Below are 57,671 nucleotides of genomic sequence, written 5' to 3' on the forward strand. Positions count from 1 at the left end.
GTTACCGAGAAATCGGCGGCAATCGACATCAGCGAAATCGCCTCGTCTTCCGTCAGATCATGCACCGTCATCAAGAAGCGGCGCAGCTTCCTGAAGGCGTCGCGCATGGCATTATCGAGGCTTGAGCTGGTGAGGATCTCATATTGATGATTGGCGCCGAGCTCGGCGAGATAGTTGGTGACGCTGAAACCGAACACCGCCCAGACATCATCATTTTCCAGCAGCGGATGGGTGAGCCCTTCCATGATGGTTCCGGCAAGATCGCTCTTCTTGTGCAGGATGAACTCGAACTTGCCGGTCATCGAGATCTCGACCGCCGTGCCGGAAAGCTCGCTGTCGCCCTGGGTCGCATGGGCATCGCCGACCGAGAACATCGCGCCGGCCACCGAGACCGGATAGAACATTCTGACGCCCTTGGTGATGCGCCAGTCATCCATATTGCCGCCGGTATAGCTCGGCGGAATGGTGCTGACGAAATCGGCCTCTGCGGGTGCCAGCCCCATCGTGCCGAAATGCAGACGCGCAGGCACGCTAATGCCCTTCAGAACATCCTGCTTCTTCGTGATCGTCGCATGGTCGACATGGACGCCGGGATAGTCGATCACGGGATGGACGACGCCGTCGGGATCAGTCTGCGGAGTCCAGACATAGGAATAGACGGCAGAAACATGCGCCGGTTCGGACATGTTGAGTTCATAGATCGTCACGACTTCGCGCGGCTTCGGCTCTTCAATCAGGTCCTGATACTGAAAGCCCCAGTTCGCCGAAGGGTTGGAACCGAAGAAACGCCCTTCGAATTCCGGATTGGCGCTTGGCCGGGGATAGATATCGAGAATGCGAACTTCCAGCACATCGCCAGGTTCGGCACCATCAATGGCGATCGGTCCGGTAAGCAGATGCACGCCCAGCCCCTCGCCCGGGCCATGCTCGAAAGGACCGCTGTCGGGACCTGCACCACGTCTGGAAACAGCTTTTTCCGTACTGGTCCAGCGATAGATCGCTTCGGCTTCCTCATCACCTTTGATCATCCGCTCATAATCATCATTGGCGTGATGGGTGATCGTGTCGATCGTGGCGGTATCGCCGGATCGCAGGGTCAGGACAGGCTCGATGGTCTTGCTGAAATAGCCCCAGTGCACCGTTTCGGGCCTGGCCGGCAATTTGTAATGCGTCATTCTTCTCTCCATTCAAAGTGTTCGTGCCGCTCAGCCGGGCTGGCCGTTCTCTTCGCTGACAATCTGCAGGAATTGCTGCGTGCGCGGATTTTTCGGGCGCGAGAGCATCTCGCCCGCCCGCCCCTGCTCAACGATCGCGCCTTCGGCCAGGAAAACCGCCCGATCGGCGACATCCTGGGCGAAGCCGAGCTGGTGGGTTGAGATCAGCATGGTGAGGCCGTCCTCGACGGCGAGCCGGCGGATAACATCAAGCACCTCGCTGACAAGTTCGGGATCAAGCGCGGAGGTCGGCTCATCCAGAAGCAGGATTGCCGGATTGGGTGCCAGCGCCCGGGCAATGGCGACACGCTGCTGCTGTCCGCCGGACATGTGACGCGGCAAGGCATCGGCGCGATGCGACAGGCCGACCCGTTCGAGCAGTTCGTCGGCCCGCCGGTTCGCCTCGCTGCGCGACAGCCCCTGAACCCAGCGCAACGGTCCGGCCACGTTCTCGCGGGCCGTGAGATGGCCGAAAAGATTGAAATTCTGAAACACCATGCCGACGCCGACCGACGCCCGCGCATCGGCGATGGCACCCTGTGACAGCGAACGCCCGCGCCCATCAACGCCGATCGACTGGTCGATCACCCGGATTGAGCCACTGTCCCAGGTTTCGAGATGATTGATACAGCGCAGAAGCGTGCTCTTGCCTGATCCGCTCGGTCCGAGAAGCGCGACCACCTCACCGAGCCGCACATCCAGATCCAGCGAATTGAGAACGGCCTGCCCCGAATAGCTCTTGTGCAGGCCGCGGATCTCCACCGCGATCCGGTTTTTCTCAAGCGCGCTCCAGCGCTTGTCGTGATCGATCACTCGGATAGGCCTGACGAGGTACTCCGGCGCCGGTTCGGGCGCGGTGTCAGCGTCAGCCACCGCGGCCGCACCCGGCGCGACAACCGCCACAGCCGGCTGCTCGGCCCGGCGCCACGGGATCAGCCGTGTCAACCGCGTCTTCGGATCCGCATCGAGATCGAGCACCGCCTCGACAATCAGCTGAATGAGCGCGATCGCGCCGGTCAGAACCAGATACATCAGGCCGGAAGCAAAGAAGATCGAGAAGAAGTCGAAGGTCGACGAGGCAAGCTGGGTCGAACGCAGTGTCAGTTCCTGCACCGAGACGACGGAGGCCAAAGAGGAATTCTTCAATGCGCTGACAGCCTCGTTGCCAAGCGCCGGCACCATGGTGCGGAAGGCCTGGGGCACAACGATGCGAACCATGATCGCCAGCGGCCGCATGCCCAGCGCCTGACCGGCAGCGATCTGGCCGCGATCAACAGCGATGATATTGGCGCGGATGATCTCGGCAATGAAAGGCGCTTCATTGAGCGCCAGCGCCAACCCGGCGGCTTCGATCGCGGTCAGCTTGATGCCGATCATCGGCAGTGCATTGTAGCAGAAGATCATCTGCAGGATCAGCGGCGTGCCGCGAAAGATAATGGCATAGGCCCGCGCGAAAATGGCGAGCGGCCGGTAGCGCCCCAGCTGCATGGCCGAAAGCACGATCCCCATGACCGTGCCGCCGGCAAGGCCAAGAACCGTGATCAGCAGCGTGTAGATAATCCCGGTCACCAGATAGGGCTGGGTCAGGTAATGAATAAATAGATCCATGGTGCCTCTCGGCATAAAAGGAGAAGAGGACCGACCGGTGCATCAGCAGCCGGCCGGTTTTCTTTTGAAAGGAGATCAGTCCGCCAGAACGAGCTTGGGCTCTTCGATCTGATCAGCAGGCAGGTTCCACTTGGTCATCATTTCGGCCTGCATGCCGCTCTTCTGGATCTCCGTCAGCGCTGCCATGACGGCGTCGCGGAAATCGGTATTGCCACGCGGAACGGCAATGCCGACCGAATAGGGAAGCGTCACAGCCGTCGCCTTCTCCAGCTTGTCGGGATAAGCGGCAACGGCACCGTCAACCGTGTTCGCATCATTGATATAGGTGTCTGCGCGGCCCGACAGGATCGCCTGAATGCAGTTGGCATTGTTGTCGTAGAGCTGGATTTCCGGCGCAGGCTTGCCAGCGGCCTGGCATTCTGCGGCAAGCGCCTGAATGAGCGGCACTTCCACATAGCCGGTATTTTCCGCAGCCGTGGTACCGCACATGGAAGTGTTGATGCCATCGATATTCTTCGGATTGCCCTTGGCAACCAGAACGCCATCAAACACCTTCAGATAGGTGACGAAATCCGCCGCCTTGGCGCGCTCCTTCGTGGCATAGATGTCGGAGATGACGATGTCGGCCTGACCGGCCTCAAGCGTCGTCAGAAGCGCGGCGAAGGTGACCGGCTTGTAAGTGAGGCTGAAGCCAAGGCAATCGCCGATTGCTTCACCGAGATCGATGTCAAAACCGATATATTTGTTCGGGTCGTTCGGGTCGAGCGCCTCATAGCCCGGCGTATGCGGGTTCACGGCATTGACGAGGGTCTTGCCCTTCAGATCCGGATATTTTGCCTGCAGATCGGCGCAGGCGGCCGGCATTTCGGCATGCGCCTCAGAGACTGGCGCAACCGAAGCCAGGCCGAGCGATGCGATGAACATTTGCGCTGCAAAACCGAGACCCAGCCAGTTCCGGCGAATGAATGTCTTTCCAGTGTCTGTTTGTTTCATTTCCCGCTCCATGTTTTCTGGACACTGCGGCCACCCGCAGCAATCATCCGAGCATAGGAGCAGTCAGCGCCGGGACTGTTGTCCACTGGCGCACTCATTATTGTCATCCGTTACATCGACGCGATGAGATATGCTGAATTTGACTATTTTATTTGCAGATAATACGCATTTTTTGAGCAATTGCGAAATTTATATGCTTCTCAGCCATATCGGCATCCATAGCAGCAGAAAGCAATATGACGTAGGATGCCGCGACGCATCATACCGGCTCAGCGGATGGCACCCCGGCTGGCGCGACACCAAAACGGCACCGGAATCAGTGTGAAACGATCTTGGACAGAAAGTCCCGGGCCCGCTCGCTTTCCGGCGCAGAGAAGAAACGCTCCGTCGGCCGGTCCTCGACGATCCGGCCTGCGTCCATGAAGACCACGCGGTCAGCGACACGGCGGGCAAAGCCCATTTCATGGGTGACGACCATCATCGTCATGCCGTCTTTGGCCAGTGCGACCATGACTTCCAGCACCTCGTTGATCATTTCCGGATCGAGCGCCGAGGTCGGCTCGTCAAACAGCATGGCATCCGGATCCATCGCCAGCGCCCGGCAGATGGCGACGCGCTGCTGCTGGCCACCGGAAAGCTGGGCCGGATACTTGTCGATCTGGGCTGAAAGGCCAACCCGCTCCAGAAGCGCCTCGGCCTTGGCATTGGCCTCTGCCCGCGAGCGCCCGAGCACTTTCATCGGCGCAAGGCAGAGGTTTTCGCGCACGCTCATATGCGGATAGAGCTCGAAATGCTGGAACACCATGCCGATCTTGGCGCGCAGCCTGACCAGATTGGTCTTGCGGTCGGTGACCTCGGTGCCCTCGACCCGGATCGAACCGTCGCCGATGCTCTCAAGCCCGTTGACGCATTTGATCAGCGTCGACTTGCCCGAGCCCGATGGCCCGCAGACCACGACAACCTCGCCCTTTTTCACCGAGGTCGAGCAGTCCTGCAAGACCTGGAACGTGCCGTACCACTTGTTGACATTTTCGATTTCTATCATGAGGAGCGCCCCTTCTGGAGATGGCGAACGGCAAGCGAGCCGGAAAAGCAGATGACGAAATAGACAAGCGCCGCAAAGACATACATCTCGACCAGACGCCCTTCCGAACGCGCGACGATGGATGCCGTGGTCATGAAATCCCTGAGGCTGACGACAAAGACAAGGCTGGTATCCTGAAACAGCACGATCCCTTGTGTCAAAAGGATCGGGATCATGTTGCGAAAGGCCTGCGGCAGCACGATGTAGCGCTGGATCTGCCAGTAGTTGAGGCCGGAGGCCTGACCGGCATGGACCTGGCCGCTGCGCACCGACTGGATGCCGGCGCGGATGATTTCCGAATAATAGGCCGCCTCGAACAAAGTGAAGGCGATCAGCGCCGAGTAGAACGAGCCGATCGGCCGGCCAAGGGCGAGCGGCACCAGGAAATAGAACCAGAAGATCACCAGGATCAGCGGGATCGAACGGATCAGGTTCACATAGGTTGCCGCCAGCAACGAAACCGGCCTCGATGTTGACAGCCGCATCAGCGCAAGGCCGGCGCCGAGGACGATGCCGCCGACGATCACCAGAAAGGTGAGCCAAAGCGACAGCGCCAGACCGCGGGCGAGGAAGGGCAGATTATCGGCGATGACGCCGAAATCGAAATCCGACATGGTCAGCGCTCCTTGCCGATTAGACCGGGAATCCGGTTCATCTTTTCGAACATGTGCATCAACACGGTCACGATCAGCGCGATCACCACATATATGACCGTTGCAGCGGCATAGGCTTCGAAGCCGTGAAACGTATATTCAGCAATCTTCTGGCTCTGCGCGGTGAGTTCCAGCACGCCGATGGTCAGCGCCAGCGAGGAATTCTTGAAGATCGTGAGGAATTCCGATGTCATCGGCGGAATGACGGTGCGCACCGCGATCGGCAGCAGGATGTAGCGATAGACCTGCAACGTCGAAAGACCATTGGCGTAGGCAGCGGAAACGAGCCCCTTGCCGACCGCCTGAATGCCGGCGCGCAGCTGTTCGGCGACGCGGCTTGCCGTATAGAAGCCCAGCGCCAGCATGGCGGTGGTGAATTCCGGATAAGGCATGTCGCGCTTCATCCAGGTGCCCATATCGTGCGGCACGATTTCCGGCACCACGAAATACCACAGGAACATCTGCACCAGCAGCGGCACGTTGCGGAAGATCTCGACATAGACCGTGCACAGCAGGGCAACCGGCCTGACCGGCAGGGTGCGGCCAACGCCGATGACCGTACCGATGAGAAGTGCAATCACCCAGGCAGACAGCGCGACTGCAAAGGTCATCAGCGTGCCGGTCACCAGCCATTCGGCATAGGGCGGCTGAAGGAGGACCGACCAGTCCCAGTTATAATTCATGAATGCCCCGCTCGGATTGAAACGAAACGCCCGGCCGCCGGAAGGTTGGGAAAACCGGCGGCCGGGATCACAGCTGTTTCACCAAGGCTCAGCGCGGCAGCGCAGCCAGAACGAAGGCGGATTCCAGCAGCGGGGTCTTTTCAACACCGAGCGGCTTGAACCACGTGTCGTAGAGCGTATCGAGCTCGCCGCTGCGCGACAGTTCGGCAATGGCGGTCTCCCCGACCAGACGGAAATCGTCGTCATCGCGCGGGATCATGATGCCGTAGGGGTCAAAGGAAAGGAAATCGCCGACCACTTCGTATTCATCGGGGTTCTTGGCCTTGGCCTTCAGCCCGAACAGCAGGATATGGTCGGTCGAATAGGCATCGACGCGGTCGGTGTCGAGCGCAAGGAAGCCTTCTCCGTGATTGCTGACCGAGAGGATCTTGACGTTCAGGCCGCGCTTTTCGATCTCCTCGCGGATGACCTTGTCATTGGTGGTGCCCTGCGGCAGGGCAATGGCCTTGCCGTCGAGATCATCAATGGAGTGAATGCCGGAATCGGCCTTGACCAGGATCTTGGTGCCGGTGACGAAAATCGTCTGCAGGAAACCGACCTGTTCCTGACGGGCGAGCGTATTGGTGGCCGAACCGCAGGTCATGTCGATCGTGCCATTGGCAATCAGCGTCATGCGGGTCTTCGGATTGACCGGCACGTAACGGACTTCGAGATCCTTGCCGACCTTTGCAGAAACAGCGTCAACGATCTTGGCGCAGATATCCATCGTGTAGCCGACAGGCTTCTGGTTTTCGTCGAGATAGGAAAACGGGATCGAGCTTTCGCGATAACCGATCGTAATCACACCGCTATCGGCAATCTTGCCGAGATGGCCGGTAAAATCCTGTGCCTGGGCAGAAAGCGCGAGAAGTGTCGCGGCCGCGGCACCGACAAGCGTCCTGCCGATCATCTGGAATAGTTTCATTGTAGTTCCCCTTTTGTGGTTTTGGTTTTACGGACCGGGCTTTCTGCCTGGTCCGGAATGCAGTCATTCTCAGTTTTCAGAAAATCCCTTCCATGTGGGCGCGGTAGCCGAACAGGCCGACCGAGCCGCCGGTGTGGATGAAAACGATGTTTTTCATGTCGGAAAACGCACCCTCGCGCACGAGCGAGATCATGCCGTCGAGGCCCTTGCCGGAATAGACCGGATCGAAGAGAAGCCCCTCAAGCTCCGCCAGCATTTTCAGTGCATCCCACATGCCCGCAGTCGGCAGGCCATAGCCCTGCCCGACGAAACGGCAGTCGGCGCTGACGGCTTCGCGGCGGATCTCATGGCCCATGCCGAGATAATCCATCGTCTTGCAGGCCAGATTGTAGACCATCTGCTCCTGCGTCTCCTGCGGCGCACGGACGCCAATCCCGAGAAGCGGCGTATCCACCTCCAGCGCTGCCAGCCCGGCGACCAGGCCCGCCTGCGTGCCGGAACTGCCGGTCGCATGGATGATCAGATCGATGTCGAGACCTTCCGCCGCAGCCTGCTCGAACAGCTCGCGCGCGCAGTCGACGTAACCGAGGGCACCGACCGGATTCGAGCCACCGCCCGGAATGATGTAGGGACTGGCGCCTGTCTTGCGCAGATCTTCCGCCCGCGCCTCCATCGCCGCATTCATGTCCGTGCCGCCGGGCAGATGCTCGATCACCGCACCGAAGAACCGGTCCAGCAGGACATTGCCGCCATCTTTGTATTCCGCATCCGGGAAACCGGTGCGGTCTTCCAGCAGAACATGGCTTTTCAGTCCGAATTTCGCAGCCGCAGCAACGCTTTGGCGCACATGGTTTGACTGTGTCGCACCCTGGGTGACGATCGTGTCTGCTTTCTTTTCCAGCGCATCGGCGATCAGGAACTCGAGCTTGCGGGTCTTGTTGCCGCCGCTTGCAAGCCCGGTGCAGTCATCACGCTTGACCCAGATACGCGGCCCGCCAAGCGCTTCGCTGAGACGGTCCATCGGCTCCAGCGGTGTCGGCAGATGACCGAGCTTCACGCGCGGATGCGCCTGGATGGAGCGCGCCAGTATATGACAGCGCTCCAGAATTCCCGATACCGGTGTTGTCGCGTTGGGGTTTGGGTTCATAATGTCAGTCATCCGATTTTCTTGACTCTTATCGTTATTTGCCACGTTCGGATGTTTTCGCAGGCTTGAACAATGCCTATTTCTGAGGCTACTCATACTTTCTGTATGGGTGAAGGCACTCTCCAGAAAGGAACGGCATGGAATCGAAACTTCTGGAAGACGTGCTGATCCTGCTTGAGGAGGGCAATCTCAGCCGTGCAGCCGAGCGCCGCCACGTCACGCAGCCGGCATTTTCCCGCCGTATCCGCGCCTTCGAGGATTGGGTGGGGGTGACGCTGATCGAGCGGCATCCGAACCAGGTTTCAATGGGTGAAGCCTTGCGGATCAACGAGGAGGAAATCCGCTCGGTCCTGAGGCGCATCGAAACGCTCAGACACAAGATCCGCAATTTCGAGCATGCGGAAAAGTCGATGGTGATTGCAACGCAGCATGCGCTGTGCATCTCTGTCTTCGCCGATCTCAACAACCTGCTGACCAGTCACTGGGGACCGATCTCATGGCGTGTGCGAACGATGAACCGGCAGGATTGTCTGGCGCTGTTCGTGCGTGGTGATGCGGATCTTCTGCTCTGCTATGAGGCCCGCGATCTTCCGCCGCTGCCCTTCAATGAGCGGGTCGCTCGCGCCGTCTGGCGCCGCGATACGCTGATCCCGGTCGTCGGCGGCTCGTGGCGTTACCGGATCAGCGCAGACGGTACGCTGCCCGAAGACATTCCCTACGTCGCCTTCCCGGTGAATAGTCATTTCGGCCAGCTTGTCGAGGCCTTCGAGCCAGCCCAGATGATCGCCGCCGGCATTTCCGGCCCCAAGATCGAATCGGCCTTTTCCGTCGGCGTGCTGGATATGATCCGCTCGGGCCTTGGCTTCGGCTGGGTGCCCCACGCCATTGCCCGGCCACTGGTCGCCTCGGGCGCGCTTGTCTCGCTGGCGCAGCGCCATGGCCGCATCCCGCTCGACATTTCCGTCTTCGGCTGGTCCGACGACCCCAAGGGAGCCGCCGTCATAGACCTGATGCGGGGCGTGGACACGCTGCGCCAGCCCGCAAAGATGCAATTCTAGGGACACTCCAGGAGCGGTGGACCGCAGCTTTCCACCCGGCAAACGCTCTCGCCTGGAAAGCGTTTGCGGCGGGGTTCAAACGACAAGGCCACACGGGCCTGCGCCCATTGATGATATGGGCACCTAAGCCAGCGCCGCCTTGACGATGGCAGAGGCCGTCTTGCCGTCATATTCGCCGGGATGGGCCTGTTTCAGCGCGGCCATGATCTGCCCCATATTATCGCCGGCCGCAACCCGGGCTTCGGCAAAGGCCTTGAGTTCCGCATCACTCATCTGCTTCGGCAGAAAGGGTTCAAGCGTCGCTTTTTCAAGTTCGATCTGATCGCGTTTTGCCGATGGACCGGCCGGCAGATAGCCTTCGGTCTCATTCAGGCCCTTGAGCAGTTTGCGCACCTCGGCAACGATCTCCTCGTCACTCAGCGGGCGCACCGGGTCCAGCGTCTTCGAACGGGTGTCGATGGCGCCCTGCAGCGTCAGCAACACACCCGCCTGAGGCTGGCGTGCTTTGCGTGCAGCCAACGTGGCTGCCTTGATCTTCTCTAAAAGCATCAGTTTCTTCCGTATTGATGTGCCTTGCTGACGAACAGCGGCGCTGTCGTGATCAAAGCTTTCGCGCTTTATAGCACAATATTGGCGGCCCGGATGTCAGCGCTTCGCTTGCATCGCCCAGACCGAATGCCACTGCACAATCGGCACATACCGATCTTCCCGGGAAAAGTCGCGACAGAAACACTTGACGCCACAATTTTGACCGTAAAAAGTCCAATTCATGAAATCGCGCCACGAAGCCTTCCTGCGTCATGCAGCCCGACTTGCAGAGATTCCGAGGCTCCTCAAACCAGCCAGCCTTTCCGGGCGCTGGGAGCAGGATCCTGAACTGCATCGCGATGCCGACAGGGGCTTTCTCGCCAGCGAATATTTCCACGCGCATTTTTACGGAATAGAGCAGCCGAGCGCGCTTTATGATGGCGACGGCGCCTTAGTGTTCAGCAATAGCGAGGAAGGTTTCTTCCCCGCAACACTGGATCTGCCGCGGGCGGATGGCAGCAGCATCGGCTTTCGCGACTATGGCGGTGTCCTCATCCTGCTGCTCGACCTCAACCGGCGAAGGACGGACGTGCCGGCCGGTCTTTCCCACTTCGCCCTGATGATCGACCGCGGCTTTTTCGAAACCACCATCAGCCGCCCGGACGGCCCCGTTTCATTGACCGAAGGCGAGTATCGCCTGCTTTCATTGCTGCTGTCCGGCCTCGACCTCAAGCAGGCCGCGGCGGCATTGGGGGCAGCCTATGACACCAAGCGCAAGCAGCTGCAGGTCATCTTTCAGAAATTCAATGTCTCCAGCCAGGCGGCCCTGTTGCAGGCCGCCTCCTTTACCATCATGGGCGACGTGATCGGCCTTATCGGCCGATCCGGCACGGTACGGGCCGAACAGGCGCTGCTGCGCCGCCATTTCGGCGACGGTGTGCTGTTCCACGATGTTGCGCTGAGCGATGGCCAACGCATGCCCGTCTGGGAATTCGGAGCACGTAAGGGGAAGCCCTGCCTCTACTTTCATCCGCTCTTGACCCCGACAGTCGTCGCCGAAGATGCCGTCGACCAGATGCAGGCGACCGGATTGCGCTGGATCGTCGCGCCGCGCTTCTTCTCCCCCGTCGCGAACGAACCGGATCCAGTGCTGCATCTCGAGCGCTACTGCGCCGCCCTTGCCGATTTCATCGAGCACTTCATCGGCGAGCCCGTCGATTGCGTCGGCGCAAGCTCCGGCACGGCCTGGCTCGGCTATTTCGCCAGGCATTATCCGCATCTCATCGGCCAGATCGTGATTGCCGGCATGCCACACCCGCCGACCCTGCGCGACACCGAAGAGAGCACGAGCCTGCAAAGCTCGCTCTCCGACGCCATGCGACATAACCCGAAAGTCGTCTCAACGCTGGTCAAGGCCTATGCGGTGATTGCCCGCTCGCCGGTTCTAGCCGCCCGCGCCTACCGGCTGGCCTATCGCCACTCCGCGCCCGACCTCGCCGTGGTCGATTACGGCATCAAGGCGGGCTTCATTCTCGACTGGCTGAAACTGATGGGCGAACGCGGCGGCAACGCCATCGCCGCCGACCTGATCATCAACCAGCGCGACTGGGTCAGCGAGCTTCTGGAAAGCGGGCTTCCCATCACTCTGGTTCATGGCGAACAGGACAGGATGTGCCGACCCGACGTCTTGCATGAACTGAATGCCCGCCGCTGCGATATCCGAACCCATATTCTTCCGGACGCCGGGCATCACCTGATGTCCAGCCATTTCGAGGTGATCGCCAACATTCTCGGTGGAGCCTACCTTTGCACGGCCCATTCGGCGTAGAGCATCGGGCGAGCAAGTGGTTGCCGCTTTTTCGACAACCAGACGCGGCGGCCTCCCGCGAGAGCGCCGTACATCCTTTTGGGCGCACCAGGACGCTCTATCGTGTTGAATCTACGCACCGGCTCGAAAATCGATTCTGATTTTCGAAAAGAACGATGCGCTAGACAGTGCTCAGCAGCAGGCTGGTCTCGCTATTGGCAACGCCGTCGATCATCCGCACTTCGCGCAGAACGCGGTCAAAGTCGGCAAGACTGGCCGCACGAATATCGGCCACCAGATCCCAGTTTCCATTGGTCGTGTGCAGGGCATGGATTTCCGGGAGGCCGCGCAGCCGCCGGATCACCTGCGTGGTGGATTTGCCGACGACTTCGATCATCATCACCGCCCTGACCGCGGCAGCATCATAATCATCGCGCACGCGCACGGTGAAGCCGGCAAGTGTTCCGGTCCTGATCAGCCGGTCGAGACGCGCCTGCACCGTGCCGCGCGCCACACCCAGCTGCGAAGCCAGATGCGACAGCGAGGCTCGGCCGTCCTCGCGCAGGCAGGCAATGATCCTGCGGTCCAGCTGATCCGGAATATATTTCGCAATCTGCTCATGCATTGAACAATTCGCTCGGTACCTCTGTACAAAATGATCGGTATTTCAGTCAGATTAATACAGATTTGAAATTTCCGTCAGGAAAACTCTGCGGCATGATGGAAGGCAAGTCCAGAGAAGGAGCCCCCATGTCGCAGCCTGCCTCCGAAAAGGCCTATATCCGCTTCGTCAGCGTTGAAAACATGATGCGCCTTATCCATCACATCGGTATCGAAACCATGCTGAGGGATCTGACCCTGACGATCGAGAATGATTTCCGGCGCTGGAACGATTTCGACAAGACGCCGCGTGTCGCCTCGCATTCGCGCGATGGCGTCATCGAACTGATGCCCGCCTCGGACGGCACGACCTATGCCTTCAAATATGTCAACGGCCATCCGAAGAACATGGCGGAAGGCCTGCAGACGGTGACAGCCTTTGGCCTGCTCGCCGACGTCGCTTCGGGCTATCCGGTGCTGTTGACCGAGATGACCCTGCTGACGGCGCTGCGCACTGCCGCGACCTCTGCCATGGCCGCCCGTCATCTGGCGCCCAGAAACGCAAAGACCATGGCAATCATCGGGAATGGCGCCCAGGCGGAATTTCAGGCGCTGGCAATGAAAGCTGTCGCAGGCATAGAATCAGTGCGCCTTTACGACATCGACGCTCACGCCACTCGCAAGGCGGCGCGCAACCTTGCCGGCAGCGGACTGCGAATCACCATGTGCAAAACTGGGCAGGAGGCTGTCGAAGGCGCAGAGATCGTCACCACCTGCACCGCCGACAAGCAATTTGCGACCATCCTCACGGACAACATGATCGGGCCAGGCATACATATCAACGCGATCGGCGGGGACTGCCCCGGCAAGACCGAATTGCATCGCGATATCCTGATGCGCTCCGATATCTTTGTGGAATATCCGCCGCAAACGCGAATCGAGGGTGAAATCCAGCAGCTTTCGCTGGATCATCCGGTCCATGAATTATGGCAGGTCATTTCGGGAAGCACCGAGGGCAGGACCAGCGAAAGACAGATCACATTGTTTGACAGTGTCGGCTTCGCGATCGAGGACTTTTCCGCCCTGTGCTATATAAAGGAGCGCATTGAGGGGACCGATTTATTCGAGAAGCTCGATATCATCGCCGATCCCGATGATCCACGCGACCTCTACGGCATGCTGGCGCGCGCTAGGCGCTGACCTTCTTCATTGGCAGGGCTGGTTTCCAGCGACGCGCTTGGCAAGGCGCAAAGCGTCATGCGCACTATCCAGCCATGCGCCCTGTGCAGGGACGGCAGATCAGTCGAAAGTGCGCGGGCTGCGGCGGAAGGCTTCGGCGCGGTTTTCGGCATAGTCGTCCATGAAACTGCCGACGCCCTTGGCAAAGCGATAAAATGCATTGTGCGAACGGCCTTCACCGAAGGCGTTATTGCTGCGATTTGAACGTGCGTTGGTCATTTCAGTTGTCTTTTCAGTTCGGTTATTGCCTGAACAAGCAGATAGGCTCTTTTGCTGCGTTTGGTTACTGGCATGACCGCAGGGTAGCTATGCGTTTACGGAACAGCCCATTGATAGACGTCAAAATTTTAGGCAATCAAGCTTCAACTCTGCCTCCCAGAGATGCATCTTCACGAAATGCGGGCAAGCCGCGGCAAGCCCCAACCCGGTATGAGGATACCGGGCCTCCTCCCCCGCCGCAGCCGGACTGCAGAAATGCACAAAAAAGAATCTGCGCAGCACCGCAATCTCACTTGTTTCTGACACTGAAAAGCGCTAAGCACGTTTTGCTAACTCGTAACAGCAAGCGTTTCCGGGAGGATAATCGGTTTTCGCGCCTGCATGGAGAGGCTCGCCTTGTGCCGGGCTTATCTTACATTTCCCAATTTGAAATCCCTGCAGACAGTTTCAAACCGGCCCTCGCATGAAGTCTTGCAGAGCGTCGCAAAGCGCCACGGAGCCCCGTTGCGCTGGCAGTTTACGTTCTATGCCGGTTCGTGGTTGGCAGAGCTGGATTTTTGCAGTGAGGTATTGGAAATGGTGAAGTCAGGCAGGAGCGAAATGGACCATCACACAGGCGTCTGGCCGGTGATGCTTACTCCTTTCACCGAAGATCGTGAGATTGACTGGGCATCGCTGGAGCGCCTGATCGATTGGTATATCGCCTCCGGCGTCCACGGGCTGTTTGCAAACTGCCAGTCGAGCGAAATGTTCTTCTTGAGCGACGCCGAATCGGAAAAGCTGACGCGCTTCGTGGTTGATTATGTCGATGGCCGCGTCCCGGTCGTCGCTTCCGGCCACACCGGCAACGCACCGAGCCACCAGGCCGAGCAGCTCGCCGCGCAGGCCGCATGCGGCGTTGACAGCGTAATCATGATCTCCAACCGCCTCGCCAGCCAGGACGAAAGCGACGAGATCTTTCTCGAACGCCTTGCCGCGCTGACGGAAAAGGTTCCGGCTTCGGTTGGCATCGGCGTCTACGAGTGCCCCTACCCTTACAAGCGCCTGTTGAGCGACGCGGCTGTTTCCTTTGCCGCCAAGTCCGGCCGCTTCACCTTCCTCAAGGACACCTGCTGCAATATCGAAACGCTGACGCGGCGTGCAAAACTGGTTGAAGGCAGCCAGCTGCATATCGCCAACGCCAATGCGCAGACGCTTCTTGCAAGCCTGAAGGTCGGTTGCCACGGCTATAGCGGCGTGATGGCGAACTTCCATCCCGCACTTTATGTCTGGCTGACAGAAAACTGGCAGTCGGAGCCGGAAAAGGCAGAAATCCTGGGGAACTATCTCTCGGTCGCAGCCATGACCGAAAGCATGGATTACCCGCTCTGCGCCAAGGATTTCCAGAAGGCGATCGGCAATTTCACCAGCATGGAATGCCGCACGCGTCCGCTCGGCGGCTATTTCCAGAACCATTTCTCCTCGACGGTCTCGCAGATGATCGCCCTTGGCGAAACGCTTGCCAGCCAGCTCGAACTCGACATCCCTGCTGCTGCTTTTGATCCAGCCGGAAAAATCGCTGCTCAGTGAGCAGCGACCGGCTGACGGAAGCGGAGGAGGCAACCGTAATGCAAAAACTGAAACTTCTGGAAAAGAGCTTCGTCGTACCGCTCGGGCACGAACTGTTCAACAATTGCCACGCCTCGACAGTGATTGTTCTGCCGAATGGCGAGAAGCTCGTCGCCTTCTTCGGCGGCGAGCGTGAAGGCGCCGGCGATGTTGCCATCTGGCTCGTTCGCGGTGATGACAGCGGCTTTCAGGCCCCTGAGCGCCGCTTCGCCGAAGATGGTCTGGCGCATTGGAATCCGGTCCTTCTGAATGAGGGCAATACGGTCTGGATCTTCTACAAGGTCGGCCCGACCGTCCACACATGGACGACCCGCTGGAGCGTTTCGCACGACGGCGGCAGGACATGGAGTGATCCGGCGGAACTCGTTGCCGGGGATACGGCGCCACGCGGTCCGGTGAAGAACAAGCTTCTCGTCATGTCCAATGGCGCCTGGCTCGCTCCTGCATCGGTCGAGACGGACACGATCTGGGACGCCTTCGTCGATCTTTCAGACGACAAGGGCAAGAGCTGGAACCGTGTTGACGTGCCTTTCACCCACCGTTCCCCTGACGAAAAGCAGGGCGAAGCCGGTGTCTGGTCAGGACTTGCCGAAAATGCGCTCTGGGAAACAGATCCGGCCAAGGTATTCGCCTGGGACGGCGTGATCCAGCCCAGCGCCTGGGAATCGCAGCCCGGCCATATCCATCTGATGATGCGCTCGACGCGCGGCTTCATCTATCGCAGCGACTCCGATGATTTCGGCGCGCACTGGTCGGAAGCCTACGCGACCTCGGTCGTCAACAATAACAGCGGCATCGATGTCGTCGAAACCGACGGTACGCTGGCGCTTGTCTACAATCCGAACGGCGGCAACTGGGGCCGCCGCTCGCCCCTTTCGCTGGCCCTTTCCCACGACAACGGCGTCAGCTTCAACCGGGAACTCGATCTCGAAACCGAAGAAGGAGAGTTTTCCTATCCGGCCATCATCGCTCAGGGGAAAGAGCTTCATGTGGCCTACACACATAACCGCAAGTCAATCGTCTACTGCCACCTGGTTTTGGAGGATGGCTAGCGTTTCAGCCGGCGAAAGCCCTGTCGGCAGGAATGTCTAGAATTAAAACAAGGGAGTTGGAAATGTTGAAAGCAATTGGAATCGCGCTCTGCGGCGTTCTGGCCTTTGCCAGCGTTCAGGCAACCGCGCAGGAACTGACCTATCCGAAGAAGAATATCACCGTCATCATCCCGAAGAATCCGGGCGGCGGCACGGATACCTCAGCCCGCCTGACGCTGGAATATGCAAAGAAGTATCTGCCCGACGGCGTGATCTTCGTTCCGGAAAACAAGCCTGCCGGCAACGGCGTGACCGGTCTGGTTGAAGCCGCGCATGCCCGTCCCGATGGTGAAACGCTGGTCATGACCACGGTCGAGCTGGCCATGTTCCCGCACCAGAACAAGTCGCCGGTCGATTACAAGAACTTCACCGGTCTGTTCGCACCGATCGCGGACCCTTGCGCTTTGGTTGTCAAGGCTGATGCGCCCTACCAGACGCTGGAAGAATTCGTCCAGTATGCCAAGGATCATCCGGGTGAAGTCCAGGTTGCCAATTCCGGCACCGGCGCCATCTATGATCTGGCCACCACGAACATGGAACAGCAGCTCGGCATCAAGCTGAAGCACATTCCGTATTCCGAAGGCATTGGCCCGGCGATTGCCTCGCTGGTCGGCGGTCACGTTGATGCCGTCATCACCACGCCCGGCGCTGCCAAGCCGCAGATCGATGCCGGCGCGCTGAAGATGCTCGGCGTCATGGACAGCAAGCGTTTTGCACTCTTCCCCGACGTCCCGACCTTCAACGAAGCTCTGGGTGCCGGTACCGACACGCAGATGCGCGCTTGGGCTGCCATTGCCGGCCCGGCTGACCTGCCTGACGACATCTCCAGCCAGCTGGTTGCCGCCTTCCAGGCCGTTGCTGCCGATCCGGACTTCCAGACGGCCATGAAGAACCAGGGCATCATGCCGAGCACGATGACCGGTGAAGAGGTTCAGGCCATGATGAAGGCTGACGATGAGATGTATGCAAAGCTCATCGCCGAAACCAAGTCTGAGTAATCTCATTCATATGCCTCGTCCGCAGCTCTTCGGGGCTGCGGACAGGACGGGAGGAATCAATGAGAAAATACAATATTTTAGTGGCGCTTTTTGCCGTAGTCTTCGGCCTCGCCATCTTCTGGTTCTCTCGTAATCTGACGACCGCCAATGCCGACGGTGTTCCCGGAGAAGCCTTCTGGCCGCATCTGATCGCCTGGCTTCTGATTGGACTTGGCGTTCTGCAGGTGATCGAGGTTGTCGCATTCCCCGCGATCAATGCCGCCCGCGACGTTCAGTTCGCCACGCCTGGCCATTTGTGGGCCTATCTCAGCGCCTTTATCGCGATCTGCGCCGCAGCACTGATGGTCTGGGCCGGTTTCGTGATCGCAGCCCTGATCCTCATGCCACTGATCATGATCATCATGGGCGAAAAGAGACCGCTTGTTGTCGGCCTCACCACGGTGGTTGCCGTCGGCGTCATCTGGTTCTTCTTCGTGCATATTTTCAATATCACGCTGCCCACCCTGTGGTTCCTCGAATAGGCTGCTGAAGGGAAAAGATCATGAACGATATTCTACAGGCAGCAGCGGTCGTCTTCAGCTACCAGTCGCTGCTCGTCATCATTCTCGGCACTGCGGCCGGGATCATCATCGGCTCGCTTCCGGGCCTGACCACCAATATGGGCATCGCCCTGCTGATGCCGCTCACCTTCACCTTCCAGGGGCTTGAAGGCATACTGATGCTGCTTGGCGTCTATTGCGGCTCCATCTACGGCGGCTCCATCAGCGCCATTCTGATCAACACGCCCGGAACGCCGGCATCGGCCGCGACCGTTCTCGACGGTTACCCGATGACGCTGAAGGGTGAAGCCGGACGCGCGCTCGGTCTTTCGACAGCAAGCTCCATGTTCGGTGGCCTGTTTTCGGCGGCGGCTCTCGTCATCATCGCTCCGCAGCTTGCCAAGGTCGCCACCGGTCTGTCTGCGCCCGATTATTTCGCGCTTGGCGTCTTCGGCATCTCGATCATCACATCGGTCTCATCGCAATCGGTGATCAAGGGTCTCATCGGTGGCTGTATCGGCCTGTTTATCGCCACGATCGGCCTTGATCCGATGACGGCCGGCATGCGCTTCACCTTCAATTCCTATTATCTGATGGGTGGCATTTCCTTCGTTCCCATTCTGGTGGGTCTGTTCGCTTTCTCACAGGCACTACTGGGCATCGAGGAGAACTGGAAGGAACGCAACAGCCCGAACAGCCGCAAGGTCAACACCAAGATCAAGCGCGTCCTGCCGAGCTGGCTCGACTTCCGCCGCGTGCTGCCGACCTATTTCCGCTCCGCCGCCATCGGCACGGCGATCGGCTCGATCCCGGGCACGGGCGGCGATATCGCCTCCTTCATCGCCTACACCGAGGCCAAGCGCTGGTCGAAGCATCCGGAAGAATTCGGCAAGGGCTCGATCGAGGGTGTTTCCGCTCCTGAAGCCGGTGCCAACGCGGTTGCCGGTGGTGCCATGGTGCCGCTGATGACGCTCGGCATTCCCGGCGACGGTGCGACTGCCATCATGATGGGCGCCTTCATGGTGCAGGGCCTGCAGCTCGGTCCGCTGCTCTTCACCGAGCATCCTGTTCAGGTCAACACCATCTTCATCGGCCTGTTTGTTGCCAATCTGATCATGGGCATTCTCGGCTTCTCCAGCATCCGGCTCTTTACCCGCGTCATGTCGGTTCCGCGCAAGCTTCTGATTCCGATCATCCTGGTGCTGTGCATGGTTGGCTCCTACTCGGTCAACAACACCATGACAGACGTGTTCGTGATGATGTTTGCCGGCGTCTGCGCCTATGTGATGCTGAAGCTCGACTTCTCGATGTCACCGATCATCATCGGCATCATCCTGGGCCCGATGATCGAGGGCAATCTGCGCCGCTCGCTGATCATGTCGGACGGCAGCTACTCGATCTTCGCCACCAGCCCGGTCTGCGCCATCTTCCTCGTGATCGCGCTCGCCACGCTGACGCTGCCGATCATCGGACCGAAGATCAAGGCTGCCCGCAGGGCTCGCAAGGCCGCCGCTGAAGGCCAGTCATAACAGCAATTCCCGGCTCCGAGCCCATATCGGAGCCGGCCTTAAAAAACCGCGCGACCGGCCGGAAGACAACGCCAGGCAGCGCGTAACCCAACGGACTGAAAAGGACACACACGATGGCTAATGGTCCCCATATTCTCATGGTGGCAAGTGGCGATCTTCGCGAGAGCGCCAATGTCAAATGCTGGCCGGCGCAGAAGGACCTCGAAGACAAGCTGACTGCAGCGGTCGTAGCGCTCGGCGGCTCGGTCGAGCGCGCCCATGCCGTCAAGGCCGATCTCGGCCACGGCTTCATCGCCACGCAGAAGGAAGGCCTCGAAGTCTTCGCCAATATCGACAAGAAGGCGCCGCTGATCGTTGCCGAAGCCGTATGGCAGTATTCGCTGCACGTGCTGCCGGGCCTGATGTCGCATGAAGGCCCGATCCTGACGGTCGGCAACTGGTCGCCGACCTGGCCGGGTCTCGTCGGCCTTCTGAACCTCAATGCCTCGCTGACCAAGGCCGGCGTCGATTTTTCCTCGCTCTGGACCATCGACTTCAAGGACGAATGGTTCCTGTCACGTCTGGAGCAGTGGATGAAGACCGGCAAGGTCGATCAGGACTATTCCCACGTCCATGCCTACACGCCCTCGAAGAACGAGAAGGCTGTATCGCTGGCCAAGGATATCGCCGCTGACCTGAAGTCGCGCCGCACCATCATGGGCGTCTTCGATGAGGGCTGCATGGGCATGTACAATGCCATCATCCCCGATGAACTGCTGTTCCCGCTCGGCATCTTCAAGGAGCGCATGTCGCAGTCGGCGCTCTACTATGCCACCACCCAGGTTCCGGATGCGGAAGCGCAAGAAGCCTTTGACTGGCTCGTCGCCAAGGGACTGAAGTTCCATTTCGGCACGGATGGCAAGCAGGATCTGACGCCGGAACAGGTTCTGATCCAGTGCAAGATGTATATCGCCGCTGTGCGTCTCGCTGAGCAGTTCGGCTGCGAAGTGATCGGTATCCAGTATCAGCAGGGCCTGAAGGATCTGCTGCCGGCATCCGACCTCGTTGAAGGCCTGCTCAACAATGCCGACCGTCCGCCGGTCAAGGGCATTGACGGCAAGATCATCCGCGAGGGCAAGCCGGTCGTTCACTTCAACGAAGTTGACGAATGCGCCGGTCTCGACGCTCTGATGACCAACCGCATCCATACCGCCCTCGGCCAGCCGGTTGAAACCACGCTGCACGACATCCGCTGGGGCGGCGAAGATCCGACCGGCACGACCAATGAATATGTCTGGACCTTCGAGATTTCCGGAGCGGTTCCGGCTGCCCATAATGAAGGCGGCTATGCCGGCTCCTCCTCCATGCGTCAGCCGCCGATGTTCTTCCCTGCTGGCGGCGGCACGCTGCGCGGCATTGCCAAGCCCGGCGAAATCGTCTGGTCGCGTATTTTCGTCAAGGACGGCAAGCTGAACATGGATATCGGCCGCGGCAAGGCGATTTCGCTGCCCGAAGACGAGACCGAACGCCGCTGGAAGCTCACCGATTATGCCTGGCCGATGATGCATGGCGTGATCTACGGTGTGTCCCGCGATCAGCTGATGGCACGGCACAAGTCCAACCACATTCAGGTTGTCTATGCCAATGACGCGGAAAGCGCCGATCTGGCCATGGCTGCCAAGGCAGCGCTTGCTGCCGAGCTTGGCATGACTGTCAGCCTTTGCGGTACGGCCAAGGATGGCAGCCCGCTGAAGGGCTGAGACTGAAACAGATCAAGATCCCCTGCCCGGCTCTGCCGGACAGGGGCCATGAAGAGCAGAAGCGCCGGGGGCCACAGCGCCATGACCGCGTCGGATTGGGCAGGAGAACAGGCATATGGGTAATCACTTCATCGGCGTCGACGTCGGAACCGGCAGCGCACGCGCAGGCATTTTCGATGAAAAGGGCCGCCTGCTGGGCGTCGCCAAGAAAGACATCACCATGTGGCGAGCCGAAGGCGGCATCGTCGAACAGTCCTCGGATAATATCTGGGATGCAATCTGCTATTGCACCAGAACGGCGATCGCTGAAGCCGGGATCGACCCCGCCACCGTGCGTGGTCTTGGCTTTGATGCCACCTGCTCGCTCGTCGTGCTGGACGGCGACGGCGCACCGCTTGCCGTCGGCCCGTCGGATGAGGCCAGCCGCAACATCATCGTCTGGATGGACCATCGTGCCATTGACCAGACCAACCGGATCAATGCCAGCGGTCAGGATGTGCTGCGCTATGTCGGCGGCAAGATCTCGCCGGAAATGGAAACGCCGAAGCTTTTGTGGCTGAAGGAAAACAAGCCCGAAACTTTCGCGGCCGCCCGCTATTTCTTCGATCTGGCCGACTTCCTCTCCTGGCGCGCAACCGGCTCCGAGGTTCGCTCGGTCTGCACCGTGACCTGCAAATGGACCTATCTCGCCCATGAGAAGACGTGGGATGTGAACTATTTCAAGGCGGTCGGCCTGGAAGAGCTTGCTGAAAACGATTTCGCCCGCATCGGTTCGGACGTCGCCGACATTGCCACCCCGCTCGGCAACGGCATTTCCGCGGCAGCCGCCGCAGAACTCGGCCTCGTCCCCGGCATTCCGGTCGGCGCCTCGCTGATCGATGCCCATTGCGGCGGCATTGGCACCTTTGCCTGCATCGGCCCGAATGGTGAAGAACTGCCGCCGGAAACCCAGATGGCGCTGATCATGGGCACCTCTGCCTGTGCCATGACGCTGGCCGAGGAAGCCAATTTTGTCGATGGCGTCTGGGGCCCCTATTACGGCGCCATGGTGCCGGGTTACTGGCTGCTGGAAGGCGGACAATCGGCCTATGGTGCGGCCCTCGACTATCTGCTGACACTGCATCCTGCCTATGCCGCGATGAAGGAAAAGGCCGCAGAGGCCAGCATGGCCCTGCCCTTTTATCTGGAAAAGCGGGCAACGGAAAAAGCGGGATCGCTGGAAGCCGTTGCCGGTCTTGCCCGCAATCTCCATGTCGTGCCGGAATTCCTCGGCAACCGTGCGCCCTATGCCGACCCGGAAGCAACCGGCGTCATCAGCGGGCTGACGCTGGATAGTTCCGAGGACAGCCTGATCAGGCTTTATGTCGCCGGACTTTGCGGCCTCTGCTACGGCACGCGCCAGATCATCGATGCGGAAAAGGCCAAGGGCCTGCCGCTTGAAACGCTGGTCGTCAGCGGTGGAGCGGCGCAGAGCCCGCTGCTCAGGCGCATTCTGGCCGATGCCACAGGAATGAAGGTCGCGCTTCCCGAAACGGTCGAGCCCGTACTTCTGGGCGGCGCCATTATCGGTGCGGTTGCGGCCGGCTTTTATTCCGACCTCAAGGATGGTGCGGGCAAGATGTCTGCAATCAAGGAGATCAGCGAACCGGCAGGCGGTGAGAATGCGAAACTGCATGACAAGAAGTTTGCCGCTTTCGCAGCGCTTCAGGATGCCGATCGCAAGATCCGCCAGGCCATGAAGAGCGAGGCGTAAGCGCCTCGTTTCATGACGCTTTCGGTTTCCTTCCTCCCAATGGAAACCGAATGACGGCCGGCGACGGAGCAATGCGTATTTCGCAACTGCTCTGGCGCCGCCGTCCGAAATCCGCCCTTTGCAGACACGCATAAGCGGCGCGTGAGATATTCGTGTTTTATACTTTTGATCCAGGCATTTTTCGTTTTGCAACGCGTCTTCAACTGCTACCAGTGGTAACGGGAAGAGCCGGTGCAACAAGGCGCAATCGTTTCATTTTGAACGATTTTCGCACAACAGTTATGCAACGGGGCGGCGTGACGAAGCGCCACCGGGATTGAGGGGGTTGAATGGCGAAGACAATATCGGAGATCGCGGAAGATACGGGTTATTCGCGCACCACCATCACCATGGTGCTGAGCGGTCGCGCCACTGAATACCGCATCAGCGAACGCGCCCAGAACATTATCAACGCCTATGTCGCCGAGCATGGCTACACGATCAATCAGACTGCCCGCAATCTCAAGACCAAGCGCAGTCACACGGTCGGATTCATCGCGCCGGATATTGCCAACGCCTTTTTCGCCCGGATCATGGCGCATCTGGAAGCCCATTGCCGCGCCGAAGGCCTCGTTCTCATCACCACATCGAGCCTGGAAGACCCGGAAGTCGAAGCCCGCGCGCTGAACAGCCTGCTGGCGCGCGGCGTCGATGGTCTCGTCATGGCGCCCTGTGCCCCCCGCCAGCCGGAGCAGAACCGCAAGCGCGGCAAGAACACACCGCTGGTGCTGATCGACCGCGCCTATCCCGACGATCACGTTCCAGTCATCTCCAGCAATCATGAAGCCAGCGCCCGACGGATTACCCGTGAGATAATCGATTCCGGCGCGCGACAGATTGCCTTTCTCTGCGGTCATCCGGAAAATCCGAGCATTCAGGACCGTGTCATCGGATTTTATGGCGCCGGTGGCGAGGCTGGCCTTGGCCGCGACCATTTGCGCGTCCTGACGGCGCGCGACGACAGTGTTTCGGCCGGACGGCAGATGATGAAAACCCTGTTCGGTGATGCGGCAGAACCGCCTTCGGCAATCCTGTGCTCGTCACTTCTGGTGCTGGAAGGCGCGCTGCAATTTTTCAAATCCGAGCATGGCGGCATTCCGGCCGAGCTGATTATCGGCACCTTCGACTATGACGGCCTGCTCGATTTCATCCCCAATACGGTTCTCGTGGTGAAGCAGGATGAAGAGGCTCTTGCCGAGGCGGCATTTCAGGTTCTGCTGAAGCAGATCAATGGCCGCAAGGATCCGGAAACAGCCCGATCGATCCTGGAAACCAGCCTCGTCCGCCTCGGCTGACGGTAAAAAGCCCGGCGCGCTGCATTAGCGCTCAGACAGTTGACAGAGCCATTCGGATTGCATGTTCGAGGTGGAATAGCCCCTCTCTCCGTCGTCATCCCGTGCTTACCACGGGGATCCAGTTTGATAAGGCATTGAATAGAGAAGTTCTTTCGCTGCGCGGACGCGCGTCGTCCGGATTCCTGTGACAAGCACAGTCATGACGTCAACGAAAGGTGGCGCGCTTTCTCAGCAATCCAAGCCCGGCGCATTGGCCGGGCTCGTCTTATCGCCGCGTCGCTGCGGCTGCTCAGTTGCTGAGCGAAACCGAAACGCTGAATTGATCGAAAATCGTTCCGACCATTTCGCAAGGCGCGGTGAAAGGCACACCGCCACACAGGGAACCGGTGGTGATGAAGGAACCGGCCTTCAGCATGCCGATCTTGTCTTCTCCTGAAAGCGCATAGGCGATCACCGGCTTCACGGCATCGCCGAAGGGATGCTTCGCCGGCTTGTTGTAGATTTCCGTGCCACTGGCAGTCAGAACCAGCGGCGCACCATCAACCACGGCGCCGCCGTCGAAACGTTCCGTGCCGATGACGTAGGCCTCACCGCTCAGATTATCGGCAAGCTGCGCCCAGGCGGTAGCCTTGGGCTGGTTGGCGAAACGCGAACCGACGACTTCCATGCCGAAGACAAAATGATCAATGGCGGCGAGAACCGCAGCCTCGCCCTCTTTCGCCATCTCCGGCGTGACGGTCTTGGCAAGATAGAATCCCAGCTCGAACTCGATGCCGATCAGGCCGAGTTTGGGCAGCTTCAGCGCTCCGCCAGTCTTGACGACGCGGTCGGCGTGGATCACCGAGGCAACGGCCTTGCCTTCACCATTGATGGCAACCTTGAATGCACCCGGGGTCTGGCCACGGCGGCGCATGACCTCAAGCTGGACATCGACGGCCTCGTCCGGGGTGATTGACGCAAAGGCCTCCTGATCGATGAGCGTGCCATCCTCATAGGCCTTCAAAAGCATGCTGGTGTAATCTGCGGTCACGAAAATCTCCTTGAATTGTCGCGGTCAGCGTCAATGCTGCGCGGTGGCCGACGATCGCCGGCACCTCTCCCCTTCGAAAAGGGCATAGCAGTTTTTGACCTTTGAGATGAACCGCAAATCGTGCTGGCGCCTTGTTTTATCGCAATTAAATCATGAGCTTTTCCGAAGAAGCCACGGGGCAGCTGCAGCGCGGCTGAAAGCTCTGTGATTTTGCATATCAGATGCGCAGGATCGGGCGTCGTCAGACTGGCAGGCTTGATGTAAGGCAAGATCAAACAAAGCGTTTCGACCGCATCCCGGTCGCTCTTGGCGCACCCAATCACAGGCACATCCCATGCAGACCGAATCATCAAGCGAAACCGCATCCTCACGGCTGGGCGAGCACACGCTCAAAGGCGTCATCCTCGGCTTCGCCTCCTTCGCCTGCTTTTCCTACAGCGATGCCAGTGTGAAGGCGATCGAAGGCGGGTTGCCGCCTTATGAGTCAGCCTTTTTCGGTGCAGCCTTTGCCCTTCTTGCCCTGCCGTTCCTGATGCAGCGCGGCGACCGCTGGAGCGACATCGTCCGCACCTCAAACCGGCCGCTCTGGCTGTTGCGCTTCATCGCCTATCCGATCGGCGTGATCGGCAGCGTCACCGCCTTCACCCATCTGTCGATGGCGGAAGCCTTTGTCCTGATCTTCCTGCAACCAGCCTATGTGACCGTCATTTCGGTTTTCGCATTGAAGGAACAGGTCGGCCTGAAGCGCTGGTCGGCGGTCATCGTCGGCTTCATCGGCGTCCTGATCGTTCTCAGACCTGGCTTTCGCGAATTGTCGATCGGTCATCTCGGGGCAATTTTCGCCGGGCTCGGTGGCGCGATCTCGGTGGTTACCTTCCGCGCGTCCAGCACCGATGAAAAGCGCATATCGCTGTTTGGCGCAGGCATTCTCGGTGCCATCATCGTTTGCGGCGCACTGATGCTGACCAACTTCAAGATGCCTGATGCCAGCGAATGGATGTATCTCGCCGGCTACGGCCTTATCGCTGCCTTTGCCAATGTGCTCTTGATGCAGGCTGCACTCTACGCACCTGCCGCCTATATCGGGCCGACGCAATATTCTCAGATGCTCTGGGCCATATTGTTCGGCTATCTGTTCTTCGGTGATCATGTCGACGGACCGATGCTGGCCGGCATCGTGCTGATCATCGGCGCAGGCATGCTGACCCTGATGCGTGAGCGCCAGCGCAACACGCCGCTGCCGCCGCCCATTCTGGCAGGCAATTCGCAGGCGCCGATCGCATTGTCTGATGATGAGATGGAAGAGAGCGGAACGGATCGCTAAGCCTGAGACGGACCAGCGGGATAATGGCTCAGCGCGGCACCGCGCCACCGGTCACCTGCACCGCCCGGCTTCCCGACCGGATCGCCGCGACCAGGCAATCCTCGATCGCCGCTCCACGCATCCAGCCGTCGATGAAACCGGCATTGAACGCATCGCCGGCACCGGTCGTGTCAACCACGCGAACATCTTCCGCCGGCATGGCCAGCCGCGCCTGATCGGTTGCTACCAGCGCACCGGAAGCTCCCGCCTTCAGGGCGACGATCGGGAAATAGCGGGCCAGATGTTCCCGCATCGCCTCCGCCTGTGTCTCGCCGGTTATCTCGCGTGCTTCCTCAAGATTTGGCAGGAAGATATCGACACCCTTGCATTTTTCGATCAGCGCTGTGTCGCGGATCAGATCATCGTCCCAGCTCGGATCCAGCGAAACGGTCAGCCCTGCATGCTTGGCACGCGCGACCAGATCCGGTATTTCCGCAAGCGTTGCATATTCGGCGATATGGAGATGGGCGGCGCCCGGCCAGGCAAGGGCGGCATCGAGCGTCGCCGGTTCGGCCTTGCCGGCCCGACGGGTCAGGAAGGCACGCTCCGAGCCGATCACCGAGGCGACGGTGATCTGCGGCCCGGCATCATGGGCGCGCTCGATGAAGCCCGTTTCGATATCGCGGACAACGATTTCCTGCTCAACCGCCTTTGACAGCGTATCGTTGCCAAGCCGCGAAACAATGGCCGTCGACCGCCCGAGATCGCGCAGATGCGCCGCAGAGATAAAGGCGCCGCCGCCAGCGGCAATGGTCAGATTGTCGGCGAAGACCTCGCGGCCAAGCACCGGCAGGCGATCGATCCCCGTGAAGATCAGATCGCAATAGAGCCTGCCGACACAGAGCACCGCCTGCATATCATCATCCACACTGTTCATTTGCGACCCAGGCTTTTCTCGCTCTTGGCATCGAAGAGATAGAGCTTGCCCGGCGCGACGGTGGCCGCCACCTGGCTTCCGACCTTTGGTGCCACATTGCCGGGTGATGTGGCAATCACCGGCGTGTCGCCGACGAGAAGATGAACCATGGTTTCAGGCCCGAGCGGCTCAACGGCTTCAACCATGCCTTCAAGCGTCAGGATCGCAGGTCCCGTCGCTCCGACCAGAAGATCATGCGAACGAATGCCGACCAGGAGATCGCGGCCATCGGCAAGCGAGCGCCCCTCATCCCCCAGTGCTGCGGCCGGCAGCATGTTCATCGATGGCGAGCCGATGAAGCGCGCGGTAAACACATCCACCGGGGCTTCATAAAGCTCGGTCGGCGTACCGGTCTGCAGAATATGGCCGTCACGCATGACGACGATCCGGTCGGCCATGGTCATCGCTTCGATCTGGTCATGGGTCACATAGACCGTCGTGGTTTTAAGTTCCTGATGCAACTTCTTGATTTCAATACGCATCTGGGCGCGGAGCTGCGCATCCAGATTGGAAAGCGGCTCGTCGAAGAGAAAGGCCGATGGGTTGCGAACCATGGCCCGGCCAATGGCCACGCGCTGACGCTGGCCGCCGGAAAGTGCTGCCGGGCGACGCTCCAGAAGCTCGGTCAGGCCGAGGATACGCGCGGTCTCATCAATGCGTGCATTCTTCTCGTCTCTGGTCATCTTCGCCGTATAAAGACCAAATCCGATATTCTGCCGTACGGTCAGATGCGGATAGATCGCGTAATTCTGGAATACCATGGCAATGTTGCGGGCCTTCGGCGCCCGCTCGTTGACGATTTCGCTGCCGATCACCAGATTGCCGCCGGAAATCTCTTCGAGACCGGCGATCATCCGCAATGTCGTCGACTTGCCACAGCCGGACGGGCCGACAAAGACGACGAATTCCCCATCCGCAATCTTGAGGTCGATGCCGTGAACCGCTTCGACCTTCTCATAGCGCTTGACCAGCTTCTGAAGTTCGATCGACGCCATTATCCTTCTCCCCTCAATGCCTGAAAGCGTTTTTCCAGATTGGCCGATGCGGCGTGAAGATGCGCCCGGTTGGCGGCAATCTTGTCACTGAAATCACCAAGTGCGCCATCATAAAAGGCAAGCGCCTCGCCAAGCGGTTCAGCAGCCGGACCGCCATAACGCTTGCGCACCGAAACGAAGTATTCCGGCGAGACAATGTCGCGGAAAGCATCCTCATCAAGGCCTGAGGCGCGCCCAGCATGTTGTTCAAATGCCTTCAGGAAGGGCTCGTAACCATCTGCCGTCAAAGAACTTTCTGCCTTGACGACGGCACGGGCCACATCGGCGGCAATCTCATGCGCAACACGGAAAGACAGATCTTCGCGGCGGACCAGACTGTCGGCAAGCTCCGTGATGGTGATGCAGGAACGATCAAGATTTGCCGCCACACGCGGCCCGTTGACCTTCACCTGCGCAATGAAGGCCACCAGAAGATCCAGCACCCGGAAAGCACAGTCAAAGGCCTGAAATCCCATGGTCTGGGTCTCGCCCTCACTGTCATTCATATCGGTAAAGGGCGTGTTGTGCATGATGGTCAGCACCGATTGCGCCCGGCCGACGGTCTGGCTCGACAGATGACGCATATGCTCGATCGGCACCGGATTGCGCTTTTGCGGCATGATCGAGGAGATCTGCACCAGCGCATTCGGCACATAAAGCTGCGCGACTTCGAAACTGGTCCAGAACTGGAAATCCTGGATCAGCCGCCCGAGATGCAGAAAGGTGAGCTCGATCGCCGAATAGGTCGCCGTCGTATAGTCGACAGCGGCAATACAGCTGTAGGAATTGCGCAGAGGTGCCGCAAAACCCAGCAGGGACGCCATCAGCTGACGGTCGATCGGGAAACCCGAAGTCGTGATCGCCGCCGCACCCATCGGCGAAAGATCAACGATTTTACGGGCTTCGAGCATGCGCTTCAGGTCTCGGATCAAAACCTCGATGGCAGCACCGAGATAGTGGCCGAAGGTGGTCGGCTGCGCCGGCTGGCCATGGGTATAGGCAACGATCAGTGTCGCCTTTTCGCGTTTTGCCGTCTCGATCATCGCCGCAAGCAGCTGTACCGCCTTGTCGAGGAAGAGATCGATCCGGCTGCGCAGCGCCAGCTTGAACAGCGTATGATCGATGTCGTTGCGCGAACGCGCCGTATGAAGCCGGCCACCGAGATCGGCACCGAGCCGGGCCTTCAGCTCTTTCTCGATCAGGAAGAAGAAATCCTCCACCTCGCCGGTATATTCGAGCTTTGCCGGATCGACCTCGGCATCGATCGCCACCAGCGCATCGGCAATCTTCGCCGCCTGCCCGCTCGACAAGATGCCGGTCTCGGTCAGCATGACCAGATGGGCCCGGTCGATGGCGCGGAAGCCCTCGACGAAATAGGTCTTCGCCCCGTCAAAAAGCGACTTGAGCAGCGTCTCCTTGTAGACGGGATCGGGAAACCGGCTGGTATCGCCGGAAGATGGATTGTCGACGGACATGACTTAACCCTTGACGCCGGCGAGCATGACGCCGCGCACGATGTAACGCTGGAAAATGAGGAAGACGAGCAAGGTCGGAATGGTGGCAATCGCCGCGCCGGTCATGATCATCTCCCACTGGATCTGGGCTTCGACGGCAAAGGAGGAAAGCCCGACCGGCAGCGTATAGAGTTCGCTTGACGTCGTGACGATCAGCGGCCAGAAAAAGGCCGTCCAGTTGCCGAGAAAGGTAAAGATGGCGAGTGCCGAGAGCGCCGGTGCCACAAGCGGCATGGCGATCTTCCACCAGATGACGAATTCGTTGAGGCCATCGACCCGCGCGGCTTCCATGAAATCGTCCGGCACGCCTTCGAAGAACTGCCGCATCAGGAATGTGCCGAAACCCGTCATCATGCCGGGGAACATGATCCCCCAATAGCTGTCGAGCCAGCCGAAATTGGCCGACATCAGATACCAGGGAATGACCAGCATTTCCGTCGGGATCATCAGCGTCGACAGGATCGCCAGAAAGATGAAGCGGCGGCCGCGAAACCGGAACTTCGCCAGCGTGTAGCCGACGAGACTGTCGAAAAACACGTTCGAGCAGGTGACGGCAATGGCGACAATCATCGAGTTGACGAACCAGCGCAGAAACTCCGTTTCCGTCAGCACCTTGATATAGTTGGCAAAGGTCGGATGCGCCGGGATCAGGCGCAGGTCGTAGACATCCGCGCCCGGCTTCAGCGAGGTGGAAAACATGAACAGGAGCGGCGTGATCATGATGATCCCGCCGATCAGCAGCAGGGTCCAGGCGAGGATGCGGCCGGGCCGGATTTTCGGGCGATAGCGGGCAAGCGCATCGGCGTGGGCGATATCGGTCATGACTTGTCCCTCAGGATCCAGAGCTGCAACAGCGAGATCACCAGTAGAATGGTGAACAGCACCACGGTCTGCGCCGCCGCATAGCCCATCTGATAGGACGAGAATGCGGTCTGGTAGATCATCAGCACCAGCGGCTTGGTGGAGCCGAGCGGCCCGCCGGGATCATTGCTGGTCATGTTGTAGACCTGATCGAAGATCCGCAGAAAGGCGATCGACGACATGACGACAAGGAAAACCGTCGTCGGCTTCAGAAGCGGCAGGGTGATCTTCCGCAGGATCGCCCATTCGCCAAGACCGTCGATCCGGGCGGCCTCGTAGAAGGTCGTCGGAATGGCCCTGAGCCCCGCCATGAAGATGATGATCTGGAAGCCGAGCCCGGCCCAGATCGCCGTCACCATGATGGACGGCAGGGCCTGGCTGGTGGAGCGCAGGAAAGGCTGCTGGGGTATGCCGAGAAGGCCGAGGACATCATTGATGATGCCGATCGGCGCAGGCTGATAGAACCAGCGCCAGACCCAGGCCATCGCGGCCGCCGTCGTCAGATAGGGCAGGAAATAGAGGGCCCGGATAAAACCGTGGCCAAACCGCACCCGGTCGAGAAAGAAGGCAATGGTAAATGACAGCACAAGTGAGATCGGCGTACCGAAAATCAGATAGGCAAAGGTGTTTTTGAACACCTGCCAGAATTTCGGATCGGCAAACAGCTTGGCGTAATTTTCAAAACCGATGAATTTCGGCTTGCGCATCAGATCCCAGTCCGTCAGCGACAGCCGGAAGGCATCGATGGTCGGATAGAACCGGATGATGGCGTAAAACAGAACCGGAAGCGCCAGGAAACTCCAGACCCAGACGAGGCGCTTCGTATGCATTGAAAAGCGGTCGCTGAACGCGGTCCCGCCGGGGCGGCCCGCTGCCGCCCCCTTGGTTATCCTGGCCTGTTCCGGCATGGCTTTTTCCGCTCAGCCGTTACTGGGCTTCATCAATGATGGCCTGTTCGGCCTTGGCGGCTTCGGCAATGCTGTCAGCCGGCGACTGGCCATCGAGCAGAACCCGGTTCGCCATATCGATCGCCACCTGGCGCTGCCCCGCCTCATCGACGAACAGTGTCGTATGGGCATAATCCAGCCCCTTGAGGAACGGTGCATAGATCGGATTGGCAAGATTTTCCTCGGTAAGCGCCGCTTCGCGCCGCGCCGGCAGTTCGCCAACCGTCTTCAGCCAGATCTGCATGGCTTCAGGCGAGCTCAGATAGGTGAGGAATTTCTCCGCCGCTTCCAGCTTGTCACCCTTCACCTTGGCTCCGATGCCATTGGCAAAATAGCTGGCGTAATTGGACCGCGTGCCATCGGCATTGGCCGGCAGTTCGGTGACGCCCCAGTCGAAATCGGTGATCTGGCCGAATGTGCCGAGGCGGAAGGTCCCGTCAATGGTCATGCCGGCCTTGCCGCCCTTGAAGGCTGCCTGGGCCTCATCCATGAAACCGGACTGGCCGATTTTTTCCTTCAGCTGCAGGTCGGTGTAAAACTGCAGGGCAGCGGTGCCTTCCGGGCTGTCATAGGTGACCTTCCTGTAGTCATCCGTATAGGGAACACCACCATACTGGCGCACCAGCACCTCGCGCCACCACTGGTGATCCTGACCGCCCATATCGAGCGCCATGCCCTCGGTGGTGATATTGCCGGCATCGTCATATTTCACGATCGACTTGGCAGCCGAAACCATGTCGTCCAGCGTTTGCGGCGGCGCGGACGGGTCGAGACCGTTTTCCTCAAACAGTTTCTTGTTGTAGAACAGCGCCAGCGAACGCACGGCCGTCGGCAGTCCGTAATATTCACCGTCCCGCTTCATCGCGGTGACGATCGGGAAGAAGTCCTTCTCGATTTCAGCCTGCGGGAACGCATCCTGCGGCAGCGGCTGCAAAAGCCCGCCAGCCTTGAACTTGTCCAGCCAGCCATAGAAAAGCTGCATCACATCCGGGCCCTTGCCGGCCATGTTGGCCGCGACAATACGGGTCTGGTAATCGGCATAGGGGAAGGTCACCTGCTTGACGGTAATGTCCGGATTGGCGGCCTCGAAATTCTCGATCAGCTGGTCCATCGCCTTGACGCGGGTCTCATAGATATACTGCCAGTACTCGATCTCGACAGCATTCGCCGCGCTGACGGACAGCATGCTGATGCCGGCCACAAGGCCAGCGAAAAGGGTCGCTTTACGCATAATCTTCTCCGCTTCCCGCGGCAAAGCCAGCGGGCATTGTTCCCATTTGGCCGCTCACCGCGATGGATGACAGCCGTTGATCAATTGTTTTTTTTAAAAAGGCGCGGTTTTCCGCTTGCCCCTTTCGAGCGGTCCTGTCTCGTCCCTGCCACTCGCACTCTACGGTTGCCCGACTTATGGGCTTTGTCAATAACATAATCTAATTGAATTAATCTATTGACGATAGAAAGGAGCCAAATCACACTGCAAGGCACGAAGAAACGGAACAGCAATGAACGAGAGACCGCCGCCTCAGCCGCAATTTGCCATTGGCAATAATCCTGAACGCAATCGCGAGCACAATCGCCGCGTTGTGCTGGATATCGTGCGCCAGAACGGCATGCTGGGCCGCATGGAGATCGCCCGCCTGACCCAGCTGACGGCACAGGCGGTTGCCAATATCGTTGATGAACTGGTCAGTGATGATCTCTTGATGAACACCGGCCGCCGGCGCTCCGGGCGCGGCCAACCGCCAATCCAGTTCGCCGTCAATCCGCAAGGTGCTGCAACCATCGGCGTGGAGATCGCCACCGACCAGATGGTCATCACGGTGCTCGATCTGACCGGCGTCGTTCGCTACCGCCGCATCATCGCGCTGACCGACACGACACCGCAACAATGCCTGCCCGTATTCGCAGCCGAGGTGAAGCGCGCCACGGGTGCCATGCAATCCCCCTTGATGGGCGTCGGGGTCGTCATGCCAGGACCTTTCGGCATTGAAGGCATGAGCTTTGTCGGCCCGACGACCCTGCCCGGTTGGTCCGGTATTGACGTGCGCGCCGAGCTTGAGGCCGCCTGCGGCCATCCGGTGATCCTCGAAAACGACGCCAATGCCGCAGCCGTCGGCGAGCGGCTTTTCGGCGTCGGCCGCACCATCTCGAATTTCTGCATGATCTATTTCGGAACGGGCCTCGGCCTCGGCATGATCCAGGATGGCGCGCCCTATCGCGGTGCCTTCGGCAATGCCGGTGAGATCGGTCATGTCATGGTGATGCCGAAAGGCCGGCTCTGCCCCTGCGGCCAGCATGGCTGCCTCGAGCGTTACGCCTCGGTTCATGCGCTGCACGAAAAATTCGATGCGACCGGTCGGCCGCGGCCGCTGATCGACCAGATCGAGGCGCTTTACGACGCCGCCGACCCGATCATCACCGAATGGCTGGATGAGGCTGCAGAGCATCTCTCCACCATGGTTGCCCTGCTTGAAAACATCCTCGATCCCGAAACGGTGATCTTCGGTGGCGCACTTTCCGACCGGCTGATCGATGCACTGCTGGACCGCTTGTCACATCTGCCACTCTCGGTCGCCGGGCGCCGCTCACGCGCGCTTCCGCGCGTCATGCGCGGCACAACCGGTCAGTATACGGCCGCGCTTGGCGCTGCCGCCATGCCACTTTTCGAAATTCTGACACCAAAACTGGAAACGTCGCCACCCGGTCAGGAGGCGGCATTTTAGACGGGGAAACCATGCTCTCACCGCGCGAACGCATTGAACGCCAGAAGGCCTCACCGGCCCTTGTCCGCCTCTACCGTGCTCTCACGCGGCTGAAATCGCCGCTGACGATGATGAATACCGGCGCGCATCCGGATGACGAGAATTCCGCACTTCTGGCCTATCTCAGCCTCGGGCTTGGCATGCGGGTGATTGTTGCCTGCTCAACCCGCGGCGAAGGCGGGCAGAATGTGCTTGGGCCGGAACGGCTTGGCGCACTTGGCGTGGTCAGAACCCGCGAAATGGAGGAGGCAGCGCGCGAACTGGACGCCGATATCCACTGGCTCGGCCACGGACCGGACGACCCGGTGCATGATTTCGGCTTCTCCAAGGATGGTGACGGCACCTTCGGCCGCTGGGGCGAGGATCGCATTGTCGAGCGTCTCGTCCGCGCCTATCGCCTTGAAAAGCCGGATATCGTCGTGCCGACCTTTCTCGATGTGCCCGGCCAGCATGGCCATCACCGCGCCATGACGCGCGCGGCTGAAACCGCGATTGCACTGGCCGCCGATGAAGAAGCCTTCCCGCAGCATTTTGCCGAAGGCCTCGCCCCCTGGAAGGTCGCAAAATACTATCTTCCGGCCGTTTCAGGTGCAGGCGGAACCTATGATGACGACCTGCCGCCGCCGCCGGAAACCCTTGTGGTTGCCGCTCCCGCCGTTGATGCCGCAACGGGCGCCGCCTATGCGCGCATCGGTGAGTGGTCACGCTATTATCATGCTTCGCAGGGCATGGGACGCTGGCCGGACGTCGCCTACGACATCTGGCCGCTGCATCTGAAGATCGGCCCGGCCGGTTCGCGCGCAGAACAGGCAATTGAAGACGATCTGCCAACAACGCTTGCCGGCCTCGCCATGGGCGATCCTGACGTCGCACAGGCACTGAGCGCAGCGGATGCGGCCATCGCCAGGGCGATTTCCGCCTTTCCAGACAAGGTTTCCATCGTCTCCGCACTGGGCGCGGCAGCAGCAAAGATCGACCATGCGCTGGCACTTGCTTCAGCACCGATCATGGCCGCCCATGGCCATCGTCTGAAGCGCAAGCTTGCCGAAATCGACGCCGCAATTCTTGAATGCGAGGCCCTGTTCTTCAAGGCCTTTGCCGACACGGAAACCATTGCCCCAGGTGGGACAGCCACGCTTTGCGTGATCGTCAATGAGCGCGACATGCGTGATTTCGAAATCACGCCGCGTCTGCCGAAAGGCATCAGCGTCGCCAGTACCGAACAGATAGGCGAAACATTCAAATTCATCCTTGAAGCGGCGGAGACAGCTTCTCTGTCCGGCCAATATGCTGCCGCCTGGTCATCGCTGGGAGGCAATGGAGCGGTCAGCATCAGGCTTTCAGGCACGGTTTCCGGCCGTGTCGTCAGCGCTCGATATGATCTGGAAACCCCGCTGGCAATCGCCCCCGAAAACTCGCTCACGATCAAACCGGACGCGCTGCTGATAGCGACAGGCAATATCCCGGAGAAGCTCGCCTTCAGCGCAGAACTGTCCGGCAGGAGCGCAAGCCTTACCTTCGATCCGCCGCCCGGCTGGACGATTGACCGCACAGAGAGCGGCTTCATCTTGGGCCCGCCGGAAGCGCTTGCCGCCGGACTCGTCGAAATCAACCCCAAAGTTGACGGCAATTCAGCCGTCAACATTGCGCCGATAGCCTATCCGCATATCGGCCGGACCCGCTTCATCAGGCCGGAAGTGCTGAACATATTGTCGCTAGACCTGAAACTGCCGGATGCAGCACGCATTGGCTATATCGGCGGCGGCGCGGACCGGGTCGGTCTCTGGCTGAAGCGCATGGGGCTTGACGTCACAGAGCTCGACGCCGCCGCGCTCGGCGGTGACCTTTCGCAATATTCAGCCATTGTCGTCGGTATCTTCGCCTTCGGCACCCGGCCGGATCTCGCCGCGGCAACCGAAAAGATCCACCGCTATGTCGAAGATGGCGGTCATCTGGTGACGCTTTATCATCGTCCCTCGGACGGCTGGAACCCGCAGACCGTTCCACCGCGGCCGCTGAAGATCGGCTCCCCCTCACTGCGCTGGCGGGTTACCGACCCGGACGCCGAGGTGCGTGTCCTCGATCAGCACCATCCGCTGATGATCGGCCCCAATCGCATTGGCCCGGATGACTGGAAAGGCTGGAACAAGGAGCGCGGCCTCTATTTCGCCTCCGCCTGGGACGAAGCCTATTCGCCGCTTCTGGCCATGCATGATCCAGAAGAGCAGGCCCTGCTCGGTGCGCTCGTTTCCGGCAAGATCGGCAAAGGGCGCCACACCCATACCAGCCTCGTCCTCCACCACCAGATGGACAAGCTCGTCCCGGGTGCCTTCAGGTTGATGGCCAATTTCGTTCAGCCGGCCTGAAAGACGGCTGGCAACGGCCTCCCATGGCTCTTTTCCGGCAGACCCCATCCTGAAAAAAGAGCGCGGGCAGCGCAAGACATTACGCCCCCTGGGCGCAAAAGCGCTGTCCGCCACTCAGTTCACGCGCGACGAGGCTGATCCTCAGACAGTCGTCTCGCGCACGCCGCGGCTATTCACGATCGTCTGCGACCCGCCGGCAGCTCGCAACTTCAGGGCTTCATCATAAGACGGCGGCTGCTCCTCATGCGCAGACCCTGTCACAACCACCTCTTCATATGAGGGAGGCAGATCAGGATGGCGAGATCCCGATGCTTGATCTGCTGAAGCCAAATGCTCGAGTGGCGGTGCCGATGGCTGGAGCCGCATCGAGCTTGCATCTTCATCCGCGAAATGGACTGACCGCGGCGGTGCCGATGGCCGGACAGGACTGTCCGATGCCTGCTGCCGCGTATCATGCTGCGATCCTTGCGTAACCGCCTGTTCATACGTGGGAAGCGGCGCGAATCGATGAGGTTGAACGCCCTGCCGACGGAATTCCGCCGCCCCGGGTTGCATATCCGGTGACTGGGTATAGTCGTGCGCTTGCGGCGGCACCACTGAGGCGCGCGTGCCCCCATTCTGCACGTTTGAGGCGCGCGTGCCCCCGTTCTGCACCACTGGGGCGCGCTCGCCCCCATTCTGCACCACTGGGGCGCGCGTGCCCCCGTTCTGCACGTCTGAGGCGCGCTCGCCCCCATTCTGCACGTTGCGATTTCGATCTTCACCGTGATGGCGATATAGGTTCAGCAACCCCCCACTCATTAAATTGAGGTTTCGCTGGTGCCGAGCGGCAATGCGTTCAGGATCGAGACGGCTTAGCTGCTGATGACGCTCAATATTGGAACGAGGTGACCGATACAGTGATAAACAGGATGGAATTCCAAGACTCATTTTAAATGCCTCCATTGATTAGATCAAGCAAACTATAATATAGATAATGAAATATAATAAATTAGATTTAGATTCAGAATTGTATATATTTATAAATATGATAGATTTTGAATAAAATTTGCGATATAAAAACTAAATTAATATAAATAATATTTTCAAATCAGATAAATATTGAGAGATATCGAAAAATAAGATCCGATCAAAATATCGGACCCATTCTGACCCGGTCAACGTGGAGATATCAGGTACAGGACATTACCGCAAAAGCATCATCAGGAACGGCGATCTGGCTTCATTCGGGCCCTCACTGATCGCAGGTACCCAGAACTTGGCCAGCAAAGCGCGTGCGGCAATCTCCACCGGGCGATACCTCAATCTCGGCCCGCAAGTAGCTCGATGCATCGTTGATGCGCGGAAACAGCCTAGAACATCCCGTACCGTCGGAAACGTTCAACAGCGACGCCATCGCCTGCTGCCAATTATGTGGAATCAAGGACGGTAGAACCAAATGCCGTGGCGGCGCCATCGGACGTCAAGCTCCCCGTTCACGAGAGCAGCCTGCCCCGCCCGCCGACAAAAAACTGCCCGCGCTCTGGAGACCGCGGGCAGCAACTTCAATTTTATCGGTGCGACCGGGTTGGGAGATCCCGGCTCACGATGGATCAGGCAACAGCGCTCTGCTTGGTGGCATCGAGCTCGGAAACGATTCGCGCCGTCTGCTTTGCCAGAACAATTTCTTCATCCGTCGGAATAACGCGAATTTCAACGCGGCTTTCCGGCGAGGAAATGATCTCGGCATTGGCTGCATTGGCTTCATCGTCAATCTGTACGCCGAGCCAGCCGATATTGTCGCAGATCATCTTGCGAATCGGAGCGGAGTTTTCGCCGATACCAGCGGAGAAGACCAGACTTTCAATACCGCCCATGGTGGCAACCATGATCGCGAGCTCACGGCAAGCGCGGAAGACAAACAGGTCGATCGCCTTCTTGGCATTCGGATGGTCGCTTTCCATCAGCACACGCAGATCGCCGGAAATACCCGAAACGCCGAGCAGACCAGACTTGTAATAGAGCATGTGCTTGATGTCGGCCGGCGAAAGATTTTCTTTCTCCATCAGCGTCAGCACAAGGCCCGGATCGACGGTACCGGAACGGGTGCCCATCATCAGGCCGCCAAGTGGTGTCAGGCCCATGGTCGTGTCGATTGCCTTGCCATCGCGCATGGCGCACATGGAGGAACCACTACCAAGATGGGCAACGACAGTCCGCTTGCGCACCAGATATTCAGAAATCTCGCGCAGGCGTTCAGCGATATAGGTGTAGGAAAGGCCATGGAAGCCGAATCGGCGATAGCCCTTGGCTTCATATTCCAGCGGGATCGGGTAACGCGCTGCACGCTCATCGATATTGACGTGAAAAGCCGTGTCGAAGCAGGCAATCTGCGGCAGATCGGGACGAATGCGACGGAACAGCTTCACCGAGGCAAGGTTTGCCGGCTGATGCAGCGGCCCCATGGGGATAAGCTCTTCAAGATAGGCAACAATTTCGTCATCGAGAAGCACCGGCTCGGCAAAGCGGCCGCCGCCGTGCAGGACACGGTGCCCGACACCGAGAAGCGGTGCATTAGCAATGTACGGCTTGATGACCTCGAAGATCCGCTCGAGCATGTCTTCCTGCATATGCTCGCCGATCTGGAGATCGAAATTGCAGATAACCTTGCCGCTCGCTTCTTTCACAGCAAGGTGCGGGTTCTCGTTGACGCCGTCGAACTGGCCGCGCAGGACGAGTTCGAAATGGTCTCCGGGCAATACCTTGTAAAGTCGAAATTTTAGGCTGGATGACCCGGCATTCAGAGCCAGAATAGTGCCATTCATGATTTTGATCCGAAAATTGTGAGCGCACCGCCTGGGAGGTCCCAATGCGGTGCGCAGGCTTCAAACGAGATGGTTAGGCCTTGGGAAAGGGCCACTTCCATCCAAGAATTTCCGGCATGTCCTCGCCATGCTCACGGACATAATCATGGTGTTTTTCACGCATCGCTTTGAAATAGCTCAAAGCGGCCGCGCCTTTTTCACCAAATCCGCCGGCACGTTCGATAGCATCCATGGCCAGATGGTACCGGTCGACGCGGTTCTGTACAACCATGTCGAACGGAGTCGTCGTCGTTCCCTCTTCAACATACCCGCGAACGTGGATGTTGTTGTGGTTGTGACGGCGATAGGCCAGGCGATGGATCAGCCAGGGATAGCCATGATAGGCGAAGATGACAGGCTTGTTGGTGGTGAAGAGTTCATCGAACACTTCGTCACGAACGCCATGCGGATGTTCTTCCTTCGGCTGCAGGGCCATCAGGTCGACAACATTCACAACCTTGATCTTCATTTCAGGCAGCTGCTCGCGCAGAAGGCTGACAGCGGCCATCATTTCCAGCGTCGGCACGTCACCGGCAGCGGCCAGAACCACGTCAGGCTCTTCACCATCAGCCACGTTGCTGGCCCACTTCCATTCGCCCATGCCCTTGTCGCAATGGACGATGGCTTCGTCGATGGTCAGCCACTGTTCCTGCGGCTGCTTGCCGGCAACGATGACGTTGACGCGGTCATAGGTCTTCAGCACATGGTCACCAACGACCAGAAGCGTGTTGCCATCCGGCGGGAAATAGGTGCGGACGACGTCTGCCTTCTTGTTGACGACGTGATCGATGAAGCCCGGATCCTGATGGCTGAAGCCGTTATGGTCCTGACGCCATACATGCGAGGTCAGCAGGTAGTTGAGCGAAGCAATCGGCTTGCGCCATTCGATATGGCGGGTCGTCTTCAGCCACTTGGCATGCTGGTTGAACATCGAGTCGATGATGTGGATGAAGGCTTCATAGCACGAGAAGAAACCATGACGCCCGGTCAGCAGGTAGCCTTCAAGCCAGCCCTGGCACAGATGCTCGCTGAGCACTTCCATGACACGGCCTTCACGAGCAACATGCTCGTCATAGTCCTTGATCTCAGCCATCCATACGCGGTCGGTGACTTCAAACACGTCCTGAAGCCGGTTCGATGCGGTTTCGTCCGGGCCCATGATACGGAAATTCCGCTCATTGGCATTGAGGCGCAGCACGTCGCGCAGCATGTCGCCGAGCAGCTTGGTCGCCGAGGCCTGAATGGCACCGCGTGCGGCAGGATCAACCGGAACCGCATAGTCGCGGAAATTCGGCATGTTCAGATCCTTGCGCAGGACACCGCCATTGGTATGCGGGTTTGCGCTCATACGCAGATCGCCTTCCGGCGTCAGCGCTGCAAGCTCGGCAAGCAACTTGCCGTTTTCGTCGAACAGCTTGGCGGGCTCATAGCTTTCCAGCCATTCCTGCAGCTGCTCGCGATGGCTGACATCCTGACGGGCTTCGGCAATCGGAACCTGATGCGAGCGCCAGAAATCTTCGCATTTCTTGTTGTCGACGAATTTCGGTCCGGTCCAGCCCTTGGGGCTGCGCAGGATGATCATCGGCCAGCGCGGCATTTCATAGATCGCGCCTTCGGCACGGGCAGCTTCCTGGATCTCGCGGATGCGTGCATAGCACTCGTCCATGACCTCAGCCATGCGCTGATGCATGTATTCCGGATCATTGCCTTCAACGAAGAAGGGCTCGTAACCATAGCCCTGGAACAGATCGGTCAGATCCTTCTTGCTCATGCGGGCGAGAATCGTCGGATTGGCGATCTTGTAGCCGTTGAGATGAAGAATCGGCAGAACCGCGCCGTCATTGATCGGGTTCAGGAACTTGTTCGAATGCCACGATGCCGCGAGCGGACCGGTTTCGGCTTCGCCGTCACCGACGACGCAGGCAACGATCAGGTCCGGATTGTCATAGGCCGCGCCAAAAGCGTGAACCAGCGCATAGCCGAGTTCGCCACCTTCATGGATCGAGCCGGGCGTTTCAGGTGCAACGTGGCTCGGGATACCGCCGGGGAAAGAGAACTGCTTGAACAGTTTCTGCATGCCGGTTTCGTCTTCCGTGATATCCGGATAGACTTCCGTGTAGGTACCGTCGAGATAGGCGTTGGCAACCAGACCGGGGCCACCATGGCCGGGGCCGCAGATGTAAATCATGCTGGCATCATGCGCCTTGATGACGCGGTTCAGATGCACGTAGATAAAGTTGAGACCCGGCGTCGTGCCCCAGTGGCCAAGCAGGCGAGGCTTGACATCGGTGTCCTTGAGCGGCGTGCGCAGAAGCGGGTTGTCCATAAGATAGATCTGACCGACCGAAAGGTAATTGGCAGCAGCCCAATACCTGTTCATCAGATCCAGCTCTTCAGCGCCAAGCACATTCTTGGCGACATCAGGCACAATCTGTTCCATCTCGATTTCCCCTTTTCGAAATCAAATTGGCAGTTAAATCGATTTGTTTTATGACCCAGCGCAATTTTTCGGCACATGACCTAAATCAAGCATTTCGAAAACCGCGCCGATTTTACCGTGAAATTTTGACGCCGGTAAAATCAGATAGTCGGAGTCAACAAATCGAGGGATCCTTCCTCGCCCATTATTAGTGGACGCAGGAAGGCATGCAATAGCTTGACGAAAGCAAATTTTCGACACGCAGAATTTTGCAGGTTTAGTGTGACAGCCCTTTGACGACGAAAGGGCGAAGTCCGGGCATATCCACGCTCGCATCCGCGCGCCACAAACGCTGATTCCGGCCGATTTACCTCGACGCGCGCCCGCAAATCTGGCATTGCCATGCGACAATTCGCCGAACTCGGCCGCGCCGCATTGTCCGTGGCTGCCGTGCCGAAAAGGAGAACGGACCCTGTCCGTGTTCCAAACCTAAAGATAGCAGAGCAACCCAATGGCTGAAGAAATGAAAAACGCGCCCATTCATGTGATCGGCGGCGGGCTCGCCGGATCAGAAGCGGCCTGGCAGATCGCCAATGCCGGTATCCCCGTCATTCTTCATGAAATGCGCGGTGTCCGCGAGACCGCAGCCCACAAGACTGACGGTCTTGCCGAGCTGGTCTGCTCCAATTCGTTCCGGTCCGATGATGCGACCAGCAATGCCGTCGGCGTGATTCATGCCGAAATGCGCCTTGCCGGCTCTCTGATCATGGCCTCGGCCGACGCGCATCAGGTTCCAGCCGGTGGCGCACTGGCCGTTGATCGCGATGGCTTTTCCGACGCGGTGACGGCAAAACTTATGGCCCATCCGCTGATCACGGTGAAACGTGAGGAAATCACCGCCCTGCCGCCAGAGGAGTGGGACCAGGCGATCGTCGCCACCGGTCCCTTGACCGCGCCCACCCTTGCCGCAGCGATCAGCGAGAAGACCGGCAAGGAGGCGCTCGCCTTTTTCGATGCAATCGCCCCGATCATCTATCGCGAGACGGTCGACATGGACAAAGCCTGGTACCAGTCGCGCTATGACAAGGTCGGTCCGGGCGGCACGGGCAAGGACTACATCAACTGCCCGATGGACGAGACCCAGTATCACGCCTTCATCGATGCGCTGATTGCCGGCGACACAACCGGTTTCAAGGAATGGGAAGGCACCCCCTATTTCGACGGCTGCCTGCCGATCGAAGTCATGGCTGAACGCGGCCGCGAGACCCTGCGCTGGGGACCGATGAAACCGATGGGTCTGACCAATGCGCATAATCCGACCGTCAAGCCCTATGCGGTGGTACAGCTCCGTCAGGACAATGCGCTCGGCACGCTCTACAACATGGTCGGCTTCCAGACCAAGCTGCGCTATGGCGCGCAGAAAGACATCTTCAAGATGATCCCGGGGCTCGAAAACGCAGAATTCGCCCGCCTCGGCGGTCTCCACCGCAACACCTATCTCAACTCGCCGACACTGCTCGACCACACGCTGCAGCTGAAGAGCCGGCCGGGGCTGCGCTTTGCAGGGCAGATCACGGGCTGCGAGGGCTATGTGGAAAGCGCCAGCATCGGCCTGCTGGCTGGCCGATTCGCCGCAGCGCAACGCCTCGGCAAGACGCCGGTCGCCCCGCCGCCGACCACGGCACTGGGAGCCCTTCTCGGCCACGTCACCGGCGGCCATCTCTCCCATGAAGAAGAATCAGGCAAGCGCTCCTTCCAGCCGATGAATGTCAATTTCGGTCTGTTTCCCGAACTGGAGCCCGGCGCCCTGATCGATCCCGAAACCGGCAAAAAGCCGCGCGGCAAGGAAAAAGGCGTGGTGAAGAAGCGCCTCCTGGCCAAACGCGCCCTTGAAGACTGCGCCGCCTGGCTGGCGGGCTGAGCGGCAAACAGCATAGCCGAGAACGAAAAAAGCCGGGCGATGCCCGGCTTTTGTCTCAGCTTTCCGCAAATCAGCGGCCGTTCAACAGCCAGGTTGAAGCTTCCGCTGCCTGCTCTTCCGTTTCGAAGAAATAATTGCCGCTGAAGAAATCCTTCTCCGGGACATCAACCTGAAGGCCATTGGGCTCAGGCAAGGCGCGAAGCCTGTAATCGCGCTGCTCGAGAATCACGGCCTGACCGTGGCCACGCTTGGAACGGTACATGCCGATATGGCCATCATGAAGCTTCAGGAAAAACGCATCGAGGTCGCTGTTGCAAATCACGTCAGCGACTTTTGCATCCGGATAGGCGCGCGCAAATTCGCGCGTTGCCCAGCCATTGGCATCATCGGCCGAAAGACTGTCTTCGCTGACCTTCTTCTCGCTCTTGCGCGACATGAAGAAAAAAATCGCGATGGCGATGACGACGACCGCCAGGACCCAATAGGTAAAACTCATCTCGTACCCCCTCGCAGCAAGAGCCGGTCCTGCTTTTAATGGCGCCTGGCATCTTCGTATCCACTATATATTAGAAAAAGGCAAACGCCCCTCAGACCAGAATGCCGACTAAACCTTACGAAACAGCAAAGATCGCAGCATCGCCAACTGACGCAGGAACTGACTTGGCTGAGCCGTTTCGCGCATCAGATTTTCGCCCAGCTGATCGGCCTTTGACAGCACGGAACTGACCGCTGCCAGCGGCAGATAGGCACAGAGAATCGACTTTGGCAATGGTCCGAGCTGTCGCAATGCCGCGAGGTGCTCACGCCCGAATGCGGCGAAGGCACGAATCGCCTGACCGCAGCGCTCCTTGTCATCACCGTTCAGAAACCGGGTCCGATCGAGCCCGTTGGCCGCAAGGATTTCGGCCGGAACATAGAGCTGCCCGCGCCCGCAATGATGCGGCAGCAGCAGGAGTGTACCGGCAACGGCCTGGGCAACACCGGCATGGCCCGCCATATCGGCCGAGACGATCGCCTTATCGGGATCGAGCACCAGGCTTGCAAGCTGAATCAGCGCCGAGGCCGTTTCGCCAGCATAACCCTCAAAATCATTAACCGATCCCATCGGGTCATCATAGAGGTCGAAAATGCGCGCCTCGCTCATGTCGATCAGGGTCTGACGGGGCAGATTGCAATCGTCGACGGCCTTCAGGAGTGCGGCTGCCACGGGATTGGCAGCCGTCTCCCCATGGTCGCTGCCTTCCAGCAGATCCCGCCAATATTGCAGGCGCATCTCGCCCGGCAAGGGTTCGCTGACCCTTTCCCGCACCCGTGCGATCTCTGCATTATAGGCATAGAGCGCGGCAAGTGCCTCACGCCGGTCCTCCGGCGAAAGCAGCGTGGCGAGATAACGATCCCTGTCATTTTCCTTAAGCTGCATCAGAAGCATCTCAAGGGTTTCGGAAGTACCGGTCACCGGTCGGGCTCCATCGGGCTGGTTTTCGCGCGTGCCGAACCACACGGCCTGTCATTCAGACCTAGACGATTTGCGCTGAAATTGAAATCGGATTGGTGCCGCTCAAACGGCGATCAGGGCGGCAGCGACGGCACGCTGTTCTTCCAGCAGAATGTTGAAGGTCCGCACTGCGGCGCCCGTATTCATCGGATCAGCAACGATCTGGCGCTGCTTCAGCGCCTCGCGCAGCGGCCGCGGCAAAAGCACGAGTTCCTCGCCCGTGCCCACCAGCAGCACCTCGATGGCCTCCGCCTCAGCCATCACGTTCTCGAGGGTAGCGGCGGAAATCTCCGCCGCCGCCGTTACATCCCAGCCATAGATGCCGGAAGGCAGGCACAGGAGCGAACCGCGATGCGACATATCGGCAAAGCGAAAACCGCGATTGCCATAGGCATCAATCGGAGCACGCCCCGGAAAATGTGCCTCCCGGATCTCTATGCCGCGCGCCATCGGCCTCAGGCCTTGCCCTGTCCGGGCAGCTGATCGGCGGCGTTTTCCTTTTCCTTGTCCTTCTTCAGAAACACGTCAGGACGCAGACGGAAAGCGATCAGGACCGGAGCGGCGATGTAGATCGACGAATATGTACCGATCACGACACCGAACAGCATGGCGAAGGTGAAGGAGCGAATGACCTCGCCGCCGAAGACATAGAGCGCTGCCAGTGCCAGAAGCGTGGTGAAGGAGGTCAGGATCGTGCGCGACAGGGTCGTATTGATTGACAGATCGAGAAGCTCCGGCAACGGCATCTTCTGATATTTTCGCAGATTTTCGCGGACACGGTCATAGACAACGACCGTATCGTTCAGCGAATAGCCGACGATGGTCAGCACCGCGGCAATGGAGGTCAGATTGAACTCCACCCCGGTAAGCACGAAAATACCGATCGTCAGGAACACGTCATGCGCGGTGGCAATGATGGCGCCGACGGCAAACTGCCATTCGAAACGGAACCAGATATAGATCAGGATCGCCACCAGTGACGCCACAACGCCGAGCAGCGCCGAACGCGACAATTCATCGGAAACGACCGGGCCGACCACCTCGACGCGGCGGAAATCATAGTCGTTTTCAAGCGCACCGCGGATGGAGGTAATGGCTGCCTGTTCTGCCGCTGCTCCACCTTCTTGTGCCTGAACGCGGATCAGAACATCCGAATCCGAGCCGAAGCCCTGTGCCTCGATCTGCCCGAGATTAAGCCCGTTCAGCTTGGTGCGGATATCCGAGATATTCGCCGGGCCATCCTTCGACTGCACCTCGATGATCGAACCGCCGGTAAAGTCGATGCCGAGATTCATGCCAACGGTGCCAAAGCCGACAAGCGAGGCCACGACGAGAACGATGGAGGAGACCAGCGTGAAATAGCGGATCTTCATGAACGAGAACCTGATCCCGTCAAAGATACCGGTGCGGATCCCCTTTGGCAGCTCCTTCGGCCGCTTGACGCGAACCCAGGTCGCCACCATCCAGCGCGTCAGATAGAAGGCGCTGAACACGGTGGTGATGATACCGATTGCCAGTGTCACGGCAAAGCCGCGGACCGGGCCGGAGCCGAGATAGAACAGAATGGCGGCCGCGATCAGCGTGGTGACATTGGCATCGATGATGGTGCCGAATGCGCGCGAAAAGCCGGTATCGATCGCCTGAACCAGGCTGCGGCCCTGCTTGCGCTCTTCGCGGATGCGCTCATAGATCAGCACGTTGGAGTCAACCGCCATACCGATGGTCAGAACGATACCGGCAATGCCCGGCAGCGTCAGCGTCGAGCCGATCAGGCTCAGCACCGCGATCAGAAGCACGATGTTGAAGACCAGGGCGATATTGGCGATCAGTCCGAAGAAGCCATAAAAGGCGATCATGAACAGCACGACCAGAACCGCGCCGATAACCGAGGCCATCACGCCTTCGCGGATCGAATCCGCGCCAAGGCTTGGGCCGACCGTGCGCTCTTCGACCACGGTCAGCGTGGCGGGCAGTGCACCGGCCCTCAGCAGCACGGCAAGGTCATTGGCGCCCTGAACGGTGAAGTTACCGGAAATCTGTCCTGAACCGCCAAGAATGGGTTCGCGGATGACCGGTGCCGACACGACCTGATCATCGAGCACGATGGCAAAGGGCTTGCCGACATTTTGCTGCGTTGCCTGGCCGAAGCGCTGGGCACCGCGCGAGTTGAAGCGGAAATTGACGATCGGTTCATTGGTCTGCTGATTGAAGCTCGCCTTGGCGTCAACCAGATCCTCACCCGAGATCAGTGCCCGCTTCTCGATCAGATAAGGAACCGGCGGCTGATCCTGGCTGTAGACGATTTCATCGCCTGCCGGCGGTCGCGTCTGCAGCGCCTGCTGCACCGAGTTCTGGGTATCGACCATATGGAAGGTCAGCTTCGCCGTCTTGTTCAGGATCGACTTCAGCCGCTGCGGATCATCAAGACCAGGGACCTGGACGATGATGCGGTCATTGCCCTGGCGCTGGATCAGCGGTTCGGTCGTACCCAGTTCGTCGACGCGACGACGGACGACTTCCATCGACTGATCGACCGCCTGGCGGACACGATAGTTGATGCCGGCATCCGTCAGGCTCATCTTGAACAGTCCGTCGCCGTCATTGGTCATTTCGACCTCTTGCAGCGCGCCGCCGACGGTTCCGGTGCTGGAAAGCTCGGCAAGCGGTGCAAGTGCCTGACTGGCCGCCTCATACTGACTTTCATCCGTGATGCGGACCTGTGCAGTGCTGCCCGATCCGGTCAGGCCGGTATAGAGCACCTTGGCATCGCGCAGATTGGCGCGCATATCATCAACGAGCGTACTGAGACGGTCCTTGATGATATCGTCGCGGTCCACCTGCAACATGATATGCGAGCCGCCCTGAAGGTCGAGACCAAGGGTCACCTTGCTGTCCGGCACCCAGCCCGGAAGCTTCGCCAGTTGCTGATCGGAGATAAGATTTGGTGCTGCGACAACAATGCCTATCAGCACGACCAGCCAGATGAGAACGGTTTTCCAGCGAGAGAAATACAGCATGAAGGTCTCGGCTTTTCAGTTGCGGCTTCCTGGGGCGAAGCCGCTTCCGGCCACGCCCCTCTGCCTGTCTGTCCCTTAGGACTTGGCGGCTTCGGTCTTGACCGGTTCGCCCTTGACGCGAACTTCGGCGATATAGGTGCGAAGGATACGCACACGCACGCCTTCGGCAATCTCGATTTCAAGCTCGGTGTCGTCGACCACCTTGGTCACCTTGCCGACCAGACCGCCGCCGGCGACAACGGTGTCACCGCGCCGAATGGCCTTCAGCGTCTCGTCGCGCTTCTTGGCCTGACGACGCTGCGGACGGATCAGGAGAAAATACCAGATCGCCATCAACGGGACGAAAAGGAAGATCATCTCCGTCATGCCGCCTAGGCCACCTGCTGCACTGCCGCCCGCCGACTGGGCAAAAGCCTGGGTAAAGAACATGTCCCTTGAAACTCCTCGGTCAGATTTGAGAGGCTTTTGCCCCGAAATTAGTCGCCGATATATAATCGGAGGGTGACTCAATGCAACAAAAGCATTCCGGCCGTCCATGCTTTTTCGCAGAGATTGGGCAATTCCGGGCGAAACTGCCCTTGCCAAGCGCCTCGAATTGGAAATTCTGGACACCAATTCATCCCGCCAAGCCAGAGCGGGAGCACTTGGGAGATGAAATTGGGCAAAAAAACGGCGAAAGACCTTATTGGTGAACTGGGGCGGATCGCAGACGCACTGGAACGGCTGGCTGGCCCTGCCCCTCGCGGCAATGATCTTGATGCGGCAGACTGTTTCGTCTGGAATGCCGAAGAGCTCCATCTCGACCCCGTCCCGACGCCAAACCGGGTATCGCTGACACTGATCCATGGCGTTGACCACGTCCGCGACATCCTCCACGACAACACGCTTCGCTTTGCCGAAGGGTTTCCCGCCAACAATGCACTTCTGTGGGGCGCGCGCGGCATGGGCAAGTCTTCGCTGGTCAAGGCGGTCCATGCGGACATCAACAATGTCAACGACTTGCACCTCAAGCTGATCGAGGTCTATCGCGATGATATCGGCACGCTCGGCGCGCTGCTGCAGATCCTGAAAAAGTCGGAAAACCGTTTTCTGCTGTTCTGCGACGACCTGTCATTCGATCATGATGACGCGGCCTACAAGTCTCTGAAGGCCGCGCTTGACGGCGGTGTCGAGGGGCGCCCGGAAAATGTGCTTTTCTACGCCACCTCCAACAGGCGCCATCTGATGCCGCGCGATATGATCGACAATGAACGCTCCACCGCCATCAATCCATCCGAGGCTGTGGAAGAAAAAGTTTCGCTCTCTGACCGATTCGGCCTCTGGCTCGGATTCCACAAATGCAGTCAGGACGATTACCTCGCCATGATCGACGGCTATGCCGCACATTTTGCGCTGGCGGGCACGGCGGAAGCGCTTCACGCCGAAGCGCTGAAATGGGCAACCACCCGTGGCGGCCGTTCCGGCCGCATTGCCTGGCAGTTCATCCAGGATCTGGCCGGCCGGCAGCGCAAGCAATTGCACTGAACGGCGCGCCCACGACAAACGGCGGGCTTTGGCCCGCCGCCAGGCTGCTGACAAGCTTGCCCCTTATTCTGAGTCATGACCGTGCTTGCCACAGGCATCCAGCCGACGCGCGTCCGTGCTGCGAAAGAACCCGTCTATTCAATGTCTTATGAATTTGGATCCCCGTGACAAGCACGGGGATGACGGCGGTTGGGGGCGGCTATTCCAACCCAAACAGGCAATCTGAACGGCGCGCCAACGACAAACGGCGGGCCTTGGCCCGCCGCTTTTACGTATTTCTGGAAGGCCGACAATCAGCCGAGATAGGGCATCGGATCGACAGCCTTGGTGTTGTCGCGAACCTCGAAATGCACCATCGGCTGCTTTGCCTTGCCGGTCATGCCGGAGACGGCGATGGTCTGGCCGCGCTGAACATGATCACCGCGCTTGACGTTCAGCTTCTCGGCGTAGCCGTAGACGGTGACCCGGCCGTCATCATGGCGGATCAGGATCGCGTTGCCGTAATCGGCAAGGCCGTCATCGGCATAGACGACCACGCCGTTTTCTGCGGCTTTGATCGGCGTCCCCTGCGGGACCGAAATGTCGATGCCCTCGGAGATGCTGTCACCGTTGACCTGACCGAAGCGGACGACAACCGCACCAGTAACTGGCCAGCGATATTTCGAAATGCCGGTCCCTTCAGGCACCTTGTCACCCGCATCGGAGCGAACGGCAACGTCCTGAACCTGGGCATCGGCACTGGCCGAAGCCGGCGGCTGGTAGGGCTTGGGCTGGGCAGCGGCCGTGCTGGTCGGCGCTGCGGGTGCTGGCGCAACGGTCTCAGCCGTCTGCGGTGCAGGCGTGGCCGGCTTTGCCGTTTTCGGCGCAGCAGCCGGATTTTGCGGCTGAACGGTCATGCTTGCGGTCTCGACCTTGGCAACCGGCTGGGCCGGCACAGCACCCGCCCCCGGAATGGTCAGCGTCTGACCGATGCGGATATTGGACGAGCTGAGGCCGTTTGCCTGTTTCAAGGCATCGACAGACACGCCATTGGCGAGCGCAATCTTGTAAAGGCTGTCGCCGGACTGCACGGTGTAACCGCCGCCGGCCGCAGGCTTTGGCCCGGAACCGGCGCTGTTGCTGGCCGAATTGCCGGACGTCGATGCCGCCTCATTGACCTGGCGCTTCTGCGTGCCTGGGCTTGTCGGGATAACGGCGACACGCTGATCCTGCGGCAGGGTCGGCACCGGCGTCGGTCCGTTCGGCACAAGACCGGTCGAATTCGCCGCCGCCTTGGCACCATTGCCGGAGACCTGCGGCACCAGCAGAACCTGACCCGGGCGGATCTGGCCTTCGCTGGTCAATCCGTTGGCCATCAGCACTTCCTGTGGCGTCACGCCGTTGCGCGCGGCAAACTGGTTGAGCGTTTCGCCGCCACGCATCATCACCCGACGCATCGACCCGTCATCCGCGGCGGATGGCAGGGTGCTTGGCGCGCCGACAACGGCATTGGCGCTGGAATAGGTATTGGCTGGATTGGCCGGTGCAGCCAGTGCGACCTGCTGCGAAGGCGGTGGCGGCAGGCTCGAACTCTGCACCGAAACCGGTGCGGTCGCCATGCGGACACCCGAATTGCCATTGGTCGTGGAAACCGGCTGCTGAGCAACCGCTGCCGTATTGACCGGATAGGTCTGATATCCGCCGCCGCCGACATTTTCGGGCGGCACCATGCTTTGGAGACTGGCCGACGAACTGATCGAACCTGTTGTCATTCCGTCTGGCCCGTTGCCGAAACGGGCGGTCTCCGATGTGCAGCCCGACGCCAGAATGGCGAGAGCAGATACCAGAAGAAAACCTTGAGTCGCTTTGCCGAACTCCGGCGAGCCAGAAATACGCATGAACCGAACCGTACGCTAGAACTAATCTTGATCGCCATTAAAACGCAACAGAGTTACTGGTCGGTTAAAAGCCCGGTCGATAAGCGATTTTTCAGCTAGCGCATGCTTACGCTTTGCACAGACCAGATGACAGCGCCATCATCCAGGCAGGGCTGCCCGTCTGCGTCAGAGGAATTTCGCAACACCGCGATCGGCCGGCAAATAAGGCACTTCAAAAAGTGACTGCCGCTCGAAACGGCTGCCGATCCGCGTGAGGCGCACCATCACGGTCTTGCCGCTTTCCTCGATCAGCGGCGCCAGAATGATGCCGTTGGAAACAAGCTGCTCGACACGCTGGCGCGGGATCTCCGGCAGGGCCACCGTATAAAGGATACGGTCGAAGGTTCCCTCGCCGGTCAGCCCTTCCCGCCCGTCGGCCTGACGAGCCACGACGCTGCGCAGACCAAGCTCGCTGAGACGCGCCCGGGCATTTGTGACCAGCGTCTTGTAGCGGTCGATCGTCAGGACCCGCTCGGCGACCCGACCGATAATCGCTGCCGTGTAGCCGGAACCTGTCCCCACTTCGAGCACACGCTGGCCGGGTTTGACCTTGAGCGCGTCCAGGACGCGAATGGCAAGATCGGCACCTTCCATGAAGGCACCGCATTCGAGCGGCAGCGTGCGGCCGCTATAGGCATAGGCAGACAGGTGAGACGGGCAGAACAGCGAACGCGGCGTCGCCTCCACTGCGGTCAGCAGATCGAGATTGGTAACACCTTCGGCCCGCAGCCGCATCACCAGCGCCGCAAAGCCTTCTCTTTCGGCAAGCCGAGCTGTCACGCCACGCCTCTCATTGGTTCCGTCAGTCGAGCAATGCGGCGAGTTTCGCCTGCGCCGAATAATCGGTCAAGTCGAGTTTCAGCGGCGTCACCGAGATCCGGTTCTCATGTACGGCGGCCTGGTCGCTGCCGGGATTGAGATCGCGCAGCCGCTCACGGAAACAGAGCCAGTAATAAGGCAGTCCGCGCCCGTCGAGACGCTTTTCAACCGCAAGACCCGATTCGAAACGGCCCTGACTTGTCACCTCGACTGGTCCGACTTCATCCAGCGTGCAGCAGGGGAAATTGACATTGAGGAAGCTGCCATAGGGCAGTTCCGCATGCAGAAGCTTGCGAATCAGTTCCGGTCCGTGGATCTCGGCCACCTCCCAGGGGAAGTAGCGCCCGGCATCGTAATTGCCGGTCTGGCTGAGTGCGATGGACCGCACGCCCTGCATCGTCCCTTCGATGGCACCGGCGATCGTGCCGGAATAGGTCACGTCATCGGCCATGTTGGCGCCGGCATTGACGCCCGAAAGCACCAGATCAGGCTTTCCGGGAAGAACTTCCCGGATCGCCATGATCACGCAGTCGGTCGGCGTACCGCGCAACGCGAAGGTCTTCTCACCAAGTTGCCGCAGCCGCAGCGGCTCCGACAGTGTCAGCGAGTGGGCAAGTCCGCTCTGATCCGTCTCAGGCGCCACCGTCCAGACATCGTCGGAAAGCTCGGCCGCGATTTTCTGCAGCACGGTAAGGCCCGGCGCGAGGATGCCGTCATCATTCGTCAGAAGTATGCGCATGCTATTCTGTCCCCTCAAGCAGCCGGTTCGATCCTGGTGATGCCGCCCATGTAAGGAACAAGCGCATCGGGAATGGTGACTGAACCGTCTTCGTTGAGGTAGTTTTCGACGATGGCGATCAGCGCGCGGCCGACAGCGACGCCCGAACCGTTCAGCGTGTGGACGAAGCGGGTCTGCTTCTCGTCACGCGCGCGATAGCGGGTGTTCATCCGGCGGGCCTGGAAATCGCCGCAGACCGAGCAGGACGAGATCTCGCGATAGGTATTCTGCCCCGGAAGCCAGACCTCGATGTCATAGGTCTTGCGTGCCCCAAAGCCCATATCGCCGGTCGAGAGCACGACAACACGGTAGTGAAGACCGAGACGCTTGAGGATATCCTCGGCACAATCGGTCATCCGTTCCAGCTCGGCAAGCGAGCTGTCCTGATCGGTGATCGATACCATCTCGCATTTCCAGAACTGGTGCTGGCGCAGCATGCCGCGCGTATCGCGTCCGGCAGACCCGGCCTCCGAACGGAAGCATGGCGTCAGCGAGGTGAAACGCAGCGGCAGTTTTTCCGCATCGACAATGTCACCGGCAACCAGATTGGTGAGCGGAACTTCGGCCGTCGGGATCAGCCAGCGATCATCGGTCGTGCGAAACAGGTCTTCGGAAAATTTCGGCAGCTGCCCGGTTCCGTAAAGGGCCGTGTCACGCACCAGCAGCGGAACGGAGACCTCGGTATAGCCGTGGTCGCGCGTATGCACATCGATCATGAACTGGCCGAGCGCGCGTTCCAGACGGGCAAAGCTCCCCGACAGCACCGTGAACCGGGCCCCCGAAAGCTTGGTGGCACGCTCGAAATCCATGCCGCCGAGCATTTCGCCGATTTCGAAATGTTCCTTGGCCGGATGGTTCCAACTCGGCTTGGTGCCGACAAGGCGGATCTCGACATTATCGCTCTCATCAAGACCGACAGGCACATCGTCAAGCGGCACATTGGGAATGCCCGACAAAAGGTCGGTGATGGCGGCGTCAACCGCCCGCTCCTCTTCCTCAAGCGCCGGCATGCTGGTTTTCAGCGCGGCAACCTCCGCCTTCAGTGTCTCGGCAAGCGCCAGGTCCTTGCGGCCCATGGCAGCACCGATCTCCTTCGAGGCGGCGTTGCGGCGGGATTGCATGTCCTGGAGAGACTGAACCACGGAACGACGCTTCTCATCAAGTTCGACAACCTTCTGCGACAGCGGCTCGGCCCCGCGCTTGGCAAGCGCGGCATCCAGCGCCTCCGGGTTTTCGCGAATCCATTTGATATCGAGCATCGTTCAGACTTTCTCAAAATGAAATTGACCGCCGATCCGTTACCGGTCGGCGGCCTCTTCTTGCCTAAATCAGGATCAAAGCGCAAGGACCGAAATGTCGGAAATCCGGCACTTTGGCGCAGCATCACGCCTGTTGCGGCGGTTCACCCTCGGCTTCGTCCTCTTCACGCACAGCTTCCTTCTCGGCACGGCCGCGCTCGACCATGCGGGCGGAGTAGATCGCGACTTCGTAAAGCAGGATGGTCGGCAGCGCCAGACCCAGCTGCGACAGCGGATCGGGCGGCGTCAGCACAGCCGCCAGGATGAAGGCAATAACGACGGCAAACTTGCGCTGCTTGGCCAGCCACTTGCTGTCGACAAGCCCGACACGGGCGAGAAGCGTCGTCACCACCGGCAGCTGGAACACCAGTCCGAAGGACAGAACCAGCGTCATGATCAGACTGAGATATTCAGAGACCTTGTAAAGTGGCTCGATCGCCACATCGCCGCTTGTCGGCGCCTGCTGCATCTTCAGGAAGAAGGTCATCACCACCGGCATGAGGCAGAAATAGACGATCGCGCCGCCAATGATGAACAGGATCGGTGAAGCAAACAGAAAGGGCAGAAAGGCCGAACGCTCATTCTTGTAAAGCCCTGGCGCGACAAAGCGATAGACCTGAAAGGCGATGACCGGGAAAGCCAGCAGGAAGCCGCCGAACAGCGAGATCTTGATCTGCGTGAACAGGAATTCCTGCGGCGCGGTGTAGATCATCTTCACACTGTCGAGATCGAAGCCCGACCAGATGACAGCCCATTTATAGGGCAGCACCAGCAGATTGAAGAGTTCCTTGGCAAAGGCAAAACAGAGCAGAAAGCCAATGAAAAACGCAACCAGCGACCAGACAAGGCGCTTGCGCAGTTCGATCAGATGCTCGATGAGCGGCTGCGGCTTGTCTTCGATTTCACTATTGTCGCTCATCGATCATCCTTCTTGGCCCCGACACCGCCCTTGAGCGGCCGCGCGGCGGCATGCGACTTCTTCACGACAGGTGACTTGACCGGCCGCGGCGCCGGCCTGAAGCCGCTGCGAACGCTTGTGAGGCCGCTGTCAACAGGTGCGGAAACCCGGGCGGGCTCCGGCACGGGTGCCTTTTTCTGAGCCGCCTTCTGGAAAATATCGCCCGGCGACAGATCCGGCTTGCTGCCCGGTGTCGGATAGGACGTCTTGGGCAGGGAAACGGACCCCGCCTTTTCCGACGGCGGATTGTCGAGCGCCGTCGATTTCTTCAGATCGGCCTTGATATCATTGGCTGTCTGACGAAGGGGATTCACAGCATCGCGTATGCTGTTGGCCGGATTGAGCTTGCGCACATCATTGACGGCAGAGGCGACCTCATCGAGGTCCGCTTCCTTCAGCGCCTGATCCATCTGGGACCGGAAGTCGGTCGCCATTTTCCGGAACTGCGTCATCGTCTTTCCAAACGTACGCAGCACATGCGGCAGTTCTCTGGGCCCGACCACGACGATCAACACGATCGCGATCACAAGCAGCTCGAGCCAACCTATGTCAAGCATTCAAAACTCCTGAGTTGAGGCAGGTGACAGCGTCGGTCAGCCCTGCTTCGTCTCGTCGGCCTTATGCTCGACAGTCTTGTTCTTGTCCTCGGTCTCGTCGTCCGAAATGCCCTTCTTGAAGCTCTTGATGCCCTTGGCAACGTCACCCATCAGCTCGGGGATCTTGCCGCGTCCGAAAAGCAGAACGACAATCGCAAGAATAATCAGCAACTGCCAGATTCCGATGTTACCCATTCGACTGTACTCCAGTTCGTGTTGTCTTAGGTGTAAGGCGTGCAGTCCGTTTTTACAAATGCCAATCGCGCCTTGTCCAGTAGACCTCAATAAACGGTTTCAGCGCCGTCTGGAAGGGCGCAGATCACATTCAGCGCCTTAAGTTCAATGCATCTCGGACTTTCGATTAGAAAGCATGCAGCGCGTCTCTGCTCTGGCATGAAAGCATGCAATTCCGGCCAAGAATTGACCGAATTTGCGGCAACGCGCCTGGAAATCCATGCAAAAAAAAGCGAAAGATCCACAGATGGAGCGAAATTTCAGGCGTCAGAACCGCCGCCGGGGGTGAGAATTCCCAGCTCTTCGAGATCAGCAGGCGCCAGCGGATCCTCGTTTTCGCTCAATCCATCCTCATCAAGGATAGGCAGCGGAATCTGGAAATCCGGCGGGATTCGGCTGGACAACAAGCCGGATCCCTTCAGTTCTTCCAGGCCCGGCAGATCGCGCAGCTCCTCGAGGCCGAAATGATCCAGAAAGGCCCGGGTCGTGCCCATGGTCACCGGCCGTCCCGGCGTGCGCCTGCGGCCGCGAAAGCGGACAAAACCCGCCTCCATCAGCACATCCAGCGTGCCCTTGGAGGTCTGAACACCGCGAATTTCCTCGATTTCGGCCCGTGTCACCGGCTGGTGATAGGCAATGATGGCCAGCACTTCGAGCGCGGCGCGCGAAAGC

General features: G+C 59.5%; 50 protein-coding genes (2 of these 50 running past the window's edge). 17 read left to right on the forward strand and 33 right to left on the reverse strand.

The genetic code is table 11. The annotated features are described in order from the left end of the window. From HCK86_RS08395 to HCK86_RS08430, 8 genes are all read right to left on the reverse strand, one after another. Window positions 1-1,175, reverse strand: the 5' portion of a protein-coding gene (locus HCK86_RS08395) for an acetamidase/formamidase family protein (protein WP_176084013.1). The gene continues 67 nt to the left of window position 1, outside the view; the window shows 1,175 of its 1,242 coding nt (coding positions 1-1,175); its start codon is at window positions 1,173-1,175; its stop codon lies off the left edge, out of view. Window positions 1,176-1,205: 30 nt separating this feature from the next. Then, window positions 1,206-2,822: an amino acid ABC transporter permease/ATP-binding protein gene (locus HCK86_RS08400; protein ID WP_176084014.1), complete on the reverse strand. Its 1,617-nt coding sequence runs from the start codon at window positions 2,820-2,822 to the stop codon at window positions 1,206-1,208. Between the two features lie 75 nt (window positions 2,823-2,897). Beyond that, complete coding sequence (locus tag HCK86_RS08405) at window positions 2,898-3,746, reverse strand: ABC transporter substrate-binding protein (protein WP_246739527.1); 849 nt, start codon at window positions 3,744-3,746, stop codon at window positions 2,898-2,900. 385 nt (window positions 3,747-4,131) lie between these two features. Continuing rightward, complete coding sequence (locus HCK86_RS08410; RefSeq protein WP_176084016.1) at window positions 4,132-4,860, reverse strand: amino acid ABC transporter ATP-binding protein; 729 nt, start codon at window positions 4,858-4,860, stop codon at window positions 4,132-4,134. Beyond that, window positions 4,857-5,513 carry an ABC transporter permease subunit gene (locus HCK86_RS08415; RefSeq protein ID WP_176084017.1) on the reverse strand — a complete coding sequence of 219 codons (657 nt, stop codon included), beginning with the start codon at window positions 5,511-5,513 and terminating at the stop codon, window positions 4,857-4,859. Before HCK86_RS08415 ends, HCK86_RS08410 begins: the two co-directional genes overlap by 4 nt. 2 nt (window positions 5,514-5,515) lie before the next feature. Next, window positions 5,516-6,235: an amino acid ABC transporter permease gene (locus HCK86_RS08420; protein ID WP_176084018.1), complete on the reverse strand. Its 720-nt coding sequence runs from the start codon at window positions 6,233-6,235 to the stop codon at window positions 5,516-5,518. 88 nt (window positions 6,236-6,323) lie between these two features. After that, window positions 6,324-7,199 carry an amino acid ABC transporter substrate-binding protein gene (locus HCK86_RS08425; protein WP_176084019.1) on the reverse strand — a complete coding sequence of 292 codons (876 nt, stop codon included), beginning with the start codon at window positions 7,197-7,199 and terminating at the stop codon, window positions 6,324-6,326. Window positions 7,200-7,275: 76 nt separating this feature from the next. Next, entirely contained in the window at window positions 7,276-8,358 is a 1,083-nt protein-coding gene (locus tag HCK86_RS08430; RefSeq protein ID WP_176084020.1) for a D-cysteine desulfhydrase, read from the reverse strand. 125 nt (window positions 8,359-8,483) lie between these two features. On the opposite strand from HCK86_RS08430, the gene HCK86_RS08435 reads away from it, so the two are divergent. Beyond that, window positions 8,484-9,404 (forward strand): LysR family transcriptional regulator, encoded by a 921-nt coding sequence (locus HCK86_RS08435; RefSeq protein ID WP_176084021.1) that lies wholly within the window; start codon window positions 8,484-8,486, stop codon window positions 9,402-9,404. Window positions 9,405-9,527: 123 nt separating this feature from the next. Here HCK86_RS08435 and HCK86_RS08440 read toward each other — a convergent pair whose 3' ends face one another. After that, entirely contained in the window at window positions 9,528-9,953 is a 426-nt protein-coding gene (locus tag HCK86_RS08440; protein WP_176084022.1) for a GatB/YqeY domain-containing protein, read from the reverse strand. A gap of 220 nt (window positions 9,954-10,173) precedes the next feature. On the opposite strand from HCK86_RS08440, the gene HCK86_RS08445 reads away from it, so the two are divergent. After that, a complete protein-coding gene (locus HCK86_RS08445) occupies window positions 10,174-11,760 on the forward strand; it encodes an alpha/beta hydrolase (RefSeq protein WP_176084023.1) in 1,587 nt (528 codons plus the stop codon). A gap of 160 nt (window positions 11,761-11,920) precedes the next feature. On the opposite strand, the gene HCK86_RS08450 is transcribed toward HCK86_RS08445, so the two are convergent. After that, the gene (locus tag HCK86_RS08450; protein WP_176084024.1) at window positions 11,921-12,364 is read right to left on the reverse strand and encodes an Lrp/AsnC family transcriptional regulator; all 444 of its coding nucleotides are present in this window, start codon (window positions 12,362-12,364) and stop codon (window positions 11,921-11,923) included. Window positions 12,365-12,489: 125 nt separating this feature from the next. On the opposite strand from HCK86_RS08450, the gene HCK86_RS08455 reads away from it, so the two are divergent. Next, window positions 12,490-13,539 (forward strand): ornithine cyclodeaminase, encoded by a 1,050-nt coding sequence (locus HCK86_RS08455; RefSeq protein ID WP_176084025.1) that lies wholly within the window; start codon window positions 12,490-12,492, stop codon window positions 13,537-13,539. A 99-nt stretch (window positions 13,540-13,638) separates the two neighbouring features. Here the strand turns inward: HCK86_RS08455 and HCK86_RS08460 are convergent, their stop codons facing one another. Beyond that, window positions 13,639-13,797: a hypothetical protein gene (locus HCK86_RS08460; protein ID WP_176084026.1), complete on the reverse strand. Its 159-nt coding sequence runs from the start codon at window positions 13,795-13,797 to the stop codon at window positions 13,639-13,641. A gap of 600 nt (window positions 13,798-14,397) precedes the next feature. On the opposite strand from HCK86_RS08460, the gene HCK86_RS08465 reads away from it, so the two are divergent. The 8 genes from HCK86_RS08465 to HCK86_RS08500 all read left to right on the forward strand — a co-directional run bounded on the left by HCK86_RS08465 (window position 14,398) and on the right by HCK86_RS08500 (window position 24,388). Then, a complete protein-coding gene (locus HCK86_RS08465) occupies window positions 14,398-15,366 on the forward strand; it encodes a dihydrodipicolinate synthase family protein (RefSeq protein ID WP_210259852.1) in 969 nt (322 codons plus the stop codon). Between the two features lie 38 nt (window positions 15,367-15,404). After that, entirely contained in the window at window positions 15,405-16,457 is a 1,053-nt protein-coding gene (locus tag HCK86_RS08470) for an exo-alpha-sialidase (protein ID WP_176084028.1), read from the forward strand. A 62-nt stretch (window positions 16,458-16,519) separates the two neighbouring features. Next, window positions 16,520-17,494: a tripartite tricarboxylate transporter substrate binding protein gene (locus tag HCK86_RS08475; protein WP_176084029.1), complete on the forward strand. Its 975-nt coding sequence runs from the start codon at window positions 16,520-16,522 to the stop codon at window positions 17,492-17,494. 59 nt (window positions 17,495-17,553) lie between these two features. Beyond that, a complete protein-coding gene (locus HCK86_RS08480) occupies window positions 17,554-18,015 on the forward strand; it encodes a tripartite tricarboxylate transporter TctB family protein (protein WP_176084030.1) in 462 nt (153 codons plus the stop codon). A 20-nt stretch (window positions 18,016-18,035) separates the two neighbouring features. Further along, window positions 18,036-19,562, forward strand: coding sequence for a tripartite tricarboxylate transporter permease (locus tag HCK86_RS08485; RefSeq protein WP_176084031.1), 1,527 nt, complete (start codon window positions 18,036-18,038; stop codon window positions 19,560-19,562). A 113-nt stretch (window positions 19,563-19,675) separates the two neighbouring features. After that, window positions 19,676-21,301, forward strand: coding sequence for a fucose isomerase (locus HCK86_RS08490; protein ID WP_176084032.1), 1,626 nt, complete (start codon window positions 19,676-19,678; stop codon window positions 21,299-21,301). A gap of 115 nt (window positions 21,302-21,416) precedes the next feature. Continuing rightward, on the forward strand, window positions 21,417-23,054 hold the full coding sequence (locus HCK86_RS08495) for an FGGY-family carbohydrate kinase (protein ID WP_176084033.1): 1,638 nt from the start codon (window positions 21,417-21,419) through the stop codon (window positions 23,052-23,054). Between the two features lie 329 nt (window positions 23,055-23,383). Next, the gene (locus tag HCK86_RS08500; protein WP_176084034.1) at window positions 23,384-24,388 is read left to right on the forward strand and encodes a LacI family DNA-binding transcriptional regulator; all 1,005 of its coding nucleotides are present in this window, start codon (window positions 23,384-23,386) and stop codon (window positions 24,386-24,388) included. A gap of 289 nt (window positions 24,389-24,677) precedes the next feature. Here the strand turns inward: HCK86_RS08500 and HCK86_RS08505 are convergent, their stop codons facing one another. Further along, on the reverse strand, window positions 24,678-25,418 hold the full coding sequence (locus HCK86_RS08505; RefSeq protein ID WP_176084035.1) for a hypothetical protein: 741 nt from the start codon (window positions 25,416-25,418) through the stop codon (window positions 24,678-24,680). A gap of 373 nt (window positions 25,419-25,791) precedes the next feature. On the opposite strand from HCK86_RS08505, the gene HCK86_RS08510 reads away from it, so the two are divergent. After that, complete coding sequence (locus HCK86_RS08510; RefSeq protein WP_176084204.1) at window positions 25,792-26,742, forward strand: DMT family transporter; 951 nt, start codon at window positions 25,792-25,794, stop codon at window positions 26,740-26,742. Between the two features lie 28 nt (window positions 26,743-26,770). On the opposite strand, the gene HCK86_RS08515 is transcribed toward HCK86_RS08510, so the two are convergent. The 6 genes from HCK86_RS08515 to HCK86_RS08540 are packed head-to-tail and all read right to left on the reverse strand — an operon-like array spanning window position 26,771 to window position 33,284. Next, a complete protein-coding gene (locus tag HCK86_RS08515) occupies window positions 26,771-27,658 on the reverse strand; it encodes a PfkB family carbohydrate kinase (protein WP_176084036.1) in 888 nt (295 codons plus the stop codon). Then, entirely contained in the window at window positions 27,655-28,692 is a 1,038-nt protein-coding gene (gene ugpC / locus HCK86_RS08520) for a sn-glycerol-3-phosphate ABC transporter ATP-binding protein UgpC (RefSeq protein ID WP_176084037.1), read from the reverse strand. The genes HCK86_RS08515 and ugpC overlap by 4 nt, the downstream gene beginning before the upstream one ends. Further along, window positions 28,692-30,206 carry an argininosuccinate lyase gene (gene argH, locus HCK86_RS08525; protein WP_176084038.1) on the reverse strand — a complete coding sequence of 505 codons (1,515 nt, stop codon included), beginning with the start codon at window positions 30,204-30,206 and terminating at the stop codon, window positions 28,692-28,694. Before argH ends, ugpC begins: the two co-directional genes overlap by 1 nt. Before the next feature lie 3 nt (window positions 30,207-30,209). Further along, window positions 30,210-31,067, reverse strand: a complete 858-nt coding sequence (locus HCK86_RS08530) for a carbohydrate ABC transporter permease (protein ID WP_176084039.1) — start codon at window positions 31,065-31,067, stop codon at window positions 30,210-30,212. After that, window positions 31,064-32,014 (reverse strand): sugar ABC transporter permease, encoded by a 951-nt coding sequence (locus HCK86_RS08535; RefSeq protein ID WP_176084040.1) that lies wholly within the window; start codon window positions 32,012-32,014, stop codon window positions 31,064-31,066. The genes HCK86_RS08530 and HCK86_RS08535 overlap by 4 nt, the downstream gene beginning before the upstream one ends. 19 nt (window positions 32,015-32,033) lie before the next feature. Then, window positions 32,034-33,284, reverse strand: a complete 1,251-nt coding sequence (locus HCK86_RS08540) for an extracellular solute-binding protein (RefSeq protein WP_176084041.1) — start codon at window positions 33,282-33,284, stop codon at window positions 32,034-32,036. 271 nt (window positions 33,285-33,555) lie between these two features. On the opposite strand from HCK86_RS08540, the gene HCK86_RS08545 reads away from it, so the two are divergent. From HCK86_RS08545 to HCK86_RS08555, 3 genes are all read left to right on the forward strand, one after another. Further along, entirely contained in the window at window positions 33,556-34,776 is a 1,221-nt protein-coding gene (locus HCK86_RS08545; RefSeq protein ID WP_176084042.1) for an ROK family protein, read from the forward strand. A gap of 11 nt (window positions 34,777-34,787) precedes the next feature. Next, window positions 34,788-37,181, forward strand: coding sequence for a PIG-L family deacetylase (locus tag HCK86_RS08550; RefSeq protein WP_176084043.1), 2,394 nt, complete (start codon window positions 34,788-34,790; stop codon window positions 37,179-37,181). A 308-nt stretch (window positions 37,182-37,489) separates the two neighbouring features. Beyond that, complete coding sequence (locus tag HCK86_RS08555; protein ID WP_176084044.1) at window positions 37,490-37,654, forward strand: hypothetical protein; 165 nt, start codon at window positions 37,490-37,492, stop codon at window positions 37,652-37,654. Between the two features lie 1,119 nt (window positions 37,655-38,773). On the opposite strand, the gene HCK86_RS08560 is transcribed toward HCK86_RS08555, so the two are convergent. Together HCK86_RS08560 and HCK86_RS08565 are read right to left on the reverse strand one after the other, a co-directional pair. Then, window positions 38,774-39,985: an acetate/propionate family kinase gene (locus HCK86_RS08560; RefSeq protein ID WP_176084045.1), complete on the reverse strand. Its 1,212-nt coding sequence runs from the start codon at window positions 39,983-39,985 to the stop codon at window positions 38,774-38,776. Between the two features lie 73 nt (window positions 39,986-40,058). Beyond that, window positions 40,059-42,464: a phosphoketolase family protein gene (locus HCK86_RS08565; RefSeq protein ID WP_176084046.1), complete on the reverse strand. Its 2,406-nt coding sequence runs from the start codon at window positions 42,462-42,464 to the stop codon at window positions 40,059-40,061. Window positions 42,465-42,954: 490 nt separating this feature from the next. On the opposite strand from HCK86_RS08565, the gene trmFO reads away from it, so the two are divergent. Next, the gene (trmFO, locus tag HCK86_RS08570) at window positions 42,955-44,364 is read left to right on the forward strand and encodes a methylenetetrahydrofolate--tRNA-(uracil(54)-C(5))-methyltransferase (FADH(2)-oxidizing) TrmFO (RefSeq protein WP_246739513.1); all 1,410 of its coding nucleotides are present in this window, start codon (window positions 42,955-42,957) and stop codon (window positions 44,362-44,364) included. Between the two features lie 70 nt (window positions 44,365-44,434). On the opposite strand, the gene HCK86_RS08575 is transcribed toward trmFO, so the two are convergent. The 5 genes from HCK86_RS08575 to yajC all read right to left on the reverse strand — a co-directional run bounded on the left by HCK86_RS08575 (window position 44,435) and on the right by yajC (window position 49,305). Then, window positions 44,435-44,860, reverse strand: a complete 426-nt coding sequence (locus HCK86_RS08575) for a hypothetical protein (protein WP_176084047.1) — start codon at window positions 44,858-44,860, stop codon at window positions 44,435-44,437. A gap of 108 nt (window positions 44,861-44,968) precedes the next feature. After that, window positions 44,969-45,793, reverse strand: a complete 825-nt coding sequence (locus HCK86_RS08580) for a phytoene/squalene synthase family protein (RefSeq protein ID WP_176084206.1) — start codon at window positions 45,791-45,793, stop codon at window positions 44,969-44,971. 129 nt (window positions 45,794-45,922) lie between these two features. Further along, window positions 45,923-46,309: an Mth938-like domain-containing protein gene (locus HCK86_RS08585; protein WP_176084048.1), complete on the reverse strand. Its 387-nt coding sequence runs from the start codon at window positions 46,307-46,309 to the stop codon at window positions 45,923-45,925. 5 nt (window positions 46,310-46,314) lie between these two features. Beyond that, entirely contained in the window at window positions 46,315-48,876 is a 2,562-nt protein-coding gene (secDF, locus tag HCK86_RS08590; RefSeq protein ID WP_176084049.1) for a protein translocase subunit SecDF, read from the reverse strand. A gap of 75 nt (window positions 48,877-48,951) precedes the next feature. Further along, a complete protein-coding gene (yajC, locus tag HCK86_RS08595) occupies window positions 48,952-49,305 on the reverse strand; it encodes a preprotein translocase subunit YajC (RefSeq protein WP_176084050.1) in 354 nt (117 codons plus the stop codon). Window positions 49,306-49,527: 222 nt separating this feature from the next. Between yajC and HCK86_RS08600 the strand changes: the two genes are divergently transcribed. After that, window positions 49,528-50,400 (forward strand): ATP-binding protein, encoded by an 873-nt coding sequence (locus HCK86_RS08600; RefSeq protein WP_176084051.1) that lies wholly within the window; start codon window positions 49,528-49,530, stop codon window positions 50,398-50,400. Between the two features lie 293 nt (window positions 50,401-50,693). Here the strand turns inward: HCK86_RS08600 and HCK86_RS08605 are convergent, their stop codons facing one another. The 8 genes from HCK86_RS08605 to scpB all read right to left on the reverse strand — a co-directional run. After that, window positions 50,694-52,151, reverse strand: coding sequence for a peptidoglycan DD-metalloendopeptidase family protein (locus HCK86_RS08605; protein WP_176084052.1), 1,458 nt, complete (start codon window positions 52,149-52,151; stop codon window positions 50,694-50,696). A gap of 291 nt (window positions 52,152-52,442) precedes the next feature. Beyond that, window positions 52,443-53,096, reverse strand: coding sequence for a protein-L-isoaspartate(D-aspartate) O-methyltransferase (locus HCK86_RS08610; protein WP_176084053.1), 654 nt, complete (start codon window positions 53,094-53,096; stop codon window positions 52,443-52,445). 22 nt (window positions 53,097-53,118) lie between these two features. Next, entirely contained in the window at window positions 53,119-53,874 is a 756-nt protein-coding gene (gene surE, locus HCK86_RS08615) for a 5'/3'-nucleotidase SurE (protein WP_176084054.1), read from the reverse strand. Between the two features lie 14 nt (window positions 53,875-53,888). Continuing rightward, window positions 53,889-55,172, reverse strand: coding sequence for a serine--tRNA ligase (gene serS, locus HCK86_RS08620; RefSeq protein ID WP_176084055.1), 1,284 nt, complete (start codon window positions 55,170-55,172; stop codon window positions 53,889-53,891). Between the two features lie 124 nt (window positions 55,173-55,296). After that, on the reverse strand, window positions 55,297-56,130 hold the full coding sequence (gene tatC / locus HCK86_RS08625; RefSeq protein WP_176084056.1) for a twin-arginine translocase subunit TatC: 834 nt from the start codon (window positions 56,128-56,130) through the stop codon (window positions 55,297-55,299). Further along, the gene (gene tatB, locus HCK86_RS08630; protein ID WP_176084057.1) at window positions 56,127-56,726 is read right to left on the reverse strand and encodes a Sec-independent protein translocase protein TatB; all 600 of its coding nucleotides are present in this window, start codon (window positions 56,724-56,726) and stop codon (window positions 56,127-56,129) included. Before tatB ends, tatC begins: the two co-directional genes overlap by 4 nt. 36 nt (window positions 56,727-56,762) lie before the next feature. Then, window positions 56,763-56,960 (reverse strand): twin-arginine translocase TatA/TatE family subunit, encoded by a 198-nt coding sequence (locus HCK86_RS08635; RefSeq protein ID WP_141147442.1) that lies wholly within the window; start codon window positions 56,958-56,960, stop codon window positions 56,763-56,765. 299 nt (window positions 56,961-57,259) lie between these two features. Next, on the reverse strand, window positions 57,260-57,671 hold the 3' portion of the coding sequence (scpB, locus tag HCK86_RS08640) for an SMC-Scp complex subunit ScpB (protein WP_246739529.1). It continues 239 nt past the right edge of the window; the window shows 412 of its 651 coding nt (coding positions 240-651); its start codon lies off the right edge, out of view; it ends in the stop codon at window positions 57,260-57,262.

It is taken from the genome of Martelella sp. HB161492 (assembly GCF_013184775.1).
GTDB lineage: Bacteria > Pseudomonadota > Alphaproteobacteria > Rhizobiales > Rhizobiaceae > Martelella.

Excerpts from the sequence above, each read along its gene's own strand:
- HCK86_RS08495 (WP_176084033.1), top strand. The coding sequence starts at position 21,417 with ATGGGTAATCACTTCATCGGCGTCGACGTCGGAACCGGCAGCGCACGC.
- HCK86_RS08545 (WP_176084042.1), top strand. The coding sequence starts at position 33,556 with ATGAACGAGAGACCGCCGCCTCAGCCGCAATTTGCCATTGGCAATAAT.
- HCK86_RS08550 (WP_176084043.1), top strand. The coding sequence starts at position 34,788 with ATGCTCTCACCGCGCGAACGCATTGAACGCCAGAAGGCCTCACCGGCC.
- HCK86_RS08425 (WP_176084019.1), bottom strand. The coding sequence starts at position 7,199 with ATGAAACTATTCCAGATGATCGGCAGGACGCTTGTCGGTGCCGCGGCC.
- HCK86_RS08445 (WP_176084023.1), top strand. The coding sequence starts at position 10,174 with ATGAAATCGCGCCACGAAGCCTTCCTGCGTCATGCAGCCCGACTTGCA.
- HCK86_RS08535 (WP_176084040.1), bottom strand. The coding sequence starts at position 32,014 with ATGCCGGAACAGGCCAGGATAACCAAGGGGGCGGCAGCGGGCCGCCCC.
- HCK86_RS08600 (WP_176084051.1), top strand. The coding sequence starts at position 49,528 with ATGAAATTGGGCAAAAAAACGGCGAAAGACCTTATTGGTGAACTGGGG.
- ugpC (WP_176084037.1), bottom strand. The coding sequence starts at position 28,692 with ATGGCGTCGATCGAACTTCAGAAGCTGGTCAAGCGCTATGAGAAGGTC.
- HCK86_RS08490 (WP_176084032.1), top strand. The coding sequence starts at position 19,676 with ATGGCTAATGGTCCCCATATTCTCATGGTGGCAAGTGGCGATCTTCGC.
- HCK86_RS08475 (WP_176084029.1), top strand. The coding sequence starts at position 16,520 with ATGTTGAAAGCAATTGGAATCGCGCTCTGCGGCGTTCTGGCCTTTGCC.
- trmFO (WP_246739513.1), top strand. The coding sequence starts at position 42,955 with ATGGCTGAAGAAATGAAAAACGCGCCCATTCATGTGATCGGCGGCGGG.
- HCK86_RS08580 (WP_176084206.1), bottom strand. The coding sequence starts at position 45,793 with ATGCTTCTGATGCAGCTTAAGGAAAATGACAGGGATCGTTATCTCGCC.
- tatB (WP_176084057.1), bottom strand. The coding sequence starts at position 56,726 with ATGCTTGACATAGGTTGGCTCGAGCTGCTTGTGATCGCGATCGTGTTG.
- HCK86_RS08480 (WP_176084030.1), top strand. The coding sequence starts at position 17,554 with ATGAGAAAATACAATATTTTAGTGGCGCTTTTTGCCGTAGTCTTCGGC.
- HCK86_RS08405 (WP_246739527.1), bottom strand. The coding sequence starts at position 3,746 with ATGTTCATCGCATCGCTCGGCCTGGCTTCGGTTGCGCCAGTCTCTGAG.
- secDF (WP_176084049.1), bottom strand. The coding sequence starts at position 48,876 with ATGCTGTATTTCTCTCGCTGGAAAACCGTTCTCATCTGGCTGGTCGTG.
- HCK86_RS08560 (WP_176084045.1), bottom strand. The coding sequence starts at position 39,985 with ATGAATGGCACTATTCTGGCTCTGAATGCCGGGTCATCCAGCCTAAAA.
- serS (WP_176084055.1), bottom strand. The coding sequence starts at position 55,172 with ATGCTCGATATCAAATGGATTCGCGAAAACCCGGAGGCGCTGGATGCC.
- HCK86_RS08440 (WP_176084022.1), bottom strand. The coding sequence starts at position 9,953 with ATGCTTTTAGAGAAGATCAAGGCAGCCACGTTGGCTGCACGCAAAGCA.
- surE (WP_176084054.1), bottom strand. The coding sequence starts at position 53,874 with ATGCGCATACTTCTGACGAATGATGACGGCATCCTCGCGCCGGGCCTT.
- HCK86_RS08575 (WP_176084047.1), bottom strand. The coding sequence starts at position 44,860 with ATGAGTTTTACCTATTGGGTCCTGGCGGTCGTCGTCATCGCCATCGCG.
- HCK86_RS08515 (WP_176084036.1), bottom strand. The coding sequence starts at position 27,658 with ATGAACAGTGTGGATGATGATATGCAGGCGGTGCTCTGTGTCGGCAGG.
- HCK86_RS08450 (WP_176084024.1), bottom strand. The coding sequence starts at position 12,364 with ATGCATGAGCAGATTGCGAAATATATTCCGGATCAGCTGGACCGCAGG.
- HCK86_RS08400 (WP_176084014.1), bottom strand. The coding sequence starts at position 2,822 with ATGGATCTATTTATTCATTACCTGACCCAGCCCTATCTGGTGACCGGG.
- HCK86_RS08585 (WP_176084048.1), bottom strand. The coding sequence starts at position 46,309 with ATGGCGCGCGGCATAGAGATCCGGGAGGCACATTTTCCGGGGCGTGCT.
- HCK86_RS08460 (WP_176084026.1), bottom strand. The coding sequence starts at position 13,797 with ATGACCAACGCACGTTCAAATCGCAGCAATAACGCCTTCGGTGAAGGC.
- HCK86_RS08485 (WP_176084031.1), top strand. The coding sequence starts at position 18,036 with ATGAACGATATTCTACAGGCAGCAGCGGTCGTCTTCAGCTACCAGTCG.
- HCK86_RS08470 (WP_176084028.1), top strand. The coding sequence starts at position 15,405 with ATGCAAAAACTGAAACTTCTGGAAAAGAGCTTCGTCGTACCGCTCGGG.
- argH (WP_176084038.1), bottom strand. The coding sequence starts at position 30,206 with ATGTCCGTCGACAATCCATCTTCCGGCGATACCAGCCGGTTTCCCGAT.
- HCK86_RS08435 (WP_176084021.1), top strand. The coding sequence starts at position 8,484 with ATGGAATCGAAACTTCTGGAAGACGTGCTGATCCTGCTTGAGGAGGGC.
- HCK86_RS08565 (WP_176084046.1), bottom strand. The coding sequence starts at position 42,464 with ATGGAACAGATTGTGCCTGATGTCGCCAAGAATGTGCTTGGCGCTGAA.
- HCK86_RS08410 (WP_176084016.1), bottom strand. The coding sequence starts at position 4,860 with ATGATAGAAATCGAAAATGTCAACAAGTGGTACGGCACGTTCCAGGTC.
- HCK86_RS08605 (WP_176084052.1), bottom strand. The coding sequence starts at position 52,151 with ATGACAACAGGTTCGATCAGTTCGTCGGCCAGTCTCCAAAGCATGGTG.
- tatC (WP_176084056.1), bottom strand. The coding sequence starts at position 56,130 with ATGAGCGACAATAGTGAAATCGAAGACAAGCCGCAGCCGCTCATCGAG.
- HCK86_RS08530 (WP_176084039.1), bottom strand. The coding sequence starts at position 31,067 with ATGACCGATATCGCCCACGCCGATGCGCTTGCCCGCTATCGCCCGAAA.
- HCK86_RS08455 (WP_176084025.1), top strand. The coding sequence starts at position 12,490 with ATGTCGCAGCCTGCCTCCGAAAAGGCCTATATCCGCTTCGTCAGCGTT.
- HCK86_RS08465 (WP_210259852.1), top strand. The coding sequence starts at position 14,398 with ATGGACCATCACACAGGCGTCTGGCCGGTGATGCTTACTCCTTTCACC.
- HCK86_RS08500 (WP_176084034.1), top strand. The coding sequence starts at position 23,384 with ATGGCGAAGACAATATCGGAGATCGCGGAAGATACGGGTTATTCGCGC.
- HCK86_RS08540 (WP_176084041.1), bottom strand. The coding sequence starts at position 33,284 with ATGCGTAAAGCGACCCTTTTCGCTGGCCTTGTGGCCGGCATCAGCATG.
- HCK86_RS08420 (WP_176084018.1), bottom strand. The coding sequence starts at position 6,235 with ATGAATTATAACTGGGACTGGTCGGTCCTCCTTCAGCCGCCCTATGCC.
- HCK86_RS08430 (WP_176084020.1), bottom strand. The coding sequence starts at position 8,358 with ATGACTGACATTATGAACCCAAACCCCAACGCGACAACACCGGTATCG.
- yajC (WP_176084050.1), bottom strand. The coding sequence starts at position 49,305 with ATGTTCTTTACCCAGGCTTTTGCCCAGTCGGCGGGCGGCAGTGCAGCA.
- HCK86_RS08415 (WP_176084017.1), bottom strand. The coding sequence starts at position 5,513 with ATGTCGGATTTCGATTTCGGCGTCATCGCCGATAATCTGCCCTTCCTC.
- HCK86_RS08635 (WP_141147442.1), bottom strand. The coding sequence starts at position 56,960 with ATGGGTAACATCGGAATCTGGCAGTTGCTGATTATTCTTGCGATTGTC.
- HCK86_RS08555 (WP_176084044.1), top strand. The coding sequence starts at position 37,490 with ATGCTTGATCTGCTGAAGCCAAATGCTCGAGTGGCGGTGCCGATGGCT.